This is a genomic window from Psychrobacter sp. P11G5 (assembly GCF_001593305.1).
In the GTDB taxonomy this organism is placed as follows: domain Bacteria; phylum Pseudomonadota; class Gammaproteobacteria; order Pseudomonadales; family Moraxellaceae; genus Psychrobacter.
The window spans coordinates 2,537,545-2,595,215 of sequence record NZ_CP012533.1; the positions used below are offsets into that span (position 1 = coordinate 2,537,545).

Sequence of the window (57,671 nt, forward strand, 5' to 3'; positions counted from 1 at the left end):
GCCTGTGCCCTTTAAATTTGGTTTTGGTTTTGACTGGCAAGCTTTTATTCCTATCGCCTTTATGTATATTATTACCAGTATTGAGACCTCAGGTGACTTAACTGCAACCTCAATGATTTCAGGTGAACCTATTAAAGGCCCACTATACGAAAAACGTATTAAAGGCGGTGTCTTAGGTGATGGGGTTAACTCATTGATTGCGGCGGTGTTCAATACCTTCCCAGTGACGACGTTTAGCCAAAACAATGGCGTGATTCAGATGACGGGCATCGCTAGCCGCTATGTTGGCTTTTATGTGGGTGCTATCTTATTCACTATGGGTATGTTTCCTATTTTGGGCGCTATCTTCACTCAATTACCAAAACCCGTCGTGGGCGGAGTGACATTACTGATGTTTGCAACGGTAGCGACCGCAGGTATTCGCATTCTATCAACCGTAGAATTTACCCATCGTAATATCTTAATCATTGCGACCTCACTAGGTCTATCAATGGGTGTTGCTTTTGTCCCCGATGTATTTGCCCAAACCCCTCAATTTTTCCGTAATATTTTTGGCTCAGCAGTTACGATGTCAGGTATCGTTGCTATCGCTCTCGATATGATCTTGCCAAAGAACTATGGTGTTGAATTTGATGAGCCAGAGCAACATGCTGATGAAAAGTTAAAGCCCGTGCGTGAATTGTCTCAGAGCGAAATTGAGATAGAAAGTCAGGCGTTGTGATTTGCCTATAATTTAATTGAGCGCAGGAAGAGTATCAGGAAGAGAATTTTTCTGCACCTCAATCACCACTTTAGCGATATAGCGTTAACAAAGCTACTATCGTTAAAGTGGTTTTGGCTATATAAAACAAGAGCCTTTACCTGCTGTTAAAGACCGCAGCCACGTAAAATGAACGGTACTAAAAACTCAGCCGCACGCGCCTCATCTTGTTCATCGTAGGCACTCTTTTGCATCAAGCCGACGATTTCTGTCTCAAACTCTGCATATCTCTGGGTCGTTGCCCAAATCAAAATCAATAATTGCAATGGATCGGCAATGCCAATTTTGCCCTGCTCATGCCATGTCTTCATCACCTCTATTTTATCAAGTGCCCACTCTTGCATCGTCGTTGACATAAAGTCATGTAGATGCGGTGCACCGCCAATGACCTCAAGCGCGAACAGCTTATGCCGATTTGGGTTTACAAATGCTTGATGCAACTTGGTACGCACAAACTTTTCGATAACGGCTTTAGGGTCACTATCAACCGTCATGGTGACCAGTCCTTCGTTCCATTCTTGAATAATAGAATGCAGCACCGCCTTGTACAGATTCTTTTTATTTTTAAAGTAATAATGAATATTGGCTTTTGGCAGCCCTGCTCGATCAGCGATACCTTGCATAGTCGCGCCGCGATAGCTTTGTAGGACGAACTCCTCTTCAGCTGCTGCTAGAATCAACGCTTGGTTTTGCGCACGAATATCTTGTTGACTACGATGGGCAGGTGCTTCAGGCGCAGGTGAGGTGTCCGCTTGGTTCTGTTGTGCCATAGTTTGAGCCATTAGGTATTGTTATTAATAAACAACCATATTCCAGTGAACTTATTAGGATAAAGCCCTAGTTTTTATGAAACATAGCAAGATAAATGGAAATATTTTGTATAAAGTAGTTGACCAAATGGTCAGGTTTAAGCAGAATAGATAATATCAGACCAATGACTACTCAAGCAATACTACTTTAGCACGGGTTTCGCATAGTCTTTATTTGATGGAAAAATATTATCCTATTGTCATAGATGCTTATGAACCTTAGGCTTCTATCTTACTAGAATTTTTGTATAAAAAGAAAAGGATGTAACCGTGAGCTTAACGTTACCGCAATTTAATGAACTATCTCAAGCCGATGCGACCTCACGCCTATTGACCTGTTGCACTAGCACCAGCTGGGCACATGACTTGGCAAACGCGCGTCCTTTTGCAGATATAGACACCTTGCTTGCCCGTAGCGATGGAATATGGCAACAGGCTCAAACGACTGAAGCGAATTTGCTTGAGGCGTTTGACGGTCATCCACAGATCGGCAATGTCGACTCGCTCAAAGAAAAATACCGCAACACTCAAGATAGTGCCGCGCATGAGCAGTCAGGCGCAAATGATGCTGAGGATGATGTGATTGCAGCATTGGCGCAAGGCAATCAAGATTATCTCGATAAGTTTGGCTTTATCTTTATCGTGTTTGCAACGGGCAAGAGCGCGCAGCAAATGCTGGATTTATTGTTAGCACGTTTGCCAAACGATCGTGCTACTGAGCTGGTTAATGCCGCTGCTGAGCAAAATAAAATTACGCGTTTACGCCTACAGAAACTGCTAGGCGCCGCTTAACGTAAACGCTGCCTTACTTGTTCAATATATAAAAGGAATTATCATGTCAGGTACTCTCTCATCACATATCTTAGATATCCATCTTGGCAAACCTGCCGCTGACATAGCGGTGACGCTACACAGCGTAAGCGCAAGCGGCAAGGCGTCACTATTAGCCAATGGCGTCACCAACGCTGATGGACGCGTGACACCAGATAGCTGGTCGTTTGACCCAACTATTGATATTGCTGAATATCACTTAGATGTTGGTCGTTATACCTTAACGTTTGATACCCAAGCTTATTTTGATGCACAAAATCTAACGGCTTTTTATCCGCAAGTAGTCATCGATTTTATGATAAGTGATAACGGTCACTACCATGTACCGCTACTACTTAGCGCACATGGCTACAGCACGTATCGCGGCTCGTAAATTTATTACGTCACAGTGTAAAAATACACTGGATGAAAGAACATTGGACAAAAGGACACTTGCCACATGGGCGCATATCTTCTCGATTGGTTAGCTTTATTTTTTCGCTGGTTTCACGTTATCGCTGGGATTGCATGGATTGGTGCGTCTTTCTATTTTGTTTGGTTGGATCTCAGTCTGCGTAAACCACCACAGTGGAAAGCCGATAAAGGTATCTCAGGCGACTTATGGGCAGTACATGGCGGTGGGTTTTATGAGATTGCTAAATACAAGCTTGAGCCTGAAGAGATGCCCAAGACCCTACACTGGTTTAAATGGGAAGCTTATACGACGTGGCTGACTGGTATGGCAATGCTTTCTATTGTCTACTATGCCAACGCAACAGCTTACCTAATCGATCCCAGCAAAGTCGCTTTTGGTAGCAGTATCGGTGCTATATCTACAAGCTTATTGTTCTTATTCGGCAGCTACTTTATTTATGAAGTGATTGTTCGCAGTCACTTAGGTAAAAACGCCTTTGTCTTTAGCTCGCTTATTTTTATATTATTAATTATCGCGACGTGGGGTTCTTATCAGCTGTTCAGTGATCGCGCCTCCTTCATTCATATTGGTGCCATTTTAGGTACGGTAATGGCGGGTAACGTATTCTTCGGCATCATGCCAGCTCAGCGCGCACTCGTAGATTGTGTGCGGCGCGGTGAAAAACCAGGTAAAGAAGTCGCCGACTTGGCACTACAAGCCAAAAACCGCTCGCTGATGAATAACTACTTTACCCTACCGCTCATTTTTACCATGATTAGCAACCACTATCCGATGATGTATTCTCATACACACGGCTGGTTGGTATTGGTATTTGTAGGGATTATTACTGCTCTTGTACGTCATTACTTCAACCAAAAACATTTAGGTAATACGCAAACAAAGTTCCTATGGATTCCTGCATTATTAACGGTGCTATTGATTATTTGGATGCGTCCAGCGCCAATCGAGCCATTACCTGCCGCTAGCGCTCCAGTCGCTGCTGCGCCTGCAGTAACTGACGGCATGCCACCAACTTCTAGTACTAATGCTAACAATGAAATAGCAGGTGATACGGCTGTTAATGCTACTGCTATTAATGAGACTGACAAGGCTGACTCTGATGAAAATGTCACCGCCGCAGCCATTCCAGTGGCGGCCTCAGCTGACGATGCCATTATGGATGTTGTGCACACGCGCTGCAGTACCTGCCATGCCGCACAGCCAATCCAGCAAGGCTTTGCTGCACCGCCAGCGGGTATTATCATCCAGACACCCGAAGACATGAAAATTCACAAAGCCAAAATCATCACTGCGGTACAAAGTGGCTATATGCCCCTAGGAAACCTCACTCAATTAACGGATGAAGAACGTCAGCAAATTGTAGCGTATGCTTCCGGATTATAAATGAGCATTCTAAACACAGATAAGTAAACACCAATCAAACAATTACCTTGACCAATGACCTAGACATCCTTAAAGTGTTAACAATAAACGTTATTAAGTGTTAACAATCTTGGTTTCGATTGATTCCAATCTAAAGGGAGAAAAGGATGTCCACTGCGAATGAGCAAGGAAGTCAGCTCAGTAATAAGTCCAACAGCGCGCTCTATGATTGCAACACTTTCAATCCAGAACGCAAAAACTCAAGATTATATAATGAAGATCTTGCCCCGCTACAGCCTGAACAGCGTAATTGGGGCTGGTTTGCGATATTTAATGTTTGGTCCAATGATATTCAGAGCTTATTCGGTTATACCTTAGCGGCCTCCTTATTTTTGAGTTATGGACTGAATGGCTGGTGGGTCATGGCAGCGATTATCTGCTCAGGATTCATCGTCATGCTGATGGTCAACTTGACGGGTAAGCCGAGCGTCAAATATGGCATTCCTTTTCCAGTACTCATACGAGCTAGTATGGGAATCAATGGCGCTAATCTTCCGGCTATATTACGAGCCATTATTGGTATCTTTTGGTACGGCGTGCAGACCTATTTTGCATCCACTGCGGTCGCTATTTTATTAACATTAATGATGGGTAGCTCGGATGCAACCTTTTTGGGCTTAAACGGCACCGCTTGGCTCGCTTTCGTAATCGTTTGGGTGTTTCAGATTTTGCTTTTTTGGGCAGGGGTTGAACCTATCAAGCACTTTTTAAACTGGGCAGGTCCGCTAGTTTATGTGGTGATGGTTATCTTGATGGGCGTAGTCTGGTATCAGTCAGGCTCAGAATTATTACCGGCTATTAACTCCATTTTTGCTAGTGGCAGCGATTATACGGGTAGCTCTTTTCAGGCCTTTACGGCTATCGTTGGTACTATGGTTGCTTACTTTGCCGCAGTGGTCATCAACTTCGGTGACTTTTCACGGTTTTTGCGTAGCGAGCGTGATATGAGACTGGGTAACTTACTCGGTTTGCCGATTAACATGGTGTTTTTCTCCTTCATCGCTCTAGTCATTACCGCAGGTACTCTAGTCTTGTTTGGTGAGGCCTTAACGAACCCGTCAGATATCGTTGATCGGGTGGACTCTTTGCCATTAACTATCGTCGCTGCCCTAACGTTCTTTGCCGCAACCGTCGGTATCAATATGGTCGCCAACTTCATACCACCAGCTTACGACTTGGCCAATCTGTTTCCTAAACATATTAACTTTCGTAAGGGCGGCTTAATCACTGCTGTTATCGCTTTTTTCGTTGGCGCATTGTGGTTATCTTTTATTAGTAAGATCGGCATTGTGGGTTTTGTAAATGCTGTCGGTGCCGTTATTGCGCCCTTCTTCGGAATCTTGGTCATCGATTATTATATAATAAAGCGCCAACAAATCGATATGGATGACTTGTTTTCGGCAAAACCCACAGGCGCTTATTACTATTATAAAGGTTGGAACGTTCGCGGTTTGATCGCCTTTGCTGTTGGCGCTTTATTCTCGCTTGCCACTGTATTGGTACCTTCGCTCACCTCACTTGAAGGTTACGGTTTCTTATTAGGAGCTGCGTTAGGTGGTATCGTTTATTGGCTACTTATGCGTCCCTACGCCGTAAAACCTAATCAAGCATAAGACTTTAGGTAATAAAAACATCTCAACTGAAATAAAGGAATATCGAACATGACTCAGAAAATCACCAGCGATTTTAATCAAGACACCTACCCACGTGACCTAAAAGGCTATGGTGGCAATCCACCACAAGCCAATTGGCCAGGTGGTGCAAAGATTGCTGTACAGTTCGTACTAAATATTGAAGAAGGGGCAGAAAACAGCGTCATGCACGGCGATGGTCAGTCTGAGCGCTTTTTGTCAGATGTTTTAGGCACGCCAGAATTTAACAATCGTCACCAGTCTATAGAGTCTGCATTTGAGTACGGTAGCCGCGTGGGTGTTTGGCGAGTATTAGATGTGTTTAAAGAATATGGCTTACCCATTACTACCTTTACTTGTGCTGCCGCTGCTGAAAAAACACCGCATATCATCGAGCGCGTCTTAGAGGACGGTCATGAAATCGCCAGTCATGGACTGCGCTGGATCACTTATCAATATATGTATCGTGAGACCGAACGTGAGCATGTGCGTGCGGCGACTAAAATCTTTGAGCGGATGCTTGGCGGGCAGCCGCTGGGCTGGTACACTGGTCGTGACAGCCCTAATACCCGCGAGCTGGTAGCCGAGCAAGGCGGTTATATCTATGACTCCGACTCTTACGCTGATGAGCTACCTTACTGGCTCAATGTGAAGGTAGCAGAAGGCAACAAGATTGAGCGCAAACCGCATTTGGTTATCCCTTATACGCTTGAAACCAACGATATGCGTTTTGCTTCAAGCCCTGGATTTACGCACGCCGAACCCTTTTATCAATATCTAAAAGACAGCTTCGATACCTTATACGAAGAAGGCTCGCATACCCCTAAAATGCTAACGATTGGTCTACATTGTCGCATTATCGGCCGTGCTGGTCGCATCAAAGCCCTCAAACAGTTTTTGCAATACATCACCAGTAAACCCGATGTTTGGATATGCCGCCGCGACGAAATCGCTAAGCACTGGTATGAAAACCATCCCGCCACGGCTGATAACACTGCCAACTGGATGTAAACGTGAGCTCAGACACAAATTTATCGCGGCACAAAACCACTAAGGAACATGAATAATGTCAACAAAAAGTACTTATTATGCACCAACTGGCGGATTGCCTCCGCAAACACAGTTACTATCTGATCGCGCTATCTTTACCGAAGCTTATGCGATTATTCCTAAACGTGTACTAACCGACATTGTTATTAGCTACCTGCCGTTTTGGGAAGGAATGCGGATGTGGGTACTTGCACGTCCTTTAAGCGGTTTTTCAGAAACCTTCTCACAATACATCGTTGAAGTAGCACCAAATGGCGGCTCAGAAAAACCTGAGCTAGATGCAAAAGCCGAAGGTGTTGTATTCATCGTTGAAGGTGAAATGGATATGACTATAGAAGGTGAAGCGCATCATCTTGAAGCGGGTGGTTATGCATTTTTACCGCCGGGATGTAAATGGACGCTGAAAAACAATAGCGATAAACACGTTAAATTTCATTGGATCCGCAAAGCTTATCAATTTGTAGAAGGTATTGATGCGCCCGAAGCCTTTGTAACCAGCGATCACGATGTTGAAGCGATTGAGATGCCGGACACAGGAGGCGTATGGGCAACCACTAGGTTTACAGAGCAATCTGATATGCGTCACGACATGCATGTGAATATAGTCACTTTCCAGCCAGGTGGCGTGATTCCATTTGATGAAACTCATGTTATGGAACATGGTTTGTATGTACTAGAAGGTAAAGCCGTATATCACTTAAACGGCGAATGGGTAGAAGTTGAGGCCGGTGATTTTATGTGGCTGCGCGCATTTTGCCCACAATCTTGTTACGCTGGCGGACCTGGTCCATTTAGATACTTACTATATAAAGATGTGAATAGACATATGCCGTTTATTCGCCCAGAACGATAACCCATCCAGAACGATAAACAGTTTAGAGGCATAATCGTTAATTCGAGTATGTCATTTACTCCCAGATGACGGTTTAAGTCGCGTACGGGTTTATGGTAAAGTTGCTGATACTGCCAATTAAACGACTCTACCAATTAACAGACCCTATTAACCCATAGTAAGGTGAATTCATGAGTACTACAATCATAGCCAAACCTTTGACCAAAGCTGAGTTTGCGCCATATGGTAAGGTTATTGAGCCGTACGACAAAGAGCAAGAAACGCCTGAAAATTGTTATGAGATTAATAATGGCTACGCCAAGCGCCATCATGCTATCGCTGAGTCTAAGCTTGATGGTGGCAATGTCGGCATGAGTATTTTCTGTGCTAAAAAGCGCGAATTTCCTATCGCTTTGTCAGTGATGGAATATCATCCGTTTGGTACACAGGCTTTCTTTTCGATGCATGGTCAAGATTATATTGTCGTCGTTGCACCTGCGGGCGAGCCGCCCCGGTCTGCTGATGATTTGACCGTGTTTTATGCCAAGTCTCATCAAGGCGTGCAATATGATGCCAACGTTTGGCATCACCCACTGCTCGCACTTGGTTGTGACTCTGACTTTTTGGTCATTGATCGTATCAATGGCGAAGGCAATAACTGCCATGAGCTTGATATTAATGATTGGCAAGTTCAGATTGAAATTGATCGTGAATCTGACAGCGCAACTAAAAGTGAAATCAACAGTGAGCATAGTTAAGTTTATACTTCGCTGACTCGTATTAACTAAGCATTAGACAATAGCTTTAACATTAAATGAATCATGACACACAAAAGACAGCCCTCAATCGGGTTGTCTTTTCTTATTTTAGTACCGCCTTTGAGAAGTTATATTGCGCTGTTGCTCAGACAGTTTGGACAACTAAAAGCCTTGTAAAACATGGCGACAATTGGACATTAATAAGAGAACGATATGGCAAACACCAGTAGCGTAATGTCAGCGTGGCAATCATGGATAGGTACTATTCAAATTATCACAGCCGCTGTCTGCTGGGGTACTTTAGGGATATTCTCGACCTACCTCAACCAAATCGGCTTTAGTGGCTGGCAAATTACCATTTTGCGCATCGTTACCGCTGCTTTTCTTATCCTTGTCATGCTGCCAAAATTATGGCCACATCTCGTTAAGCTACGTCCAAAGCAGTGGCTTGGACTAGCGCTACAGTCTTTAATTGGCGTGCTTGGTATGTCGGTATGCTACTTCTTTGCCGTTATTTATGTCGGTGCTGGTCCCGCTGTCGCCCTCCTTTATACTGCGCCCGTTTTTAGCTTACTTTTCTCAGCGTTTTTTCTTAGTGAATCCATTACGCGGCAGTCGGCATTCCTAGCACTAATGGCTGTATTCGGCGTCGGCTTAACGATGTTAGGTGAGCAAGCACAAGCCAATTGGGGTATTGTGCTCGGACTGCTATCAGGCGTGTGTTATTCCCTATACGGAGTACTCGGCAAGCGCGCGATGCATTATGCGCATCCTGCCCCTTTGGTATTTTTTACCTCTATTGTCATTAGTGCTGGTGTGCTGCTATTGCTACCTGAAACCTATAACACCTATGAGCAATTATTAACCTTGCCTTTGCTTACTTGGGGCTACGTCTTAGGACTGTCTTTGCTTGGAACAGTCGTACCTTTTGGTCTCTATATGAAAGCGTTGGAGAAGCTACCTGCTACTCGCGCTTCAGTATTTACTATCTTTGAGCCGTTGACTGCTATCGCCCTTGCGACAATGCTATTACACCAATCATTATCGTGGATTCAATACGTGGGCGTGGTATTGATTTTATTGGCGGCTTTATTTAATGCCGTATTAAACGGTACTACCACGCGTGTACCGCGTTGGCTAAGAAGACGGCAAAAAGTTTAGTTTTTATTACGCGCTACTAAAAATTAACGTTCAAAATATTTAGAATACAGCAGCAGCTATTTTTATTAGATTAAAAAAGCCCCAACCATGACATCATAGTTGGGACTTTTTTTTGCCTAAAAATTTTCTTTAGAGTGCTTGAGACTTTGCTTCAAAAAAAATTTACGCGATAGTCGATCCACTGTAAAATAAATACAGCGCTACTGAGATAAATTTTGCGCAGCCTCTGTCTGCGTAGGCACAGCAAGCAAGGAAAAATTATCTCAGTAGCACATTATAATCTTTGTAATGCTTTTATTTAGGGCTGACTATATATAGATTTGATAAATAACTTGGATTACCCTAACCTTATTACTGCACAATACGCTGTAGAAATGCTTGCGTACGAGGGTGCTCGGAGTCTTCAAATAACTGCTTCGCGCTGCCCTCTTCGACCACATAACCATCTTCAATCAAGACGACATGGTCAGCGACATCACGAGCAAAGTTGATTTCATGGGTTACGACAACCATCGTCCAGCCTTCAGATGCCAGTTTTTTCATCGCCTCGAGTACGTCTTGGACCAGCTCGGGATCAAGCGCGGAAGTTGGTTCATCGAACAACAGTAACGACGGCTCAATGGCCAGCGCACGAGCAATACCAACTCGCTGCTGCTGGCCACCAGATAGCTGAAACGGGTAAAGATCCGCTTTGTCCGATAGACCAACCTTCTCTAATAAAACTAAAGCCTGCTCACGGGCTTGTGCTTTACTTTGCCCTTGTACCACCGTCGGCCCAAGCATTAAATTTTCAATCGCTGTCTTATGCGGAAACAAATTATAAGACTGAAACACCATGCCTGATTTACGTTGCAGTGCCAGCAAGGTTTTTTTCTTAGGCTTAGTGCCAAAGTCGACCGTCAAGCTGCCATCATCAAACGCAATGACACCTTGATCAGGAATCTCCAGCGCATTAAGACAACGTAAAAAAGTAGTTTTTCCCGATCCTGACGGCCCTAATATCACGACTACTTGGCCTTTGTGAATGGTCAAATCAATGCCTTTGAGCACTTGATTACTACCAAAGGCTTTGTGAATATTGGTGACTTGAATCATAAAGGTTCCTGTTGTGCGGATAATACTGGCAATATTATAAGGCGTATTTATAAATTATTTAGCGATATAGCGATCAAGACGAATCTCAAGCTTGCCTTGAATAAAGGTCAAGAACAGACAAATACCCCAATAAATAACCGCCGCTTCAGTATAGACCAGCATAAATTCATAATTACGCGCCGTGATAATCTGAGCTTGTTTGAACAGCTCAGTGACGAGTACCAATGAGGCCAAAGACGTGTCTTTTACCAAGCTGATAAAAGTATTGGATAACGGTGGCACTGAAACCCGTAGCGCTTGTGGCAAAATTACATGGCGAAAGGTTTGTAGGTACGTTAACCCTACGGTTGAGCCTGCTTCCCACTGGCCTTTTGGAATAGATAAAATAGAGGCACGCACCGTCTCAGACGCATACGCACCGATATTCAGTGAAAAGGCAATAATCGCAGAAGGGAATGGATCAAGCTTCAATCCAACACTGGGCAAACCATAGAAGATGATAAATAGCTGCACCAGCATCGGTGTACCGCGAATCGCAGACACGTAAATACGGGCAAGTCTATAGATAATCTCGTGAAACCAGCCAGCACGCGGCACGATACGAATTAGTGCTACCGTCAGCGCAATTGCCATACCAATTGCAAACGAGATCAATGCTAGCGGTATCGAATAATAGATACCGCCTTTCAGCATTGGCCAAAATGAATTGATAACAATTTGCGCCCGATCAGGGTCCATAAATGGCAATAATGCCAGTAGTTCAGCTAGCACTGACGTGATAGAAGCTAGCATTATTTTTGTTGACTTATATCAGCACCAAAGAACTCTTCGCTAAGTTTGGTTAGCGTCCCATCGGCTGCTAATGCTGCCATTGCTTCGTCTAATTTTGCGACGACGGCTTCATCGCCTTTAATCAAGACTAATCCTGAACCAGTTTGCTCACTGGCCGGTGCAACCAATTTAATCTCAAGCGCGCTGTCTGGGAATTTTTTTAGATAGTCTAATATTGCAAGGTTATCGTTCATTGTAAAGTCAGCACGATCTTGTTTAACCAATTGAATCGCTTGTGCCATGCCATCAACAGGAACGACTTCTGCGCCATAGCGTTCTGCTAGCTCACCATAGTTACTGCTGAGCGACTGTGCTGAACGTAGACCTTTTAACGCTTCCCACGAGCTATAGCGATTGTCATCAGTTGGCGCTAAAACCACAGCGCCTGACCAGCTGTAAGCTTGAGATTTGTCATATTTTGCTAAACGCTCAGGGGTAGTTAGACTGACTTGGTTGGCGACCATATCAAAACGTTTTGAGTCCAGACCTGCCAGCATGGCGTCCCACTGAGTTTCTTTAAATTCAACATCAACGCCTAATTTATCAGCGACTGCACGCGTTACTTCGACATCATAACCCGTCAGCTTTCCACTCTCATCATGATAAGTGAATGGTGGGTAGGTGCCTTCGGTACCGACGTTAATAGTGCCGCCATTATTGATACGTTGTAGCAAATCAGAACCGGCAGTCTCAGCACTGTCGGTTGCATTGGTTTCAGCTTCATTAGTAGTAGACTGACCACAAGCGGCAAGCAATACAGTACTGGCGGCAAGGGCTAAAAGATTACGACGTTTCATAAGGCGTCCTTATAAGATGAATGGATAATGCAAAAATGTATAAGGCAAACAAAGTTAAATAAAACTATATAATATGAATATCACAATAAAACATGTGCACTGCAATATTTGCTTTGGTTGCCCGATTTGAGGATATTGTTTGTGTCTTTCAATACTATTTTATATTATTTTTCTTTTATGAACTTTTAACAAAAGAATTCGATGTAGCAGAATCAAAGTTAATCCATACTATTTAAACGGCGTCTAGCTCATATACTATCGCAATTTGGCAAGAATAACCGTACAAAAACAGTGAGCACGCGTAAGATTGTTAAAGTTTGCCAGAGAATTGATAGCGATCGCCTGCATGCCACATCTTGACAAAGGTCAGTACCTTCCCTGCCGAATAAGTTTGACGACGTAGCACTAACGTCGGTGACTGCGGTGCAATCTGTAGGGCATCAGCGATCTCATCAGGTGCTGCTAAGGCTCGAATGGTATAGTTACCGCGCTCAAGTGGGCTTTCGGCAATGAGATAATCGCTAGTATTTACCACACTAAAATCTTGCTCGATAAACTCTGGTACTTTTGTCGCATCCACCCAACGCTCTTCAAACTGTATCGGCTGACCGTCAGCGAAATGAATGATTTTTACTTCATATAAAACAGCCGGCTCAGTGCTATTAGTATTGCTATCAGTGTCCTTTGAATCATCACCCTTAGAATTAGAAGATACAACTGCTTCATCAATACCAAATTTACGGCGCATCTCATCATCTAACATGCTCGCGGTAATAGCGCGTTTGCTCACCACTTGTGCCTGATAGTCGCGATTGGCCGACTTTAAATCTTGAGCGATATTGCGCACTTCTACAAAGGTATGATTGAACTGCTGCTGTGCGACAAATGTCCCCGACCCTTGCCGACGCTCTAATACCCGCTCTTCGCTTAATTCTTTTAAGGCGCGGTTTACTGTCATTCGCGATACGCCAAACTCTTCCGCCAACGCCATTTCGGTAGAGATAGCTTCGCCCGCCTGCCATTTTCCAGAATGGATATTATCCAATATTGCGTTTTTAATCCGCTGATATGCTGGAACTGTTTTTGTCATGTCACTCTTCACCTTTGTCATGCTCATCTTTAACCGTCGACTTCAACTATACAGGTATGCAGCTATAAAAGTGCTGACATAATATCATGACAGTTATCATAATCACCATGAGAACAGCCTATCAAACAAAGCAACTTCATAAATAATTTAACTATTTATAAAAAAATGCTTGCATGAAAAAATAATCTTTGATAATTTGTATATACAACTTATTGACAATACCAAATAATGTTAATAGTAAATCGTATAGATAATCACAAGGACATGATCATGACTACCGATAATGGAATGAGCAACAACGGAACCAGCAACAATAATGAATTTACGCGTCGTGATGAGAGTCGTAATATTGCTGCGCCGACTGGCAGTACGCTCAATTGCAAAAGCTGGCTGACCGAAGCGCCTTATCGCATGCTGCAAAACAACCTACACCCTGATGTGGCCGAAAACCCAAAAAGCTTGGTTGTGTATGGCGGTATCGGACGTGCAGCCCGTAACTGGGAAAGCTATGATCAAATACTCGCGTCACTCAAAGAATTAGAAGACGATGAGACCTTATTAGTGCAATCAGGCAAACCAGTTGGCGTCTTTCAAACTCATGAAAATGCGCCACGTGTGTTGATTGCCAACTCCAACCTTGTCCCGCGCTGGGCAACGTGGGAGCATTTCAATGAGCTTGATCGCAAAGACCTATTTATGTACGGCCAAATGACTGCCGGTAGCTGGATTTATATCGGCACTCAAGGCATCGTCCAAGGCACTTATGAAACTTTTGTCGAAGCCGGTCGCCAGCATTATGATGGCAGCTGGGCAGGACGTTGGATTTTGACCGCTGGTCTTGGTGGTATGGGCGGCGCACAGCCATTAGCCGCGACCTTTGCCGGCGCAACTTCTTTAAACATCGAATGCCAACAGTCTAGTATTGATTTCCGTTTGCGTACTGGTTACGTCGATAAGCAAGCAGACGATCTTGACCATGCTTATGAGCTGATTAAACAACATACGGACGCGGGTGAAGCCGTCTCAATCGCGCTACTTGGTAATGCGGCGGATATCTTGCCTGAGATGGTTAAGCGTGCCAATGCAGGCGAGATAAAACCTGATTTGGTCACTGACCAAACCTCCGCTCATGACTTAATCAATGGCTATCTGCCAAGTGGCTGGACAGTTGAAGAATGGAAAGCGGCACAAGAAAATCCGGACCAACATGCCGCATTAACCAAAGATGCCGCCGAGTCTTGTGCCGTACACGTGCAGGCCATGCTAGATCTACAAGAAATGGGTATCCCAACGACTGATTATGGTAATAACATTCGTCAAGTTGCCTTTGATGAAGGGGTGAAAAATGCCTTTAATTTCCCGGGTTTTGTCCCTGCTTATATTCGCCCGCTGTTTTGCCAAGGCAAAGGCCCATTCCGCTGGGTAGCATTATCAGGTGATCCAGAAGATATCTACAAAACCGATCAGAAGATTAAAGAGCTGTTTCCTGAAAATCAGCATATTCATCGCTGGCTAGACATGGCAAAAGAACGCATTCAGTTTCAAGGCTTGCCAGCGCGTATCTGCTGGTTAGGCCTTGGTGAACGTGATAAAGCAGGCTTAGCCTTTAATGAGATGGTTAAAAATGGTGAATTAAAAGGTCCTATCGTTATCGGTCGTGACCATTTGGATACTGGCTCTGTTGCCAGCCCAAACCGCGAAACAGAAAGTATGAAAGATGGTTCAGATGCGGTATCTGACTGGGCGTTATTAAACGGCATGCTCAATGTCGCAGGCGGCGCCACTTGGGTGTCATTACATCATGGCGGCGGTGTTGGTATGGGTTACTCGCAGCACTCTGGCATGGTCATCGTCGCTGATGGCACAGATGCCGCTGCCAAGCGCTTGGCGCGAGTACTGGTCAATGATTGCGGCTCAGGTGTGATGCGTCATGCGGATGCAGGCTATGAGCTGGCCATCAAAACAGCAAAAGACTATGGCTTAAATCTGCCGATGATTAAATAGCTTGCCCTTGTCCTTATATGCTCAAATGATATAAGGACATCATCAACACTTTATCAAGGACGATAATATGTCTGAACGTGATATTTTGCCCCCAGGTAGCTCTTTGCCTAGAACGCCTCTAGACAGTCCAGCACCTGCTAGCCCGCCGCCTGAAAAGCTGCTGTCCAAACCTGTAGCGCTGATACAGCTAATCGTATTTAGTGCTATTGGTCTGGTGATGTTCTTTGTACCCTTCACTATTGGTGAAAAGAGCACCATTTTATTTGATCACGGGGCAACTTATCTAGTCACTCAGCAGCACACCCTTGCGGTATTTTTACTGTTTTTACTGATGATTTATGGTGTTGGCAAACCCATTTACGATGGTTCATGGCGTAAAAATATCACCAATATGATATTAACCGCCTTTAAGATTATCGGGCTGGTACTCGCCATCATGTATATCACTGATATGGCGCCTGCTATCATCATGGAAAAGGACATGTTGCCGTTTTTGTTTGAAAAACTGGCATTACCAGTCGGCATGATTGTCCCTATTGGCGCATTAATCCTCGCTTTTTTGCTCGGTTTTGGCTTGCTGGAGATGTTTGGAGTACTCATGCAGCCTATTATGAAGCCAATTTGGAAAACACCCGGCTCATCAGCGATTGATGCGGTCGCCTCTTTTGTTGGCAGTTACTCTATTGGGCTGCTCATTACCAATCGGGTCTTTCTGCAAAATCAATATTCGGTTCGTGAAGCCATCATTATTGCTACTGGTTTTTCTACGGTGTCGGCAGCGTTTATGGTCATCGTTGCTAAGACCCTTGGTCTAATGGAATTTTGGAATCTGTTTTTTTGGTCGACACTGATTATTACCTTTATTGTCACCGCCATTAGTGCACGTATTCCACCTATTCGAGGTTTTGATGATAGCGTCGAGCGTCCAAACTTGGACCACCAACAAGGTAATCGCTTAGCAGCAGCGTATCATTTGGGACTGGCTACTTCGCGCCGTGCGACTGACCTCAAACAAATTATGTGGTCGAACTTTCGCGATGGGGTGACGATGGCGGCAGCGATTGTACCCTCGATTATTGCGGTAGGGTTAACGGGTTTATTACTAGCCAAATATACGCCTGTCTTTGATGCCTTGGGCTTGCTCTTGTATCCATTCACTTGGGTAACCGGTATGCCTGAGCCACTAGTTGCTGCCAAAGGCATGTCAGCGGGACTGGCTGAAATGTTTTTGCCTGCCCTCTTGCTAACGGAAGCTGAGATCTTGACCCGCTATGTGGCAGGAGTGGTTTCGATTAGTAGCGTGCTGTTTTTTTCAGCGATGATTCCTTGTGTATTGGCAACTGAGATTCCGCTGTCAGTACCTAAGATGGTCATTATTTGGTTTGAGCGAGTGGTGCTTAGCATTCTAATCGCTGCACCTTTTGGACACTTAGCGATATATTTGGGCTGGATCAGTTAGACCGACTGAAACAAGCAGGATTGGTTAAGAAAATTTAAACAGCATAGCTTTTAACTGTTTATAAACAACAAAGCATAAACTAAAATGTATAGACAACAAAAAATACAATTAATATAGCTCATAAAATTAGGATAACTCGCATGACTGATATCAAAAAACTAACCCTACATCCGCGCCAATTAAGCTTCGAGATGTTGCGCGATATTTATGAGCGACCTGTCATATTGACACTACCTGAAAGCGCTTATGAAGCGATAGATGCCTCACATGAAGATGTACGCACCATCATTGCGCGTGATAAGAGCGCTTATGGTATCAATACCGGTTTTGGCCTATTAGCAAAAACCCGTATCAGTGATGATCAGCTTGAGCTACTCCAGCGTAACCTTATCGTTTCTCACTCGGTGGGTACGGGTGAAGCACTGCCAGACAACGTGGTCAGGCTAATTATGGTGATGAAAGTTGCCAGTTTAGCGCAAGGCGTCTCTGGTGTACGTCGCGCTGTGGTCGATAGCTTACTTGGCTTAATCAACAATCAAATTACCCCAAACATTCCTGCCAAAGGCTCCGTTGGGGCATCTGGTGACTTAGCACCTTTATCGCATATGACGCTGGCGATGATGGGCGAAGGCGATGTCTATGTTGACGGCAAAAAAATACCCGCTGCTGATGCATTAGCGCAACATGGTCTTGAGCCCATTACCCTAGCAGCCAAAGAAGGGCTCGCTCTTATTAATGGTACTCAGGTCTCAACCGCATTGGCATTGCGTGGTTATTTCTTAGCACGGGACTTACTTGAGACAGCAACCATCGTCGGCTCCATGTCTATCGATGCCGCCAAAGGCTCAGATGCTCCATTTGATGCGCGTATTCATGAAGTGCGTGGTCATCATGGGCAAATTGAAATTGCTAAAGCGCATCGCCAGCTGATTAAAGGCAGTGCTATCCGCGCCTCGCATGATGGCGAACAGGACGATAGAGTACAGGACCCTTATTGCTTACGCTGTCAGCCACAAGTCATGGGTGCTTGCCTTGATATCATCAACCAAGCAGGAAAAACCTTATTAATTGAATCTAATGCGGTGACCGATAACCCACTTATCTTCACTAACGATGATGGCCCAGTTGCTATCTCAGGTGGTAACTTCCATGCCGAGCCAGTTGCCTTTGCCGCAGACATTTTAGCCTTGGCAATTGCTGAGATTGGTTCTATGTCTGAGCGCCGTGTGGCTTTATTGATTGATGCAACCTTGTCAGGCGGCTTACCACCATTCTTGGTGGATAATGCGGGAGTGAACTCAGGCTTTATGATTGCCCATGTCACCGCAGCGGCACTCGCCTCAGAGAACAAATCTATCGCCCATCCTGGCAGTGTCGATAGCATTCCAACTTCTGCCAACCAAGAAGACCACGTATCGATGGCAACCTATTGTGCGCGCCGCCTATACGAGATGGCGCAAAATACCGCCACCATTATCGGTATTGAGTTATTGGCTGCTGGTCAAGGTATCGACTTCCATCGTGGACTAGATACCTCGGAAGCGTTGAAAACAGCACATCAAAAACTACGCGAGCAAGTCACTTTTTATGATAAAGATCGCTACCTAGCGCCTGATATTGAAGCAGCAAAACAACTAGTATTAGATGGCACGCTCACCGAATATTGGCAGTCACTGCGCAGCGATTGGTATGAGTCTAAATAGGAAAGTTTTATATATATAATACCCACTCTCAACCATCTAGCTTTATTGGCGTAAGCCATACTAAATTGAAAGTCAGGTTTTATATTATGAAAGGAGGTCAACAATGACAATAGCCGTTAGCCACACTGCAGCTGATATGAGTCGGTGGACAGGACGTGCAGAGCCGTTTGAGTCTGCGCGCGCCCGCTACTGGTATCAAATAGCGCAGCCTTATGCCTTTGATAGCACCAGTCAGCAAAATGGTCAGCGCATTGGACTGGTCGGTTTTGCTTGTGATCAAGGCGTCAGACGTAATCAAGGACGCGTAGGTGCAAGAGCTGCGCCGCCCTTGATTCGCCAAGCATTTGCGGCGCTGCCGGTCATCGCTGAGTTACAACAACGCTATGAGGGTCAACTGCCGACTCTACTAGGTGATGCTGGTGATATCCATTGTCATGATAATGATGATTTTGCCGAGCGTACTCTGGAGCAAGCTCAAGTAAAATATGCCGATAAGATTAGCCATATTATCCAGGAAGGCGGTCTACCTATCGGGCTTGGTGGTGGTCATGCCATCGCTTATGGTAGCTTTTTAGGATTATGGCAGGCGCTGTCATCAAAAGCCGATCAGCCTACTAATGACGTCAGCAATGTCGAGAGCCATGTTGAAAATGATGTCAAAAGCCATGCGAGCGCAATGCCTACCATCGGGGTGATTAACTTTGATGCGCATCTAGATATTCGTCAATCTGATGTCGCCACGTCTGGTACGCCATTTCGTCAAATTGCCGAGCACCTTGATGAACAAGGTCAGCCATTTCACTATTGCTGTATCGGCGTCAGTCGGTTTTCCAACACTGCCGCGCTCTTTGACCGTGCTGAGCAGTTAGGCGTACACATTATCAGTGATGAAGATTGCACCAATAAAAAATGGAAAAAAATTGCTACTCAAATAGAGACCTTTATCAATGAAGTCGATGTGGTCTACTTAACTATTGATATGGATTGCCTGCCGTCGAGCGTCGTTCCTGGTGTCAGTGCGCCCGCCGCCTATGGTATTAACTTGGCATTCGTTGAGCGCGCGGTCAAACATATCATGGCATCAAACAAAGTAAGAATAGCTGATATTGCCGAGATTAACCCGACCTTTGATGTTGATGGACGCAGCTGTAAAGTCGCCGCTCGCCTCTTGGCGACTATTATCGAGCAGCATCTACTATTAACATAGACGAAATACAGTCAGTTCATTATAAACAAGTTACAGTGCTACTAGAGTACATTTTTCGCAGCCTCTGTCTGCGTAGGCACAGCAAGCAAGGAAAATTTACTCTAGTAGCACATTATAATAGTTATAACGCTATTATTTGAACTGACTGTAGCTTCTTACTCAAAATTGCTAGCTCTAAACTAAAATAAGCAGGAGCACATCATGACTAATACTACAAATCCTACAGACCAAATGCCTATAAACGATTCCACTCTGACGTCGTTTGACCACCTCATTATCAATGCCAATCTCGCAACTTTTTCAGCGCAATACGGGTTTGATATTTATAATGACAACCAAGAAAAAAGCACCCCTTATGGTCAATTAGAAAACGCTGCTATCGGTATCAAAGACGGCAAAATTGCATGGGTTGGTACGCATGAGCAAATAAAGCCGCATCTTACTCATTATAAAAATAATCAAATCAAAGACGCTGATGGCAACTGGGTCACGCCTGGACTCATCGATTGTCATACCCATATCGTTTATGGCGGTAACCGCAGCAACGAGTTCGAAGCGCGATTGCAAGGTGCCAGTTATCAAGATATTGCGGCACAAGGTGGCGGCATTGTCTCAACCGTTAGCGCCACCCGCGCAGCGAATGAGGAAGAATTGTTTGCGCAAAGTGAAAAACGTCTGCTCGCGCTCATCAAAGAAGGCGTGACCAGTGTCGAAATCAAATCTGGGTATGGACTGGACCTAGAAACTGAGCGCAAAATGCTAAAAGTCGCCCGCGCACTCGGTGACAAACACAACATTCATGTCAGCACCACTTATTTAGCCGCCCATGCCCTACCACCTGAATACAAGTCTCACGTACAGGACCGCTCGGATGACTATATCGAGCAAGTTTGCCAGTGGTTACCAATCTTGCATAGCGAGGGCTTGGTCGATGCGGTCGATGGCTTCTGTGAAAACATTGCCTTTACTGCTGAGCAAATTAAGCGCGTCTTTGAAGTTGCTCGTTCGTTAGGCTTGCCAGTTAAGTTGCATTCTGAGCAGCTCTCAAACATAGGCGCTAGTGCTTTGGTAGCAGAATACCAAGGACTATCAAGCGACCATCTTGAGCACTTAGTAGAAGACGATATTAAAAAAATGGCCGCAAGCAACACGGTAGCGGTGCTACTGCCGGGTGCTTTTTATACGCTACGTGATACCAAACTGCCACCGATTGAAGAGTTGCGTAAACATCAAGTTCCGATTGCCGTTTCAACAGATTGCAACCCCGGTACTTCCCCATTAACGTCGCTGTTATTAGCGATGAATATGGGCTGTACACTATTTTATTTAACCCCTGAAGAAGTATTGGCAGGAGCGACCGTTCATGCGGCACAAGCGTTAGGTCTAGCCAAAAAAGGCAAAATAGAAGTGGGTTACGATGCTGATTTAGCGTTATGGGATATCGCTCGCCCTGCTGACCTTGCTTATCAAATGGGGCTAAATCCTATCGCAGGTGTTATGGTTCAAGGTAAATGGCATGAGACGGTATAGCGAATTTATATAAACGTTTAGCATAATTAAAGAAGCCCTAACCATTAAATGATTGGGGCTTCTTTATTGGCTATCGAATTAACAAGTTACTATCACATAATCAGTTCGATATATAGCCAGTTCAAATATAGTCAGTTAAATATAAAACGATACAGTGAAACTAGGATGCATGCTCTTAGCTTGTGAGTTTTGCAGCCTTTGTCTATGCAAACACAAATAGCCAAAAAAACTTATACCAGTTCCGTGTCATAACTTCACATATTTATTTAATATCAACTATCTATGAATAACTAAACTCTGTAGTGAGCATTATAACTCTACATCTGCCGCAGCATCAGTATTGACGTTAGTATTGGCATTACTATTGGCATCAGTGTCTTTAGTTTTACGTTCAAATACAGTACCTGTTTCGGCATCGATATTTAGTTCAACAATTTGATCAGCCTTTAGTACTTTAACTTCGTAGTAGGTCTGATGGTCAGCATAATCATTATCATTTTCGAATTCAATTTCTAAGACACGACCACTGGTTTGTTTTTCCGCAGTATTGATAGCATCCATAATCTTGATTTTTGCTTGCTGCTGAACTTCATAACTATCGACATCATCTTTATCTAAATTTTCGGTTTCAGACTTTACGACTTTGCCAGTTATAGCATCAACTTTGATTTCATAACCAGTGGTATTAGTACTGAATTCCAGCTCATAGACACCGCCATCACCCTCAGCATCGCTGTCATTTTCATCAAACTCTGCGCTGATTAAAGTACCGGAAGCTTCTTTGCTCGCCGTAGTAATCGCCTGCTTTAGGCTAATTTTCGCTGTTTGAGCAGCACTCACTTCGTCAGTATGATTAGCAGCACTAACAGCTGTACTCACTACACCTGCGCTCAATGCTAAAGTTAGACAAGCGCCCAATGTAGTCAGTTGCAATTTTTTAATAATATTACTCATATCTCTTTATCCTTATAGCCATTATGGAATTGCTTTTATGATACGGATATATAAGGATAAACATGAGACAAAAAGGTAGCGTAATGTAGCACTAATGTACTGTAAAACATTATCTAATAATTACCTTTTTTCTATGGCTATCATACACTTAGGTAATGCTATTGCAGTAGAAATAAGGTATAATGTTATTCCGTTTTTTATAATGTTACTTCACCTTTTTAGGTCATTTAAGCCTCTATGCTAAATACGTCCCACCTAACAGACTCACTATACGATAATACTTATCACTCTTTAACGGGCGTTAGTTTTGACATTATTGCTGATTTTGATACTTCTGGTTTTGATACTGAGTCGGCATTGGCTTTTGCAAGCTTACCGCTTATCATTCAAGAGCAAATGTTGCAGAGTAAACGGATTGTATTGATAGCAAATAACCCTTCAATAGATACAGCGAGCTTAGAGACGCTGTTGCAGCCGACAGATATGCTAGTTTTGTTTAATGACTTTATTCATGCTGATTTTTTTGCTCATCACCCTAGCGCTAAAGATCTACCAAAACTGTTATTTTTTAGAAAAATCGGCGACAGTTTATTGCATTTTGGCATGCCGCCGCGTAGTAACAACTTAACTGCAATGCTAGATATGGCCAAGCATGCACCACTTGGCATCTTGTTTGGGAATACTGACTACCAGTTTCCATTACCAGCTGACGACCCCAGCCCTAATGATGACCCGATAACAGCTAGCCGAGTACTAGAGATTCCAGAACTGCTAAATGAATTGTTGCATAGCGATGAGCATTGTCGCGTGCTATCGGAGCAGCATAGCGTGGTAGCAGATTATCCTATTTTTGCTGATATCCATTCATCTGCGCCGACCTCAGGATTTTTGTTGTATCGGCTATTATTAGCGGCATGTTTGGAGGTGCAACAGCAGCAAAATACTGAGATGCCAATATCGATGATCATGTTGGGCTTTAATAATGATGATAAAACAGCGCACTTTTGGGATGGGCATAATTGGGCGTTTGAAAGACAAGAGCTTGCGACGCCGCCTAATAGCGTCGAGATTATCCGTCAGTATTAATACATCAGCACTAACGAATCAGTGTTAATAAAACAGAGCCTCTACATCATTTAGATATACAGCATACTAAACATAAGGCGCATCCGGATAATGAGCCGCTCTAATCTCGACTTCACTTGGCTGTCGATTGATAGCAATCGGTACTGTCTGCGTATCTTGCCAGTTAATCAATTGCAACTGCGCAAACTCTGCTAACCATCCTGACATCGGCCAATGTTGCCATTTTTCATAAAAGCGATTGGCATTGATAACGATACTATCTAAATGATTAAGCGGCGGTCTATAGACACTATGCTGTTGATGGTAAATCACATCATCAGTTAAGTAAAAATCGATATTCAACGCACGCGCCATAAAAGCAAAATCCGTATCTTCAGCGCCGTAGCCGACATAATCCGTATCAAAGCCACCAATTCGCTCAAATTGACTGCGCATTATCGCAAAACAAAGACTCCAAAATGCACCATAATCTTGCGTCTGTTTAATAGACTTATCTTGATGCTGCAAATCAAAGTTATCCCGATAAGGGTTAAATACGGACAGCTTGTCTAGATAATCGGCTGCTAATTTACCTTGTTGTAGCTGACTACCCTCATCATCGGTTAAAGGACGCATCAGATAACGCGGTTGACCCATCAATAAGGCTTTGGAATGTGCTTGGAGTTTATAATGTAGCTGCTCAATAAAGGTTGGGGCGACGATACAATCTACATCCAAGAAAACCATGGCGTCATACGTGGCGCGCGCGGCTCCAAGGTTACGGTTACGACCAATATCAAATGATGCGCTACTTGCTAATCCATCCTCAGTCGCTGTAGTCGTTGCTAACTTAATAATATTTAAATCGTACTCTGCTAGACGTTCATGCTCAGCATCGTCATTAACGATAATAATTTCTGCTGGTTTGACACTACCCTGCGCCAAACTACTGAGTAGATTGTAGAGGTGTCGATTGCGTCCATAGCAGGTAGTAATTACACTCATGGGAATGGCGTCTTGCGCTTTGGTTATCGTTGTCATAGAAATATTTGCTCTTATTATCTTTCAGGTTTTATACCTAGCTGCGGCAATAACCATTCCTCAAACCAAGCTTTAACGGAAGTATAGTCAGCGAAACTATCCATAAATTCTTGCGCTAGCATATTAGCTTGGTTACCCGTCAAAGCAGTCTTATCAGTGTTGATTGATTCATTGATAACTGATTCGTTGTTAATTGACTTATTGTTAACTGATAAAAAAGACGGTATATCCTGACTACCCAAACTTGAAGTTTGACCGATAAACTGTGCCCAACTTAAAGCACGGCCTTGCTCAATTAGCGCCTCTGCCATGACTTCTTGCTCACGATGCGGACGCTCATCTGGCAATACAATAAGCGGCGTCGCATAGTCATACGCTTGCGCAATACCGTTCAAACCACAAGCCATCAAAAGCAGATCACTATAGGCAATAAATGGGGTCACATCATCTACGTGAGCAGCAATATCGACATAATCACGTGCCTCATCATTAATAGGCCCAAGCGATATAATCAATGCGTTCGGTAATGCACGGCGTAGCTCTGGCAGCTTGGCATCAATAGCATCATGCCCACCATAGCCCTTGATGACAGTAACAATGTTGCCTTCGTTAGCATTGTCTTCAGCTGATTTATTGACAGCGTCTAAACGCGAGTAAAGTCGCTCATGAATAGTATTATCAGTAGTGAGCGTCATGAGCTTATTTATAAAGGCGGTAAACGTTAACAGCTCATCCGTCTTATTGGGCATGAAATCAAGATATAGCGTTTTTTGGCGTACCCAGTCCGGCGTTGCTGACGCTTCAAGCGCCTTTGGATAAGGGGCTAATAATCCCAGCGCGCCAGCAAAGGCATTCAAATGTGGCTTATCATCGCGCTCGCCTGCCAGCCTTACGTATAAGTAAGGCACGCTAGCTGTACGGCATAGCATGGCAACTTCAGCGCTGACATCAATAATCATCAGGTCAATCCGGCGCTGACGAATCTCATTGAGCAGCTGCCAACTGCGCGTCTGCACATTGCCATTACCTACTGGCGAGTAATGCAAGCTACTCGGCTGCCAATACTCACCAGCTCGTCCTGGCAGTACATCTTCTGGCAGCTGATCCTCAGCGCTTAAACGTACGATTTGCTCATCAGCTATCGCGCTAAAGCGATAACCATCATTAGGAAAACTGGTAAACACTGTTATCTGCGAGCGTAATGTAGGCGGCAGTAGAACAGCCAATTTATCCGCTTGGCGGCAGTGACCTGAACCATGATGATGAGCATAATAGCCAATACGCATAAAAGATGTCCTAGAACTTACTTATTAAGAAATGACACTTAAATAGCTAGTGAAGTTAGTCTGTTTACTTTAGAAAATTTTAGTAGGCTAGAACTTGAATCATAAGTAGCATCTAGAAAGACAAGGCCTGAATCTGAGCACTAACACTATCATTGTCACTACTTTCTAATACCTGCTCATATAGCCGCAGATAACCATCAACCATTGTAGCGACGGAACAAAACTGCTCAGCACGAAGGCGACATGCCACGCGAGAAATATGTTTAATATCATCAAAAGCTTGAATAAAAGCGTCTTTGTCCATCTTAGGTACGATAATACCAGTCGATGACGTGACAATCTCAGCGCTCGCACCGACATCAAATCCAATCACTGGCGTACCGCAAGCCAAACTCTCAGCCAGCGTTAAGCCATAAGGCTCGTCCCATGTACTGGTAAATAGCATAGCAGTCACTTGGCTTAAGCGTTCATTGATTTGATCTTTACTCAGATGACCGACGTAATTGAATAAAGACCCATCGTTTTTATCTTCTTCTAGTAGCGGCGCAACGTACTCATCAAAATATTCCTCATTACTCTTTGGCCCTGCAATAATGAGGCGCTTGCCTGCCGCTTTGCAATACTCCATCGCTAGATGTGTGCCTTTTTCCACACAAATACGTCCGTACCAAAAGTAAACCTCATCTTCAATCGGTTGTACGTTAGCTTTAAACGACTGTACATCAATACCGTTATAGACCACATGAGAAGGCACGAACTCAGCAAATAACTGCTGCTGATGACCACTAATCGCGGTGAACTGGGTTTGCGTGCCTTGACGTAGTGTCAATAATGCTAAGCGCAGCTGCGGGAAAATCGGCGTATGAAAGGTGGTAAAGAAGCGTGCGCCAAACGCCTGACCCATCATCATCGGTATATGATGCAAGCTGTGATTGTGCACCACGTCGATCATGCCCTGTTCATCACGACTGATGATATCGCGCATGGCTTGCTGATACACCAAATACTGATACAGCTCCTCACGGCTCATACCTACCGAATCATGCTCCTTGTCATAGACCAACGCATCAAACTGCATGCGCGTCATAAAGGGCACGAGTGTCGCATTAGTTTGACTATCAGCGTGTGCATAGAGCGACACTTCATGCCCTTGAGCAACCAATTCATCACAGATAAGCTCGGTAATCATTTCAAGACCGCCAGCGTATGGCTGTGCAATTGGGTACAAAGAGTGCGCAATAACAGCAATGCGCAATACAGGAGTATCCATTACGCTAGCATCACGGTAAGCAGTAATACTTGATATATCGACAGTAGGGCTAGATAGCATAACGAGTCCAATATGAATTGATTAAGTATAAATTAACTAAATATGAGTTGAATGACAGTTATTAGGTACAGATAAAAATTGTAGAGATTAAAATTAATGTTGTTAAAAATTAACAGCATTGTCGTCTTTGAATGAAGACACCAAAGGTCTGTCTTTTGATTTAGCAATACTAATCATGTGCGGCTGAGACAAGTTTTTAGTAACGAAGCTTTTAGCACTGATAGCACTGAGGTTTTTAGTAATTAAGGTCTCAGCAGCTACCCTTTTATTTGCAACCTTATATTCTTCATAGCTGTAATTATCCAGCATCACCTTGGCAGCCCATATTTTTAGGATACAAACCATCACAGCGCAGCCAAATAGTAGCGGTGAATATAACAGTGAAAATGGCGATACGATTATGGCTGTGGTTATATTTAGCATTAGCAATACTTTAGGCATCGCCATTAAATTGGCAACATAAACTGATTTGCGTGTACGCACAAACTCTTGCTTCGGCGTACAGATAAATGGCTTTTTTTGTCCCCATAGTACTGGCCACCATGATAAAGCGCCCAGCTCCCAAAAATTCAGATGCACAGCCCAAGCCCGCAAACGATTACTTAAACTTGGCGCAGCTCCATTGCTAGTTTGCTGATTGAGCGGTGCACTATCCTGCATATATGCCCATAAGCGCCTACCCAAGAATATAGCGTAGCTCACATACACGATATATAGCGGAGCGAGCAAAGCATGAATATTCAAACTGCTGCCAAACAACAAAGCACCCGTAATGATAAGTAGCGTCAATAACTGCAATACGATAAAGATACCGGTAAAGTTCACCCAAGCACTAAGCTGAGATAAGTGCGCACCCATATAAGCTAGACGCTCACTGAGTTTCTTTTTTGTGTCTGGTGAACCTGTGGCGAATAAACTTGTTGAAGGCAAGTTTGATGACGCTGAAAAGTAAGTATTAAGCACTTGCATATTGCCGTAGATCCAACGTCGCCGCTGACTCATTAGGTCGTGTAAGGTAGTCGGCAGCAGTCCTGTCGCGATAACCTCAGGAACGAACTGACTACGCAAGCCGCGACCATGCATCAGCACACCCATCTGCGCATCTTCGGTAATTGATGCACCTGACCAACCGCCCAAATCTAGTAGCGCGCGACGGCGAATAACCGCATAAGTCCCTGTCGATAGCGCACGTTTACGGTTGAATGGACGGTATAAATGATGATTGAAATAATGATTTAACTCGCTATGAATATCGACTCGCCCTGCGTCCCGATAAAACTGCGGAAATTGCAATAGCGCATGAGACGGATAGCGTTCGATAGCATTTGCAATTGATATTCGCGCCTGCGGTAACGCCTGATAATCACTGTCGACTACTACTATATGACTGCAATTAGGATCCATGAGTCCCAACGCTAAATTGAGCGCACCTGCTTTAAAGCCTGCAACTGAATCAATATGATAAAAATGTACATTATGACGCGCAGCAAGACTGGCACAGAACTGTGCTAATGGCTCGTATAAGGTCGTTTGGGTATTATTATTATCGACGATTAGAATTTCATCGTCGTCTGCTTTGATAGCTAATAATGATTTAATTGTCTCAATGACTAGCGCTGCTGGCTCAGCACGAGTCATTAGCTGAAAACTTAAACGTATAGGCGTTTCTTTACTAATATGGGCATTCTTTGATACAGCTTTGTACGTCTGGCTGTCTGCTCTATTTAGAATGTTTTTATTGAGAAGAGTTTTGTTCAGAATAGTTCTATTGAGATTTTTTTCTTCGAAGTTATTGCTACGATCGCTTCTGCCGTGACTCTCAGTTTGAGCTTTAGAATTCTTTAGATGATAAGCAGGTGAACTATCAGTCTTTGGTGAACTATGAATCTTTAATGTATTATTCTTGGTTAAACTCAAGCTATTTATGTTTTTTGTTTTATTATCTGTGACAACGTATTGGTTTGCATTTACGTCAGCTTCTTTCATACCATCTCTCCTTATGGCACCTTTTGCTATAGCACTCCTTTCTATAGCATTCTGTCTTATGGTTTCCTCACTTATAAATAATGACGTTTTTGTAGAATAATTTACTTTATTGATACTCATGTCTTGTCCCTGTGTTTACCCGTTAACTAAGAAGGAAATTAAAACGAAAAATAGAAACTTGTCGGTTTCTATAATCGTCATAATTTATCTATCAGCGAGAGGGTCAACCCATGTACTTATAGCTGCTTAATTGACACTCAGTTTGTATTAGTCTTAAATTTTATCTGAGTAATATTATTCAAAGTCTTATCGTTATCTGCCTGTATAAAAATCTATGATAGTTGAAAGAAATAATAGTCTTTACCTGTGAAATGTACATAATCACCCCATAGTGTAACGCCACGTAATTATTGTAAAAACGCTGCTATATTAGTCGCTTAGCGTCCATATAACTCTATCTATCGTCTTTGATACATTAATCATATTGTTTGATAGCTAACGATAAATACTCGAAGATACACGTCATGTTAATAGCTATTTCTTTAATGCTATCAAGGTTGGTTAAAGTGATGCTTGTCTTATGTATAGATTGATTTCTATAGCTTTATTTTGCACAAAAAAATACCGCACCTATAAGATATAGATGCGGTATTTAAGAATGCTCTAACACTGCTTTCAGACTACTTTAGGAGCTAAGAACAAGCTACCTTACAGTCTTATTAGTTTATGTCATAAGCTATCTTACATCACAAGTTAGTTTAAAATACCATAAGCACATAACGCATCAGCCACTCGTTTGAAACCGACAATGTTGGCACCTGCAACATAGTCGATATAACCATTGTCAGTCTGATTGTACTTCTCTGACGCTTCAGCCGCACAATCATGGATATTCTTCATAATAAGTTTTAGACGCTCATCAATTTGATCAAAACTTTTATATTGACGTACTGAGTTTTGCGACATCTCAAGCGCAGATACTGCGACCCCTCCAGCATTTGCTGCCTTACCTGGCGCATAATGCACACGATGCAGACAGATATAATCAACTGCTTTGGCAGTCAGAGGCATATTAGCGCCTTCGACTACGTATTTTATGCCGTTCTCAACCATGAGTTTGGCATCATCTTCATCAACTTCGTTTTGAGTGGCTGAAGGGATAGCGATATCGCCCTTAAACTGCCATGGCTTTTGATCGGCAAACCACTCGCCACCATAGACATCGACATAGTCAGCTAACGGTTTACTTTGTTCTTTTTGCTTTTTAAGCCAGTCGATTTTTTCTTGATCGAGACCTGCTTCATCATACAAAGTACCTTTTGAATCAGACACCGTAATTGGAATACCACCGAGCATAAAGACCTTTTCAGCAGCATGTAGTGAGACGTTACCCGCCCCTGATATCAACACCCTCTTACCTTTGATATCTTCGTTCTGCGCGGCCAGCATATTCTCTAGGAAGTAAACTGCGCCATACCCTGTGGCCTCCGTACGCACCAAGCTACCACCAAAACCCACGCCTTTACCGGTTAATACACCGCCGTGCTCGTGAGTCAAGTTCTTGTACATGGCAAACATATAGCTGACTTCACGGCTGCCAACACCGATATCGCCTGCTGGTACGTCAACGTCTTTACCAACATAGTGATGCAATTCGCGCATAAAAGCATAGCAAAAACGACGAATATCATTATCAGTTTTGCCCTTAGGGTCAAAATCAGAACCCCCTTTACCGCCGCCCATAGGTAGACCGGTCAATGCGTTTTTGAAGATTTGCTCAAAGCCTAAAAACTTCAAAATAGATTGATTCACCGATGGATGAAAACGTACGCCACCTTTATAAGGTCCCAAAGCGTTGCTGAACTGAACACGCCAGCCGCGATTGACTTGAACTTCGCCTTTATCGTTTTCCCAGTTAATACGAAAAGCAATAATACGATCAGGCTCTACTAGACGCTCGAATATTTTGAATTTTTGGTATTCAGGATGAGCATCATATAAAGGGGCAATGGTAAGCGCAACTTCTTTGACTGCTTGAACAAACTCAGGTTGATGTGCATAGCGCGCTTCAACTTTTTCGATGGCCTGACTGATACTCATAGATCTTCCTTAACTATAGAACGTGTGATGGTACTCGATTACATCTCTACAATACCGTACTCAGTAGACTACGGCATTGCAAGTACTGATGCAGGATTGATTTTTTGCGTTCGGTACACAAAAGGCTAGCGGGATTAAAAGCCGATAAGTTAAGCAACCGACAGGCGTCATGACGTTTATATGTCTATTGCATATCACTTTGAGACTACTGAGTATGTACAGATGGGATCGGTATGACAAAGACAGTAATTGTGGCGCGCAGCTTATATGGTCAAAACGGTTGGTTACTTGACATCTCCTATTTAATTTACCCTGCTACTGAAAAAAGTCAATCCCGTATTGCAATATAAATGCTACTAATTATGAACGGCTATGGTTATAGACGAATACATCCTAAGGCATCTCATTGATTCTTATCATATATTGGCCTGAATAAGCGTATGAGCGGTATAAAAAGTAAAGCAAATGGCAAAAAACTTAACTTAAATTCGATAATTTCATATCATTATTAATAGTAAGGCATTATAATAATCCACATTGCTAGTAAGGTATTATAATCGTTTACCTGAATACATCCTTTGTTTAAATACAAAGTTATTTTTGAATATTATCAATGAATGGTTTGTGTCCATTTAACAATGAGAGATTGTGAGATATCTATGCGTACAGATTCGTTCCAACAAATACTAGAAGACCTTAATAGCTCATCAGCAGACGTCGAAGCCTCTGCTCTAATCTCAAACGATGGCTTAATGATAGCTTCAGCTTTGCCGACAGGCGTGGATGAAGACCGCGTTGGTGCTATGTCAGCAGCGTTATTATCGTTGGGTGACCGCGCAGGTCGTGAGTTGGCTCGTGGCAGTATTGACCGTATTATGATTCAAGGTGAAAAAGGCTATGTAATTATGACTTCATCAGGTGATGAAGCAGTCCTTACGATTATGGCCAAAACCAATGCCAAACTTGGGTTGATATTTTTGGACATTAAACGCGCCTCAGAAGCACTTGCCAAGCTGATCTAAGTAATAGATCTAGGTAATAAAAATCATTCTTGTCGTCTAGCATAGTCGATCCACAATAATATCGACGCCAAAAAACCAAAGCAAACCAAGAGCAAGCTATAGATTAATATGGCGAGCGAAGTTGAGACCGTAGCGGTTTTATGACTATAGACGACTGAAAATTTATAATGATAAATATAGGAGGTTATTATGGGCTCTCCCCTTCTCGATGCCGCGAAGCCTGATATGCCAGCTGAGAAAGTTGCACTGACTTATCATGACGGTACTTCACGCAGCGTTTATGACTCTGCGATTGAACGTCCCTATCCTGATGGCAAGCTAATCGTCTCGCGTACGGATTTAGACGGTATCATCACCCATGTGAATGATGCGTTCGTAGAAATCAGTGGCTATACGACAGACGAGCTGATCGGTCAGCAGCACTATATATTGCGTCACCCTGATATGCCCAATGCCGCTTATCAGGACTTATGGCAAACGGTGAAGGCAGGACAAAAATGGCATGGCTATGTCAAAAATTTATGCAAAGATGGCAGCCATTATTGGGTATATGCGACCGTCGTGCCTAACGTACGCCGTGGACAAACCGTCGGCTATACGTCCGTGCGCCGTAAGCCCTCGCGTAGCAAAATTGAAGCGGCGACTATGCAATATGCCGAAATGAAACAGAATGAGGAAGGTTAAATCATGAACGAGAAGATGTATAACCTATTAATCGCCCCTGATTTTTCACCTGATCGTTTTGCAGGTTGGCATATGTTTAACACCTTAATCCAAAAGCGTGCGGACATTCACTTGCATCTCAATACACCTACCTCTCATGCTGAACAAGAAGAGATGGTCGATGCCGGTGACATACATATTATCTATGCCAATCCTTTTGATGCTGCCGCTTTGATTCGTGAAAAAGGCTATCGCGCCATCGCACGCCCAATCGGTAAATCTGATGAAATGGTCATTGCAGCGGCCGCCAATAGTGACATTAATCACTTAGAAGATTTGACCAAAGGCGCAACCGTCGCCATGGCAGACAACCGCGATGTGAAGCTTATCGGTCTGCGCTTACTAGAAGCGGTAGACTTAGAAGAAGCAGATTTAAACTGGGAAGTGACCGAAACCTATCAAGCGGCGGCAAGGCAAGTCATTAAAGGTGACGCACAAGCTGCGTTCTTCTTAGCAGAAATCTTTCATAGCTTCTCACGTTTGACCAAAGCACAACTGTCAGTACTGATCGAAAGTGATTTGGCAGATATTAGTCATGTGCTACTGATTAAAGAGGATTTCGTTGAAGCGGATGCATTAAGTCAGGCGATATTGACCTTTCATGAAGATGATAGTGGTAAAGAGGCGCTTGCCGAACTTGGTATGCCGCAAGGCTTTGAGGCGATGAGCGAAGAAGATGGCGAGTTTATGTTGGATTTGATGGAAACCTTACTTGATTAAGTTTTAGAAGGTTGTTGCTTTATAAAATCATGTATCGTCTGTCGCGCTAAAACCTATAATACCCCTTATATTAAGGACACCGTCATGGCTGATTTATTTCCAACTGACGAGTTACTTTTACATAAAAGCGGCGAGATGACTGCACGTCGCACGTTTCGTTATTACTCTCGGAAGATTTTCGCCGCGCCCAATAACCACTACTATCACGAACAACGTATCAATGCCGCTTTGATGCTTAATGAAAAAGAACCGCTACAAGGCGCGGTCGCTGACTTTTTCTTTGGCTGTTGGTATGACATTCCTTACGATGTCAAAGATATCTTTGCTCGTATTCAAGGTCGCCTGCATCCGCAGATAGAGCACGCCTTTCATAACTGTATCAACAAGCTTGATTATATAAGGCACAGCAGTGAGTTTGCGACGCGCTGGAGCGTACTGGTAACGCCATCGTTGAACGTGCAAACCCATCGCCTACGTATCAGCAGTGATGATGCCAAAGAGATCGCTCGGAACATTACCAATGAGCTAATGAGCGCACGTGATGCGGCGGACTGGAATACGATTGAGCAAATTGAGCGTGAATTTTTTGCTCATTGCTTGGCTTGTAATGATCGCTTAGCCTTCTCTATCGTTTGGTTTCGCTTAGGTAAAAGCGACTGGCAATTTGATGAACACTGGAGTGATTGCCAACAGCAATTAGAACAAACGGGTTCAACTTCTACAAAAGAAATCTTAGGCTCTAAGCCAGTAAAAAACACGCTAAGCTTAGACAACAAGGCAAGCGCGTAGCTATTGCTGGTTTAACATTGCAACTGATTAACCCCTATTTTATTCCATCCTGTCGATAAGGTAACTTTTATGTCCACTTTTGATGATGCTGACAAAACCTATATTACCTTAACCCCTGCTGGCGTGTTTGAAGCATTTTCCCAAAGTGAACCAACCGCACAGCAGTTGGCATTACAGGCACTGTTGTCACATCGCGAGACGATGCTGGTCGCAGCATGGCTGGAGGAGTATTCAGAACGATGGTTAAATAACTTCGTTGAACAAGGTTTCATTGAAAAGCTATCTACCTTTTTGCCCGCTCCCAACTTACCACTTGATCAGTTTTTGCCGTATGTGGTGGCAAGCTTATCCGGCAAGCGCCGCGCTGCCATCGCTTCAGATGAAGGGTTTTGTTTGGCACGCATTGGCTACAGCCAAGAAGAAGCCGACATGCTTAGCGTAGCAGCAGCGGACTTCTCTGGATTTATGCTACGTCAAAAACAGCGCGGCTGGGCAGTTGAAAGCCAAGCAATATCTTTCTTTCAGCAAGTTGATTTATTGATTCCTGAGACCAGCTTTGTATTTTTGTGGATCGATGGTGGCGGCTATGCACTTATTATCGACGGTGAACCCTTGACCAATAATCGCGCCTTTGTTGAGCTAATTTGGGGCATCAAAACCTCTGGTCTGCGATTTGATAACTAAAGCTCCATTATAAAAAAACGTCAATGCAAAATATAACTTCGTCAAAGCATGACTTCGTACTGAAACTCTCCGATATCAAGCAATCGTGCATCTAATATGTCCAAACTAAGTGCACGCTTACAACCCATTCACTTTAAAAGTCAGCCAGTGCTGCTGGAATGAATTTTTTCAGCCTCTGTCACGCTGGCGAACAGCACACAAGAAAAGCTTATGCTAGTAGCACGTCTTATAGAAGACTCCTTTTAATAGCAGACTTTAAAAAGCTAGCAACATCAGTAATACTAGTAATATTAGTACCTTGCGAAATAACAATAACTCACCGAGCTATCAGGCATAATATTATCCAGTTAATCTTAAATTAATTACACCCACCTCTTTATATAGGCTGTTACTCAGTCTTTCCCACCTTTTTATTATCCAACTCCTGATAGTGGCAACCTCTGCCAATCCTTGCACTCTTGCTCATTTTTTAGGACAGTTTATGACTTCGCTTACTACTGTGCGCGTGCGTTATCAAACGATTGAAATTGGCAATACCGATATTCACATTTGCACCTTACGCGACAACCAACAATTCAGTGACCCTGACGATGAGGCACTCAATTTAGGTATTTGCTCGGCATCTTGGCCACTGTTTGGGGTGATATGGCCGTCAAGCTTGGTACTGGCTAACCATATGCTCGATTATAATATCGCGGGTAAGCGTATATTGGAGGTCGGCTGCGGGATGGCACTATCCAGCCTACTACTTAATCATCGGCATGCGGACATCACGGCGACGGACTATCATCCGACGGTCGAGTACTTCCTTGATCGCAATACCACGTTAAATAATAATAAAGAAATTAACTTTGAGCGCTTAGACTGGGCCGAAGACAACAGTCAACTTGGACGCTTTGATATGATCATCGGTAGCGACCTACTCTACGAAGATCAGCATATCGATATATTGGCCGCATTCATTGAGCGCCATGCCAGCTCCAACTGTGAAGTCATCATCGTTGACCCCGGACGCGGACGCAAAAACAAGCTGACGACAAAAATGATTGCGTCAGGCTTTAGTAGTCAACACATAAAACCTGAAGATACTACTTATTTGGATCTACCGTTTAAGGGGCATATCTTGACGTTTTCTCGAAATAGTTAAGATTTTTGAGAGATTTTAAAAAATCTGACTTAAAACTATAATGGCAATTTATTAAATTTCTAACAAAAATGTTTCTGATTTGTAAGAAAAAATCCTACTAACCACTATGGTTTGTATTTTTTGCCTTTAGAGTTTATTAATCAACTATTAACAATAGATTCCTGCCACTGCTGTTGAGTAACCTTATACAAGACGTGCTCAGCAAGTGGATGGCTGGGATTAAGCATTGGATGATAAAAGTTTTCTTGTGTATCAGTCATACCAATACGCTGCATAATCAATTGCGAGTGCTTGTTAATAACGGCAGTAAAGGCGACGACTTCATCAAGCTCTAATGTTTCAAATGCGAACCTTAACGAGGCTCTTGCTGCCTCAGTTGCATAACCTTGTCCCCAATAGTCTTTGTGTAGTCGCCAACCAATTTCCACATTGGGCGCAAAAGGCATATCAGCATGTGATTCATTCAAGCCAACCATACCGATAAAGGCCTCCTTCTTTTCTAAACTGCCTTTTAGACTCACCGCCCAAAACCCCCAGCCTTTATCTTCAATAAGCTGCTGGCACTTTTTGGCTATCACATCGCTCAATGTTAGCGATAATAGCTTGGGAAAGTATTTCATTACCTCAGGATCAGCATTCATCTCTGCAAACACAGCAAAGTCGCTTGGTTGCCATTGCCTGAGGTAAAGTCGTTCTGTTATTAGCACTCTTTGCGTCATGATATTTTGCCTGCTTCGTCCAATGCTCAACTCTCCTAACATTTACTATATTCTGCCGCTACACATTCACTTTATACTTCAAATCACGTGCCTCATCACCCGTCATCCCACGAAACCCCCAACAATGCGCTGGTTGCTCTTTTATCGTAATCTCGATATCTATCGGTGCGATTCCTACTTCCGATTCAATACGTTGAAACAATGCTTTGATCAGCGCCTTTTGCGTAGCGATAGTACGTCCTTCCATCATACTAATCTCAATGACAGTATAAGCTGCCGACCTATCATTAGGATAGTAAAAATCCTCAGAGTCTAGCGGTATGAAGCGCTGTGCCCTTTTATCCTCTGGTAATCCAAGTACCGACTGCTTGCAGCTATGAATGATAGTGGACAGCGCTGCTTAAATAGGATTGAGATTCTCTTTAACACCATAGATAACGATCATAAGTAAGCCTATATACTTTAGAGAAAATAATTTTATTTAATTTAATTAAAAACTCATTTAATCACAAACCCTATTTCTTGGGAATAATAAAAAAATATTTTATTATGATTAAATTTATATAACTTAAAATATAATCCTTAACTTATTATTTATTTACATATTTAGAAATATTATTATATTTTGATTAAATTTATACATATATGAAAAAATTTTTACCTAAAATTTTACATCTTGATCTTTTAACCTTAAAAGACTAATAAATAAAATTTAATGTATTTTATTATTCTTTAAATCATATTTATTTTTCGTCTTATCGAGAATCCATATATCAATAATGCTCATATAGTCTAATCGATACTTCGTACACTATACCTTACAAGGCATTGATAACACCTGCTTAATAATCTTAAAACAATCTCAAAACAATGACTTTTAAAGCTATTTTTTTAGTTATATAAAACTTATAACTCATCTATAAAAAATAAAAAACTTTTATTTATATTCGTTTAAATAAATATAAAAATATTTATATAAAATACTTATATTCTTTAAATCGAATATTAATTATCAGTTAAAATAAAAACTTAATTATGGTTTATAAAAATTAATTAACTTCACTTTGTATTACTTTTGTATTACCATTAATTATTAATTATTAATTATTCTTTAATTAAAAGTATTAGTTATTTCTTCTCTACTAATGTCAATTTATTGTCAGCAGATCTTACTGTTATCAAGCAGGGTTTTGACCACTACAGGATGTTACCTTATGAATCGCAATTATAAAGTTATTTGGAATCAGTCATTAAACTGTTTTATGGCAGTAGCAGAATATGCGAAAAGTCGCGGCAAATCATCAAGTGCCGTCGTAAGATCTAACGCTGCAAGTGCTTCCAATGATACGGTAACAGGAGGCGCGCAACTCTTGCGCCTCAGTGCATTGTGCGTGGGGCTAGCTAGTGCTGGATTTAGTATGCAAGCAGTAGCTGTTGTAGGAGCTAGTTCAATAGATACTAACGAGTGTCTTATTTCTGCTCTTGGCACAGATACCATGGCAGATAAGTCTACTGGTGATATCGCTATAGGCTGTGAGAGCGATGCTAGTGGTAGAAACAATATTGCAATAGGTGGTAGAGCAACGACTAAGGTAGATGCAGGAGACATACAAGGCGCTCAAAGTATAGCCATAGGCTATGATACTCAAGTAAAAGGTGATCAATCTATAGGATTTGGTGCCAATGTACGCTCCAATAGTAGCTCATCTATTGCAATCGGTGGTGATGATTTAGATTCAGCATCTAAGAGCAATATAGACGGTTCAACGAACAGTAATTTAAACAGTGGCGATGTCAACGAAGCTTTTAAAAAGTTCGCAGGTCGTGATTTAGTCTATACAGCTGCAGAAGGTGCAAGTAATCCAAATATTCCAGATGCAAATAGAAGACAATATATCGGCACAGAAACTGCTGGAGCTGCTTCAGTAGCTATTGGCGTACAAGCACAGTCAATCGGTGCGTTATCCACTGCATTTGGTACACAGGCTACCTCTATTGGTGTAGGTTCTACAGCTCTTGGTGTATCAGCCACTGCCACCAAGTCAGGTTCAGTCGCTCTTGGTGCTGGCGCAGAGACAGATAGCGATGCTACTTCCGAAAAGACAATTGTAATAGGTGGCAACACCTATAACTTCGCTGGTAGTGTGTTAGATGATGTAGGTGCGGTCAAGTTAGGTGCGCAAGTCTCCGTCGGTGCAGCAGGGCTTGAACGACAAATAAAGAACGTCGCTGGTGGTAAAATTAGCACAGACAGTACTGATGCTATTAATGGTAGTCAATTAGCGGCTACCAACTCAGCACTTGAAGCTACTAATAACAATATTGTAGGCTTAACCAATGGCTCCGTAGGCCTTGTTCGTCAAGACAACGGAACAAACCCTATAACAGTTGGTAATGCTACTGGCGGCACAAGCGTTAACTTTACTGGTACTGATGGCGTGCGTACTCTAAGCGGCCTTGCTAATGGCAACGTTGTCACAGGTTCAACCGAAGCTGTTACAGGTGATCAGTTAAACACTACTAATAGCAATGTCACTACTGCTCAAACAACAGCAAACACGGCAAACACTACGGCAAACAGTGCCCTAACCAAAGCCAATCTAGGCTTTGATATCACTGCTGATAATGGTACCCAAGACAACGTGCAGTTGGGCGAAGCGGTTAACTTCACCAATACTGACAACAACTTAGTTGCGACCATTTCAGACAACGCCATCAACTATGATCTAGCATACGATATTAGTGTCAATCAAGTCACTGTTGGTGATGCCACCAACAATACGGTATTGACCAGTACGGCTACTGGCTTAGATGTCGGTGGTGATAAGATTACTAATGTTGCAGATGGCACTATTGCAGCTGGTTCAACAGATGCAGTGACTGGTAATCAACTGAATGCTACCAATGCTGACGTTACTGCTAATACAGGTAATATCACTACTAACTCGAATAATATCACCGCCAACACGGCTGGTATCACTGACAATAGCAACCGCTCTGTTGGCAGTCTATCTGCATTGGGCGGCGGCGCTGCTTATGATGTGGCAAACAATACTTATACTGCCCCAACTTATACTTTAAATGGTGGAACTGATAGCTTTGATAACGTCGGTGATGCGCTAGGCAACCTTGATACTCGTACCACTGCCAATACCGGTGACATTGCAACGAATACTGGTAACATCACTACTAGTACTGGCAACATCGCTGACCTCGCCTCTGGTAAAACAGGTCTTGTGCGTCAAGACAACGGCACTGATCCTATTACCATTGGTGGCCAAACTGGTGGCACCAGTGTCAACTTTTCTGGTACTGATGGCGTGCGTACCTTAAGTGGTCTTAAAAATGGTAACGTTGCTGCGGGTTCAACCGAGGCGGTGACTGGTGATCAGTTAAATACTACTAATAGCAATGTCACTACTGCTCAAACAACAGCAAACACGGCAAACACTACGGCAAACAGTGCCCTAACCAAAGCCAATCTAGGCTTTGATATCACTGCTGATAATGGTACCCAAGACAACGTGCAGTTGGGTGAAGCGGTTAACTTCACCAATACTGACAACAACTTAGTTGCGACCGTTTCAGACAACGCCATCAACTATGATCTAGCAGACGATATTAGTGTCAATCAAGTCACTGTTGGTGATGCCACCAACAATACGGTATTGACCAGTACGGCTACTGGCTTAGACGTCGGTGGTGATAAGATTACTAATGTTGCAGATGGTAGCTTGAATACTACAAGCACTGATGCGGTTAATGGCAGTCAACTTAACGCGACAAATACTAATGTCACAACCAATACAGGTAATATTACAACCAATACTGGCAACATCGCTGACCTAGCTTCTGGTAAAACAGGTCTTGTCCGTCAAGACGCCGATACAGGCGCGATTACGGTTGGCGCTCAGACTGGCGGTACAAGCGTTAACTTTATTGGTACTGATGGCGTGCGTACCTTAAGTGGTCTTGAAAATGGTAACGTTGCCGCAGGTTCAACCGAGGCGGTGACTGGTGATCAGTTAAATACTACTAATACCAACATCACCGACAACAGCAATCGCTCTACTGGCAACTTAGCTGCCTTGGGCGGTGGTGCAGCTTATAATGCAGCAACTGACACTTATACCGCCCCAAGCTATATCTTAGACGACGGGACTGACACGGGCACTAACGCCCCAGCATTTAACAATGTCGGCGATGCCCTTGGTAACCTTGACACTCGTGCTGCTAGTAACACCACTGAGATCAACAAAGGTATCAACTTCGGTAATGGCACGACAGGCAACAACTTTGCGCTAGGCGATACGATTAATGTCACTGGTGATAGTAATATCACTTCTACCACCACCACAGGCGGTGTACAAGTTACTCTGAACGATAATATCAATGTCAACAGAGCCACTGCTGGTAACAGTACATTGAATAATGCTGGCGTTACCATTGTTGACGGTCCTAACAATACCGTTACTCTTAGCGGATCTGGACTCAATAACGGTAATAATAGAATTACAAACCTAGCTAATGGCGTTGCACCAGATGACGCAGCAACCTTCGGTCAGCTAACAGACACCAATAATATTGCAACAGGGAACTTAGCTGCACTTGGTGGCGGTGCAACTTATAACGCTGTAACTAACACTTATACCTCACCTACCTATACCCTAGACGATGGTAGCAATGCTGGTACCACAGCAAACTTTGATAACGTTGGTAGTGCCCTTGGCAACCTTGATACTCGTACTACTACTAACACTACGGGCATCGCTGATCTGGCTTCTGGTAAAACAGGGCTTGTCCGTCAAGACAACGGCACTGATCCTATTACCATTGGCGGTCAAACTGGTGGCACCAGTGTCAGCTTTGCCAATGTAGATGGCGATGCTCGTCAACTAACCGGAGTGGCAAGTGCAGGTGACATAAGCTTACCTGCCAATGCTAATACTGCAGTGAATGCTGGTGATGTAAACACTGCGGTAACTGGTCTCACCAATACAGGTTTACAGTTCTCAGGTGACAGCACTACCCCATTCACTCGTAAGCTTGGTGAAGAGCTAAAAGTACGTGGCGGAGCGACTGAAGCGGACCTCACAGAGAACAACATTGGGGTGGTTGCCAGTAACGGCGACACTTTAACCGTCAAACTCAATAAAGACATCGACCTAGGCGCGACTGGTAGTGTCACCACCGGCAACACCACAACCAACACTACTGGTGTGAGAGTTGATGACGGTACTGTTGATGGTAATGCCACCACTATTACTGCCATAGGCACTAACGTCACAGATGGTACTAATACAAGCAACTACGGTGCAAATGGCTTCACAGCGACCGACGGTATTACCAGTACGGTCTTTAACCAAAGTGGGATCAGATTTTTAGACAATAACAATGATGCTATCGGTCCTAGCATTACTGCTAGTGGTATCGATGCTGGTGGTACCGTCATTACTGGTGTGGCAGATGGTACTATTGCAACTAATAGCACAGATGCTATTAACGGCGGTCAATTGGCAGCAACAAATGCAACCTTAGAAGCTCAAAAAACCAAATACTTCAGCGTCAACTCAACTGGTGGTACTAACGAAAACAATGAGGGGGCGACAGGTGAAGATGCAATTGCTATCGGTAAAGACACTTCAGCTACTGGCTTCAAGGCGACTGCTGTAGGTTCTGAAAATCAGGCTTCAGCTGGTGGTAGCTCGGCCTTTGGTACCTTAAACAATGTATCAGGTGAGGTTAGCTCAGCCTTTGGTGTATTTAATAACGTAACAGGTCCAGCCAGTTCTGCTATAGGTGCATTTAATAACATATCAGGTGAAGCTAGCTCAGCTGTAGGTATTGAAAACACCATTGATGCTGACAACGCCTTTATCATAGGTAACAACGTCACTATCGCTGCCGGCTTAAATGGCGCAGTAGGTATCGGTAGCGATACCACGGTGACAGCCTCTACCCTCGCAAGTTTTGCCCCTACTGGTACAACCGTTGTAGGAACAGCAATAGGTAGTAATGTAGTCAGTATTGGTAGTGCAGGTAGTGAACGTCGATTGACTAACGTCGCCGCCGGCGGTGCAGATACCGACGCTGTCAACGTCAGTCAGCTAAAAGGCTTAAGTACTACAGTTGATGATAACTCAGCTTTATCTCAAGGCAACCTTACCGCTTTAGGTGGCAATGCAGCATACGATGCGGCAACTGGTATTTACACTGCACCTGTTTTCTCTGTCGTGAGCAATCCATCAAACGCAGCTACTAATGTCCGTACCGTTGGTGATGCAATCACTGCACTAAATTCAGCTGTACAAACACCGCTTAGCTTCACTGGCGACAATACAACAGTTACAGTGACTCGTAAACTCGGTCAGGCACTCGTCGTAAAAGGTGGAGCACCGTCTACAGCTGCTCTGACGGACAATAATATTGGTGTGGTCGCTAATGGTGCTGATAACTCATTAACTGTGAAATTGGCTGAGAATATTAATCTCGGTACGACTGGTAGTATCACCACCGGCAACACCACAACCAACAATGCTGGTGTGAGAATTGATGACGGTACCAATACCAGTAACTATGGTGCGACAGGCTTTACGGCTACTGACGCTGCAGGCCACAATGGCACAATCGTTAATCAGACAGGCATAAGCTTTACTGACAACGTAGGTGCTACTACTGGACCGAATATCACGGCAGCAGGTATTGATGCCAATAATACGGTTATCAGTAATGTTGCAACTGGGGTCGCTGACGGCGATGCTGTCAACAAAGGCCAGTTAGACGCGATAGCAGGCTCTGGTAACATAAAGACCGATGCTCTAGGCAACAGCACGGCAAGTAACTTAGGCGGCAATGCCGCTTATGACTCGGATACGGGCATGGTCAGCGCCCCTACCTATACCTTAAACAACGGCAATAATGATGCGACCACCACTGACTTTAACAATGTCGGTGATGCGCTAGGTAACCTTGATGGTCGAACCAGCACCAACACCAGCGATATCGACGACATCAACGCTGGTCGCACCGGTATTGTCCGTCAAGACGCCGGTACAAGCGCGATTACGGTTGGCGCTACAATTGGTGGTACAAGCGTCAGCTTTACTGGTACTGATGGCGTACGTACTTTAAGTGGTCTTGCCAATGGCAACATTGCCGCAGGTTCAACCGAAGCGGTGACTGGTGATCAGCTAAATAGTAGTTCGGCTGCTCTTGCAACTATCATTGGTGGCAATGCAACGAACGCTGACGGTATTGTTACCGCAACCAACATTGGCGGCACTGGTGTTAATACGATTGACGGTGCCATCTCTTCTGTTAAAGATGCAGCTACCAAAGCGAAAAGCACCGTCACTGAAGGTAAAAACATCACCGTTTCCGAAACGGTCAACACTGATGGTTCTACTGATTATGAAGTCAAAACCAAGGATGACTTAGCACTTACTAGCGTGACGACCGGCAATACCGTAACCAACACTGCTGGTGTAAGCATTGATGATGGTGCAGACAACATCACGACCATGACTAGTGCAGGTACTAATGTCTCTGACGGTACCAGCACCAGCAACTATGGCGCAGAAGGCTTTAGTGCCACAGACAATGCTGGTAACAATGGCATCATTGTCAACCAAGGCGGCATAAGCTTCATTAATGGCACAGGCGACACAACAGGGCCAATCATCACGGCACAAGGCATCGATGCAAATGATACTAAAATTACTAACCTAACCGATGGTTCAGTAGCTAGCGATGCAGCAACCTTTGGTCAATTAAGCGCTATTGCTGGCAACATAACTGCAAGTGGTGTTCAATATGATCGTAATGATGACGATACAGTAAACTACGATAGAGTTATCTTTAACGGTACACAGGCTGTTATTGGTAAAGACGATAACGATAATAATATCGTAGTAAGCGGTGGCACCACTCTTACTAACATTGCCAATGGTATCAATGCTGCTGATGCAGTTAATAAAGGTCAGCTTGATAGAGCTACCAAAGTCAAAATCTTCGATAAAAATGGTAAGGAATTTACCATTAATATCGCTGAGCAAGTCGCTAATACCTCTGTAGATAACAGTAATTTGGATTCGTTGTTCTTAACCTACGATGTCGAAGGTCAAGGAGTTACCGATCGTTTAAGGATCGGTCAAACCGTGCAAAAAATGAATACCGAAGGGGTGAAATTTGCCCATACCAATGCTGTTAGTCCTGAAGGTGATTTAGGTATTACCAATGACTCAAGTGCTGGTGGTGCTAATTCAACAGCCATTGGTGTCAATGCTATTGTAGAATCTGATGCTGAGAGCACTCTCGCATTAGGTCACAACACCAAAGCATCAGCTGATGCCAAAAATGCTGTCGTTATCGGACAAGGCTCTCAAGTCAATGGCGCCTCTTCTGTTGCTATTGGCGACGGTGCTCAAGCCAACGGCACTCAGTCTATTAGTGTAGGTACAGGCAACATCGTCAACGGTAATAACTCAGGGGCCTTTGGTGACCCAAGCATTATCGATGGTAATAACAGTTACTCAGTAGGTAATGACAATACTATTGATAGTGATGACACCTTTGTATTCGGCAACAATGTCACCCAAACTGTCGAGGGTTCAGTAGTATTAGGCACTGGCTCTGCAGCGATGACAGGTGCTGGAATTATTGGTTTTGGCGCAGTCGGTAATGCGGCGATTATGGCTACTACAAGCACTACAGGCGCAGTTGCTGTAGGCGATGCGGCTAATGGCACATATCGCCAAATCACAGGTGTCGCTGCTGGTACAGCCGACTCTGACGCCGTCAACGTCTCGCAATTAAAAGCAGTCAGTGACGCATTTGGTGATAGCAATGCATCCCTCAATAATGCAGCAGTCCAATATGATAAAAACCCAGATGATACTGTCAATAAAGGTAGCATCACGTTAGGTGGCGGCACTGGAGGCACTACTATAACCAACGTAAAAGATGGTGATATAAGTGCAAATAGTACCGATGCTATCAACGGTGGTCAGCTACATAACCTTGGCAACGGTGTCGCTGGCATCATTGGCGGCGATGCCACCTATGATGCTGATGGCAACCTTACTGCTAATAACATTGGTGGTACTGGCAAAGGTAATATCAGTGATGCTATTGCCTCTGTTAACCAAGGCAATGCTCAGGCCAATGAAGATATCCAAGCCAATAACGAGAAGATCACAGACAACACTGGTCGTCTTGACGCAGGTATCAGCTTTGGCGCGGATAATGGCGATGACATCAGTCAGAGCGTTGGCGGTAATAGTGGCAGCATTCAGTTTGAAGGCGGTAACAACATTACGACCAGCACTGCTAATGGCGGTATTCAAATTGGCCTAGATGGCAACATCGAAGTCGATAGTGTCACCACAGGCAATACGGTGGTTGATAACACAGGCGTCACCATCAAAGATGGTCCTAGCATGACCGCTGAAGGCTTTAATGCAGCCAACACTGTCATTACTGGAGTTGAAGCTGGTACCAATGAAAAAGATGCTGTCAATTTCGGTCAACTCACTGCTCTTGATAAAAAACTGGGTGATAGCGTCAATGCCCTAGGCTACAGAATTGGTGAAGTCGAAGACAATGCAAACGCTGGTATCTCAGCAGCGATGGCAATGTCTTCATTACCGCAAGCGTATATCCCAGGTAAGTCAATGGTCGGCGGCGGTATTGCGTCATACAATGGCGAAAGTGCAGTGGCTGTTGGTGTATCTAAAGTGTCTGATAACGGTCGTTGGGTAATTAAAGTGAATGGTACGGCAGATACGCAAGGGAATGCTGGCGGTGCAATTGGTGCAGGCTTCCATTTCTAGTATAACAACGTTACTTCATGACAGCGTTTATATGCCAATAGGTCTGATTATAAATAGATAAGCGCTGTCAAATTACTCATAAAATATATTAAGGAATGGATAATGAAAAAATCTGCATATCATTACGGCTTACTGGCAACGACTGCTTTACTATTCACAGTGACTGGCTGTACCCAAAAAAACATAACACCGACTTGGCATTTGACGCCTGGTGCCCAGCACGGATCTGTTGATGCCAATGACTTAGTGTTCCCTGATCCAAACAAAGCATGGCAAAAAGGAGGTAGGATCGTCAATCATGAAGATGTTGCTAATATTCAAGTAGGTACTACCAAAGATCAAATCTACCAGTTGATTGGCACACCTCACTTTAGTGAAGGATTTAACGCTCGCGAATGGGACTATATTCTCAAATTCTACGATGCTGATAAAAGAGTCGAGACTTGCCAATACAAAATAATCTTTGATGATAGTTATGAAGGCAGAATACGTGACGACGAATTCTTTGCTACTGAGTTTTATTGGCAACCAGCATCCTGTGCTAAGTATGCGCGCTAATCTATTGAACTCATAAGCCATATAATTAAACTGAAAAGCCATACAATTGAACTAAGAAGCAAAACATTGAAAGCAAGGCATCTAATGCCTTGCTTTTAATGCCGAAAATGCCTTACTCAAAATAAATGACTGCCTAATATACTAGCCAAAATCAATCCCATCATTCGGTTTTACTATTGGCATGTCAGCTTCATTCCATGCCTCAAAACCACCTGCAATAGATACTACTTGCTTATAGCCAAGCGCTTCTAATGACTGCGCTGCCAACGCTGCACGTCCGCCGGACTTACAATAAAGCACAATATTGGTATCAGCACCAGTAGTGGCTGTTAGGTCGTCAATTTTAAACTCTAATAACCCGCGAGGTATCAGTACTGCCTTTTCAATATGACCAGTAGCGTATTCCTCAGGTTCTCTTACATCGATAACGATATCGGCTTTATCACAAGCAGCAGCTGCTTGCGCCAGTGCAACTTCAGTGATTTGTGCTTTAGCAGCGCTTACTAAATCCTGTGGGGTTTTCATAGTTATACCTCAAAATATGGTAGACAAATCAGAACAGCTTGATAGGTATTGTTATGATAAAAACACCTAAGGCAGCCAACTTAGACTTTAAAAAGTATAGAGCGTGTTGAGCATTTAAAAATTACTATCAAAGACCATTCACTATTAAAAATAGTATATTATTTTGTATATTATATCTACAGATTTCAACTTATTTCAATATATTCAATTTATATAATAATACATTACTCTGTCGCTGCTTCCACTCTGATATCTAACGTCAGATTTCTTGTCATTCCCAGTAAGGCGTATTTATTAATCTTCCATTTAGTCCGATCAATCGTAGTGGTAAAACCTCCCCCACAAACTGAATTTTTACGTGAGGGGCTAACATAGCAATCGAAATTGGTAGCCGTTAGCGTGACCGGATGAGTCTCCCCATGTAGCGTTAGTTTGCCATCGACTCGGATAACCTCTGAGCGTGTTTTATCAGTCATAAAATACCACTTAGTAGACTCAAAGTAAGCCAAGGGAAATTGTGCCACATCAAAGAAATCACGACTCGTCAGCTTTTGATTGAATGATCGACTACCTGTACTTAAGGATTTTATTGGAATGATAAGCGAGATGTTGCCCGTGTGTGCATTTGGATCATATTGTAGCTGCCCCGTCACATTGTAAAAGCCACCCGTATGGGTGGAGTTTTTATTAAAATAGTCGATGGCGAAACGTACATTGGTGCGGGCTGGGTCAATATTATAGGTCGCAGCATGACTACTGACACAAGACATTATTAATAACAACGCCATTAGTGGCTTGCGATAGTGGGATAGCTTTCGATCGGGTAAAAGACAACTCATAGTGGCATTCCTTTGCGAAGTTGTTTCAACGATACAATTTCAAAGATAAAATAGTCATTAAACCATTCCTTATAACTGTAAAACTAAGCTAAAAATTTAGACGATAAAGAAGCTGCCATTGCCTAGATTCACTTACTCAACACTTATTTTTAAACTTTGGCACAGCAAAATCGTGCCTGTTTTTCAGTTAATCAATACCTTGATAATACTCCAATTATTCATGGTTAAATTTGCAAATACATGAGACACACGATAAAAAATTACGTTACAAAACGTATTGATTGCATTCCGCATTGTAGTATTTCACGATATATTCGGCTAGAATAATATATTACCTTTTCCGAATATACTAAAATATACAAGTAGAATGTTATGATAAATACTGGTGATAAACTACTGTGTACGGCTGGCAATACTTTTTATGCAGCAGGAAATACCTACGTTGTAGGTGACTTTGTGAATGAAAAGTACTTTCAAGTGCTCACAGGCTATAACGATGAGCATTGGTATGCGACATTGAATAATGAAAAAATATACGTGCACTTTGATTCTGCTGCTACCGTATATGACGATGCATGGTTCGATTGTATGAACAACAAAAGAAGCGCCTAATAAGCTCGTACACCCTTTATTATATTTGCAGATGTTGCCACGCAAATATCAAAATAGCAGCAGCGATCAACCAGCCTGCCACACCTAGTAATAATGCTTTGTACAAGCCAATATGGCTAAAGCTAAAAAATACAATCAGTGTATAAATGAGATGCGGTATCACACCTAGCATACTAAATATCAATGCAATTTTAAAATCTGCCGCACTACGCTGAGTGCCAACTAAAAAATGGCTAATTAAAGTAAAGGTCGGAAAAAGTGGCGCAAGTGCTGCCAAATAAAAGAACCTGCTTTGAGCGAACATTTGAATCAACAATACCACCAACGCGCCAACAAGCATTTTTAGCCAAATCATGATGAGGTTATCTCCTGTTAGGTACTGGTTGACTGTACATTGATTGGCTTACTATATAGCAGTTAAGAGTCTTAATGCTAAATCCAGTATTATTTATCATAGAAAAACCTCATAAACATATCTCATTTATGAGGTTTTTCTTATTAATGACTGATAATTTTTCATGCTTAAGTCTATTTGCAACCAACTATATTTTAGTGGCTTTTATAATTTAAAATTATAGTTTAATTATTATATAGTCCATACTAAATAAAGTAGATATGTTGTATTCTTACACAGAACTGGTACGAATTTTTCTTGCTTGCTGTGCCTACGCAGACAGAGGCTGCAAAAAATTCATTCCAGTTCCACCGTATTCTTTTTATATTGAACTAACTATAGCTTAGTAAAACTTATATTTTGGTAAAACTTATAGCTTGCTAAAAACAGCCTCTTCACTCAAGCGCGATTTCGGTAATTCTACATTATAGCCATCACCACTACGATAACCAAGACTGACAACGCCTACAGCGGTTAAGCCTTTACTATTCAAGTCAAGCTCGTCATCGAGCACCTCAAAATCAACGCCTTCCATCGGTGTCGCGTCAATCCCAAGCGTTGCTGCGCCAAGTAATAAAGCACCCATCGTAATATAAACCTGCTTAGCCAACCAAAACGGCTCATCTTTTTCTGAAAAACGGTGATTATTAACTGATTTCTTACGTTTTTCATCCATTTGTGTTTTGCGCTTCGGTTCAGTAAAACGACCATCAGCGTCTTCTTTTTCGAGTAACTCACTCAAATACTCATCATCTGCATAAGCACGACTACAAAAAACGATAACGTGTGAGGCATTCTTTATTTTTGATGAATTGGCTTCGTGATGCCCATCAGTCCCTTTAGCAACTCTAGCTTTACCGGCATCATCATCGGCAATTACATAGTGCCAAGGTTGAATATTGGTCGCTGAAGGACTCATGTGCAACACATCTTTTAGACGCTGAAAGTCATCAGCTGACAGCTTTTTGATAGGGTCATAGTCTCTAACGCTATAGCGCCAATTCATCGCATCAGTGATATCTTTCATACATTATTCCTGTTCGTACATTTTGAAAGTTTAAAGTAAATTCTCTCTCTATCTCATTGTAAATGACAGATAAATATACAGGTAAAATTTACGAGATAAGTGTCATTTCAGTTATGATAAATTCATCGACCATGCCATCTGTTACCTTTACATAGTTCTGAAAATGCTGGCTTTTTACATGCTGCTGCAAAAGCTCATTGTTTTCCCAAATCTCATAAACGATAAATCCATTAAGATTTGCATTGTCTTGATGTAAGTCATATTGAATACAACCTTGATCAGCTTGTGATGCTGCTGTTAGTTTAAGTAGTTCAGATTTGACTCGCTCAACGTGCTCAGGTTTGGCTTTGATAGTAGCAACGATGGTGAGTGGCTTGTTTGCTTGCGTGTTCATAAATTCTTCCTATGTTTTAATATTATAATTATTTTAAATAAATTCATTTAAGCAGGTTCAATATATTCGCTCAAAACGTTAAATTAGACTTGTAAAGCTAAGCGATAATTTAACGCCTTATACAGGCCAGCCTTCTAATACGATTTTGCCATGTGCTTGACGATTCTCTAACATCTGGTGCGCACTGCGTAAATGCTCGGCTGTGATAGTGCCAAGATTGTGAGCAACCGTGGTTTTAATCTCGCCAGCATCAATTAATGTTGCCACAGCATTTAATAAATGGTGCTGTTCAATCATGTCTGGCGTATTAAACATTGAGCGCGCAAACATAAACTCCCAATGTAGGCTTAAGCTTTTAGTCTTAAGCGGTAGGACGTCTAGTGCTGCTGGGTCATCAATCAGTCCAAGCTTACCTTGAGGTTTTAAGCATTTAATAATTTCTTCATAATGGTCTTCAGTGTTATTGAGACTCACGACATAGTCTACTTCAGCAATGCCTGTTTTTTGCAGCTCATCAGACAATGCATTACGGTGATTGATAACATAGTCAGCGCCCAAATCTTTGAGCCACTGTACACTCTCATCCCTTGAAGCAGTACCAATAATGGTAGCTGACGTTCGTGCTTTTAATAGTTGGGTTAATATTGATCCTACCCCGCCCGCTGCGCCAATCACTAATACTGAAACGTCATTAGTATTCTCATCATTACCGTTTTCATCCGTCGAACTATCAGAAACAGGCACTTGCAAGCGGTCAAATAACATCTCCCATGCCGTAATTGTAGTGAGCGGAAGCGCCGCAGCCTCAGCGAAAGATAAGGATGTCGGCATGTGGCCAACGATACGCTCATCGACCAGCTGATACTCAGCATTGCTGCCTGAACGGGTCAAATCTCCAGCGTAATAAACGTTATCTCCTACTGAGAACAGACTGACTTCTTCACCGATAGCCGTTACGATACCAGCAGCATCCCAACCAATAACAGCATACTCACCCTCTGGTGCAGGACGCGATGCACGGATTTTATAATCTACCGGATTGACGGATATGGCTTTAACTTCTACCAAAATATCATGGCCTGAAGCAGTCGGTTTATCAAGAGTAATGTCTTGTAGCGCTTGTTCATCATCGATAGGTAGGTTGTTTTGATAACCAATGGCTTTGACAGTTTGCATAAGGGTATGTCCCAGTTTTTGATGATAAGTTTAATGAGATACTTTGTAACGGTTTAATTTCTAACCATTAATTGATGCGGCTAGATATAAATCTTATGTAGAAAGCGACTGCAATACTGTCTGAGTCTGGCGTTCAAGCTCTGCAATGGCTTCTTTATTTAGAGCGTCTGCATGCGGTTGTCCGAACTCTCCTCTTGCGTCACCATGTACGCCATCTTTAATATCATTATCAAAATATTTACCGCTATCGTCAACGAACTCATCTGAGATGGCAAGTTCAGTTAGGATGTTCGCTCCTTTATCCGCTGATGACCAATGTTGACCATAAGCTTCATCGACCATTTTTGTATTCAATAGCGAGCCTGGATTCACAGCGATTACATTGATGTCATCTGCTGCGACTGTGTCAGCTAAATCCATAGTCCACATCGTTAATGCTAGCTTACTTTGAGCATAGGCATCTTTATCAGCGAGACGGTCCTGTCCTGCAAATGCCTTATAGGATATCGGAGCTTGAGCCGCTGAGCTTAGATTTACGATACGAGCTTTACTAGACTTTTTGAGTAGTGGTAATAAGGCGTTGGTTAACTCGTAAGGCGCTAAGTAATTGACCACGAAGCGTATGTCCAACTCATCTTTAGTCGTTGCCGATGCGGTTGTATAAATCCCTGCATTGTTTATGAGTACATCAAGCTTTGGCAGCTTTTCGCTCACTTCTGCTGCCATCTTGAGTACAGCGGTTAAATCGGAGAAATCAGCCACAAACCCGTCAATATTATCTACTGCTGCGCCTGTCGCTACTGCTTTGGCTTCTGCAATGACACTGGCAAGTTTGTCGGCATTTCTGCCATGCACATACACTTGATGTCCCGCTTCTGCCAGTTTTAAAGCTGCCAATTTGCCAATGCCATCAGTACTACCAGTGATTAAAATAGTCTTAGTCATGAGACGTCCTTATTGTTTGAGTTGTTATTTAAATTATTATTCAAGTTTTGGATTTGTGTACTATTTTATCCATCGTAATAGCACCCATTGTAATGAAAGTGTTGTGCTTCAAAAAGTAGCTATAGCCGGAAACACTTTCAATATCTTCCTAAAATGAGCTAACTTGCTAAGTGTAAAACCACCTTTTTAAGCTACTTCATTAAATTATTTTGTCAAATTAGCGTTGCTATCAATGAGATAACAATTAAGTAGCTATGTTTATAAGCTAATTGATTCGTCACTTAATTGATTTGTAACTTGATTGAGCAATCACTCAATCAAGGTTGAACGTTCGCTCAAAATCATTTATAGTGGCTTTAGCTGATTTACTTAGGCAAGCATCACCTATCAATTTGAGCAATCACTCAAATATAATATTACGTCTATTGTTGATTGAGCTACCTTACTTTAGTAATCATTAAATAATTAACAACCACAATAAGGGTTTTTACATGACTGAATTTACTTTACACGACAAACAGAGCGCACCAGTAGATAGCAAAGAGCTGCTTGATATTTCTATCAATGCTTTTGGCATGGTTCCAAATTTACACGCGGTAATGGCCGAAGCGCCGGGCTTACTCGAAGGTTATCAACGTCTACATCAATTGTTTTTAGACAGTAGTTTTGATGATGAAGAAGTTACTGTTGTATGGCAAACTATCAACGTTGAGCACGCTTGTCATTACTGCGTTCCTGCGCATACTGGTATTGCCAAAAGTATGAAAGTAGATGACGCGATTACCGAAGCATTACGTAATGAAACCCCACTACCGACTGATAAATTAGAAGTGCTACGTAACTTTACGCTTTCTGTTGTCCGTGATCGTGGTAACGTTAATGATGATGCCGTACAAGCATTTTTAGATGCAGGCTTCACCAAGCGCCAGATTTTAGAAGTCGTCCTTGCTGCCGCGCAAAAAGTGATGAGCAACTACACCAACCATCTGGCCAACACGCCAATCGATAAGCCTTTTCAAAAGTTTGAATGGCACAAAGCCGACTAATAAAGCAGATTAACCATTACGTTAACGATGCAACCAATTTAGGGTTGTAATAACCCTTTTGGTGTTTCTATACTGTTGTTTAAAAGTCTGCTGTTTGCGAGAGTATTGTTTAAGAAGCTGTTGTTCGGAAAATGTTCGAGCAGCTGTTTTCTCAGTTAACGTCATACGTATCAGTTAGAATTACAGATATCAGTTAGAATCATAAATAGTAGCTAACGAGAGGTCATATGGAAAATTCAAAGCAGTTATCATCAGAGCAACCACTGCGCATAGATATTGTATCGGACGTGGTCTGCCCTTGGTGTGTCATCGGCTACCGCCAGCTGGCAGAAGCGCTTGAGCAAACCAATACCGAGCATAAAATTCACTGGCATCCGTTTGAGTTAAATCCTGATATGCCAATCGAAGGTCAGAACTTGCGCGAGCATATCACTGAGAAGTACGGCTCAAGCAGAGAAGAATCTGATGCTAGCCGAGTTAGAATGACTGAGGCTGGTAGCGAGGTTGGCTTTGAGTTTAATTTCACTGAGGAGACTCGCACCTATAATACCTTTGATTTGCATCAGCTGCTGCACTGGGCAGATCAGCAAGGCCGTATGCACGACCTAAAGCAAGCCTTGTTCGCCGCTCACTTTACCAATGGTCGTAATATCTCTGATAAAGGAGTGCTGGCAGATATTGCAGCAGAGATTGGGCTAGATCGTAGCGAAGCGGTAGCAGTATTAAAGGATCAACGCTTTGCAGAAGAAGTACGTCAAGCTCAACAACAGTGGCGTCAGCAAGGTATTCAAAGCGTACCCTCTGTTATCTTTAATCAAAAACACTTGGTTAGCGGTGCACAAGGGGTTGAGAACTTCAAAAGTATCTTACAGCAATTGGCAGATCTGCCAGAATAAACGACACTTTTGATGAATATTAAAAATTGGCCATTGAAAATTGGCCATTAAAATTTAGATATAAAAAAGGCTACTTGAAACTTCAAGTAGCCTTTTTTATGGTTTCATCAATTTATAAGGGTGATTTACACTGTTAATTAGTTCTCAGTTTGACCTCTGATTAACTTAGCAAGCACACTTAACTAGACCTATTATTCAGAGCCAGTTAGCGAACTAGCCAGCAAACGTGTTATTACGCAATGCTTCTATCGATTGCGCCATATCTTCGGCAAGCTCATGTACGGCAGCACTATCTACATCACGCTGTGCAAAAGCGCGCAGCCCCATTATTTCAGCTTGTAAACGCCGAGCCAGCCTAACAGGGTCAAGCTCACTATCAAGCTCCCCTATGCGCTGAGCTTCCGTAAAGCAGTCAATAAATCGCGCTTCCATACCAGCCAGCATGGCCTCAACCTTTTGTAAGGCTGATTGCTCACGGGCGCCAAGCTCCAACAAGCTTTTGACCAGCATACAAGCACGACTTGGCAGCCCCTTATCGAGAATTCCGCCAAGCTGTCGCAAGTAGGCAGCTAGCCCCATCAATGGCGAACTATGGGTCTTCAAAGTATATTCTAGCTCAGCCAATGTCAGACGAGCATAGTATTCTAGTACTTCTTGGAACAATCCATCCTTGCTACCAAAAGCTGCATAAATACTCCCCGGCCGCATATCGAGTGCTTTTTCTAAATCTTTTAAGGATGTCGCATGAAAACCCTTTTGCCAGAACAGTTGTAAAGCTCGTTCTAAAGATTCTTGTCGGTTATAAAGTGCAGTGCGTGACATAATATATTCCGTTTTCTCACAGCCTTAGCGTCATATAATGAAATGAGCATGACTGTACAACTTGAGTGACTGCTCAATTTTATCTTGACTAGCTATTACAGTCCAGTTAAAGTTTATTAACAGGGCTCAGACTATTGATTGTCAAGAATCACTAGCCACAATAATACTGAATGAATAAGCAAAAGAGAAAGAAGGATTGCCATTGCCGTATCAGCACATCATCAGCACTTTCGATTTGCATCTTGTGTGATTCAATTTTGACCGACTAGGTTGTCCACATAAGTTGTACGTATAATAGAGGTATTAACTGCTTTTAAAATCCGAGTTGAAAGTGTCTTGAATAGCTTTTCTGCATAGCTTTTCTGCATAGCTATAATACAGTAGGTAAAGGACGAAAGAACGTAGGCTTCACAGTAGTCCAAACACTTTGGGGTAGCTTGAATGCGTATAAATATATCTACTTTCTGTGACAATCAGCTTCAGAGATTTCCAAATAAGGAAATTTCGTCTCGATTATGCTCCGCATTCTTCCTATTAGCCATTACTCTTATATCCAGCTTGTTGACGGGTTGTACGAAACGAATCTGGAACAAGCCAATAACGGATAAGACCACCACAAGTCGCTACGATTTTCGCAATAACTTACCTAAAAACTCAGATGACATCTTTGTTGTGCTCGCATTTTCTGGTGGCGGTACACGAGCGGCAGCGCTTAGCTACGGCGTGCTAGAAAAGCTCCGCGACACACCAGTGACTATAAACGGCGTGGAGCGTCGACTGTTAGATGAGGTGGATGTTATTTCTTCGGTATCGGGCGGTAGCTACACAGCAGCCTACTACGGCTTATTTGGCGATGATATATTTAAGCAGTTTGCGCCAGATTTTTTGTATGAGGACTGGCAGTCTCGACTGATAAAGCTCGCGATACGTCCGCAAAGCCTTATAGCGATGAGCAGCTCTGAATACAATCGTGGCGATCTGGTAGCGAATAACTTAAATCATAGTCTGTTTCAGCAAAAAACTTTTGCCGATATGGGGCGTGGAAAGTTACCTTACGTTATCCTGAATGCCAGTGACTTAAATAATTCAACGACATTTTCCTTTACCCAGCAGCATTTTGATTTTTTGTGTTCGGATTTGTCGAGTTATCCGGTGGCAAATGCTGTGATGGCATCTTCCTCAGTACCTGGCATCTTTGCACCTATAGCGCTGCGCAATTTTTCCGACTGCCCTCAGCGTTACCAGTCGTGGGTCGAGGATGCCTTAAATCAAGACAGTCATCTGCCGCGCAATTATGCGGTAGCCCGGGCGTTAAAACGTTATTCTTATCCAGATCGCATGCCCGTCCTACGCTTAGTAGATGGCGGGGTAACTGATAACTTGGGTGTGCGTGGATCTATGATGAGTCCAGTGACTCAATATGGCGATGTGCCCAATATGGCTGGCGCGTTTAGCCCTGAAAAATTCCGTCAAGTTAAACAAGTGCTGGTCGTAGTCGCCAATGCTCAAACCTACTCTGAGCATAAATGGTCATTGGAAGGTAAAGACCCAGGGTTCTTCGAGACAGTTTCAGCTTCTAGCGAAGTGGCATTAGGTATTTTAAATAACGAGACCGTCTCATTAGCTAAAAAAGAATTTTTGCAATGGGGTGAGCAC

48 protein-coding genes (2 of these 48 only partly in view) are annotated in these 57,671 nt (G+C 43.0%); 27 read left to right on the top strand and 21 right to left on the bottom strand.

The window, feature by feature from the left end; genetic code table 11:
• A protein-coding gene (locus AK825_RS10210; RefSeq protein ID WP_068036957.1) for a nucleobase:cation symporter-2 family protein crosses the window boundary here: on the top strand, positions 1–721 show its 3' portion. It extends 719 nt beyond the left edge of the window; 721 of the gene's 1,440 nt are visible here — the last part of the coding sequence; the start codon falls outside the window, past its left edge; it ends in the stop codon at positions 719–721.
• Positions 722–867: 146 nt separating this feature from the next.
• On the opposite strand, the gene AK825_RS10215 is transcribed toward AK825_RS10210, so the two are convergent.
• Entirely contained in the window at positions 868–1,530 is a 663-nt protein-coding gene (locus AK825_RS10215; protein WP_068036961.1) for a TetR/AcrR family transcriptional regulator, read from the bottom strand.
• A 309-nt stretch (positions 1,531–1,839) separates the two neighbouring features.
• Between AK825_RS10215 and uraD the strand changes: the two genes are divergently transcribed.
• From uraD to AK825_RS10255, 8 genes are all read left to right on the top strand, one after another.
• A complete protein-coding gene (gene uraD, locus AK825_RS10220; protein WP_068036966.1) occupies positions 1,840–2,361 on the top strand; it encodes a 2-oxo-4-hydroxy-4-carboxy-5-ureidoimidazoline decarboxylase in 522 nt (173 codons plus the stop codon).
• A 43-nt stretch (positions 2,362–2,404) separates the two neighbouring features.
• Positions 2,405–2,773: a hydroxyisourate hydrolase gene (gene uraH, locus AK825_RS10225; protein ID WP_068036968.1), complete on the top strand. Its 369-nt coding sequence runs from the start codon at positions 2,405–2,407 to the stop codon at positions 2,771–2,773.
• Positions 2,774–2,839: 66 nt separating this feature from the next.
• Positions 2,840–4,198, top strand: a complete 1,359-nt coding sequence (locus tag AK825_RS10230; RefSeq protein WP_068036971.1) for a urate hydroxylase PuuD — start codon at positions 2,840–2,842, stop codon at positions 4,196–4,198.
• A gap of 146 nt (positions 4,199–4,344) precedes the next feature.
• A complete protein-coding gene (locus tag AK825_RS10235) occupies positions 4,345–5,850 on the top strand; it encodes an NCS1 family nucleobase:cation symporter-1 (protein WP_068036973.1) in 1,506 nt (501 codons plus the stop codon).
• A gap of 48 nt (positions 5,851–5,898) precedes the next feature.
• Positions 5,899–6,879 (top strand): allantoinase PuuE, encoded by a 981-nt coding sequence (gene puuE / locus AK825_RS10240; protein WP_068036975.1) that lies wholly within the window; start codon positions 5,899–5,901, stop codon positions 6,877–6,879.
• Positions 6,880–6,934: 55 nt separating this feature from the next.
• On the top strand, positions 6,935–7,771 hold the full coding sequence (locus AK825_RS10245; protein WP_068036978.1) for a bifunctional allantoicase/(S)-ureidoglycine aminohydrolase: 837 nt from the start codon (positions 6,935–6,937) through the stop codon (positions 7,769–7,771).
• Between the two features lie 170 nt (positions 7,772–7,941).
• The gene (locus AK825_RS10250; RefSeq protein ID WP_068036981.1) at positions 7,942–8,508 is read left to right on the top strand and encodes an ureidoglycolate lyase; all 567 of its coding nucleotides are present in this window, start codon (positions 7,942–7,944) and stop codon (positions 8,506–8,508) included.
• Between the two features lie 213 nt (positions 8,509–8,721).
• A complete protein-coding gene (locus AK825_RS10255) occupies positions 8,722–9,669 on the top strand; it encodes an EamA family transporter (protein ID WP_068036984.1) in 948 nt (315 codons plus the stop codon).
• Between the two features lie 351 nt (positions 9,670–10,020).
• Here AK825_RS10255 and AK825_RS10260 read toward each other — a convergent pair whose 3' ends face one another.
• From AK825_RS10260 to AK825_RS10275, 4 genes are all read right to left on the bottom strand, one after another.
• Positions 10,021–10,764: an amino acid ABC transporter ATP-binding protein gene (locus AK825_RS10260; RefSeq protein ID WP_068036988.1), complete on the bottom strand. Its 744-nt coding sequence runs from the start codon at positions 10,762–10,764 to the stop codon at positions 10,021–10,023.
• 54 nt (positions 10,765–10,818) lie between these two features.
• The gene (locus AK825_RS10265) at positions 10,819–11,556 is read right to left on the bottom strand and encodes an amino acid ABC transporter permease (protein WP_068036991.1); all 738 of its coding nucleotides are present in this window, start codon (positions 11,554–11,556) and stop codon (positions 10,819–10,821) included.
• Positions 11,556–12,392, bottom strand: coding sequence for an amino acid ABC transporter substrate-binding protein (locus AK825_RS10270; protein ID WP_068036993.1), 837 nt, complete (start codon positions 12,390–12,392; stop codon positions 11,556–11,558). The genes AK825_RS10265 and AK825_RS10270 overlap by 1 nt, the downstream gene beginning before the upstream one ends.
• Before the next feature lie 310 nt (positions 12,393–12,702).
• A complete protein-coding gene (locus AK825_RS10275; RefSeq protein ID WP_227514056.1) occupies positions 12,703–13,482 on the bottom strand; it encodes a UTRA domain-containing protein in 780 nt (259 codons plus the stop codon).
• A 288-nt stretch (positions 13,483–13,770) separates the two neighbouring features.
• Here AK825_RS10275 and hutU point away from each other — a divergent pair, with 288 nt between their 5' ends.
• The 5 genes from hutU (at position 13,771) to hutI (ending at position 21,385) form a co-directional block, all read left to right on the top strand.
• Positions 13,771–15,486: a urocanate hydratase gene (gene hutU, locus AK825_RS10280; protein ID WP_203226541.1), complete on the top strand. Its 1,716-nt coding sequence runs from the start codon at positions 13,771–13,773 to the stop codon at positions 15,484–15,486.
• A gap of 67 nt (positions 15,487–15,553) precedes the next feature.
• Positions 15,554–16,945, top strand: a complete 1,392-nt coding sequence (locus AK825_RS10285) for a YjiH family protein (RefSeq protein ID WP_068037001.1) — start codon at positions 15,554–15,556, stop codon at positions 16,943–16,945.
• A 140-nt stretch (positions 16,946–17,085) separates the two neighbouring features.
• Entirely contained in the window at positions 17,086–18,648 is a 1,563-nt protein-coding gene (gene hutH, locus AK825_RS10290; RefSeq protein WP_068037003.1) for a histidine ammonia-lyase, read from the top strand.
• 103 nt (positions 18,649–18,751) lie between these two features.
• Positions 18,752–19,855: a formimidoylglutamase gene (hutG, locus tag AK825_RS10295; protein WP_068037006.1), complete on the top strand. Its 1,104-nt coding sequence runs from the start codon at positions 18,752–18,754 to the stop codon at positions 19,853–19,855.
• Positions 19,856–20,056: 201 nt separating this feature from the next.
• The gene (hutI, locus tag AK825_RS10300; RefSeq protein WP_082787229.1) at positions 20,057–21,385 is read left to right on the top strand and encodes an imidazolonepropionase; all 1,329 of its coding nucleotides are present in this window, start codon (positions 20,057–20,059) and stop codon (positions 21,383–21,385) included.
• Positions 21,386–21,694: 309 nt separating this feature from the next.
• On the opposite strand, the gene AK825_RS10305 is transcribed toward hutI, so the two are convergent.
• Entirely contained in the window at positions 21,695–22,339 is a 645-nt protein-coding gene (locus AK825_RS10305; RefSeq protein ID WP_068037009.1) for a PepSY domain-containing protein, read from the bottom strand.
• A 237-nt stretch (positions 22,340–22,576) separates the two neighbouring features.
• Here AK825_RS10305 and AK825_RS10310 point away from each other — a divergent pair, with 237 nt between their 5' ends.
• The gene (locus tag AK825_RS10310) at positions 22,577–23,425 is read left to right on the top strand and encodes a hypothetical protein (RefSeq protein WP_068037011.1); all 849 of its coding nucleotides are present in this window, start codon (positions 22,577–22,579) and stop codon (positions 23,423–23,425) included.
• A 66-nt stretch (positions 23,426–23,491) separates the two neighbouring features.
• Here the strand turns inward: AK825_RS10310 and AK825_RS10315 are convergent, their stop codons facing one another.
• The 5 genes from AK825_RS10315 to gdhA form a co-directional block, all read right to left on the bottom strand.
• Positions 23,492–24,445, bottom strand: coding sequence for a glycosyltransferase family 2 protein (locus tag AK825_RS10315; RefSeq protein ID WP_068037014.1), 954 nt, complete (start codon positions 24,443–24,445; stop codon positions 23,492–23,494).
• Between the two features lie 17 nt (positions 24,446–24,462).
• Positions 24,463–25,731, bottom strand: coding sequence for a hypothetical protein (locus tag AK825_RS10320; RefSeq protein WP_068037016.1), 1,269 nt, complete (start codon positions 25,729–25,731; stop codon positions 24,463–24,465).
• 112 nt (positions 25,732–25,843) lie between these two features.
• Positions 25,844–27,061, bottom strand: coding sequence for a glycosyltransferase (locus AK825_RS10325; RefSeq protein ID WP_068037020.1), 1,218 nt, complete (start codon positions 27,059–27,061; stop codon positions 25,844–25,846).
• Between the two features lie 102 nt (positions 27,062–27,163).
• Positions 27,164–29,047 carry a glycosyltransferase family 2 protein gene (locus AK825_RS10330; protein WP_068037023.1) on the bottom strand — a complete coding sequence of 628 codons (1,884 nt, stop codon included), beginning with the start codon at positions 29,045–29,047 and terminating at the stop codon, positions 27,164–27,166.
• 753 nt (positions 29,048–29,800) lie between these two features.
• The gene (gene gdhA, locus AK825_RS10335; RefSeq protein ID WP_068037026.1) at positions 29,801–31,147 is read right to left on the bottom strand and encodes an NADP-specific glutamate dehydrogenase; all 1,347 of its coding nucleotides are present in this window, start codon (positions 31,145–31,147) and stop codon (positions 29,801–29,803) included.
• A 659-nt stretch (positions 31,148–31,806) separates the two neighbouring features.
• Between gdhA and AK825_RS10340 the strand changes: the two genes are divergently transcribed.
• From AK825_RS10340 to AK825_RS10365, 6 genes are all read left to right on the top strand, one after another.
• Positions 31,807–32,169, top strand: coding sequence for a roadblock/LC7 domain-containing protein (locus AK825_RS10340; RefSeq protein ID WP_068037029.1), 363 nt, complete (start codon positions 31,807–31,809; stop codon positions 32,167–32,169).
• 189 nt (positions 32,170–32,358) lie between these two features.
• Positions 32,359–32,853 (top strand): PAS domain-containing protein, encoded by a 495-nt coding sequence (locus AK825_RS10345; RefSeq protein WP_068037032.1) that lies wholly within the window; start codon positions 32,359–32,361, stop codon positions 32,851–32,853.
• A 3-nt stretch (positions 32,854–32,856) separates the two neighbouring features.
• Positions 32,857–33,612: a phosphate/phosphite/phosphonate ABC transporter substrate-binding protein gene (locus AK825_RS10350; RefSeq protein WP_227514057.1), complete on the top strand. Its 756-nt coding sequence runs from the start codon at positions 32,857–32,859 to the stop codon at positions 33,610–33,612.
• An 84-nt stretch (positions 33,613–33,696) separates the two neighbouring features.
• A complete protein-coding gene (locus tag AK825_RS10355; RefSeq protein WP_068037035.1) occupies positions 33,697–34,401 on the top strand; it encodes a hypothetical protein in 705 nt (234 codons plus the stop codon).
• Positions 34,402–34,470: 69 nt separating this feature from the next.
• Complete coding sequence (locus AK825_RS10360; RefSeq protein ID WP_068037037.1) at positions 34,471–35,085, top strand: hypothetical protein; 615 nt, start codon at positions 34,471–34,473, stop codon at positions 35,083–35,085.
• Positions 35,086–35,566: 481 nt separating this feature from the next.
• A complete protein-coding gene (locus AK825_RS10365; RefSeq protein ID WP_068037041.1) occupies positions 35,567–36,232 on the top strand; it encodes a histidine kinase in 666 nt (221 codons plus the stop codon).
• Between the two features lie 140 nt (positions 36,233–36,372).
• Here AK825_RS10365 and AK825_RS10370 read toward each other — a convergent pair whose 3' ends face one another.
• Both AK825_RS10370 and AK825_RS10375 read right to left on the bottom strand, forming a co-directional pair.
• Positions 36,373–36,951, bottom strand: a complete 579-nt coding sequence (locus tag AK825_RS10370) for a GNAT family N-acetyltransferase (protein ID WP_068037044.1) — start codon at positions 36,949–36,951, stop codon at positions 36,373–36,375.
• Between the two features lie 58 nt (positions 36,952–37,009).
• Complete coding sequence (locus AK825_RS10375) at positions 37,010–37,345, bottom strand: tautomerase family protein (RefSeq protein WP_227514160.1); 336 nt, start codon at positions 37,343–37,345, stop codon at positions 37,010–37,012.
• Positions 37,346–38,165: 820 nt separating this feature from the next.
• Here AK825_RS10375 and AK825_RS10380 point away from each other — a divergent pair.
• Positions 38,166–46,781 (top strand): YadA-like family protein, encoded by an 8,616-nt coding sequence (locus tag AK825_RS10380; protein WP_068037047.1) that lies wholly within the window; start codon positions 38,166–38,168, stop codon positions 46,779–46,781.
• A gap of 102 nt (positions 46,782–46,883) precedes the next feature.
• Positions 46,884–47,339, top strand: coding sequence for an outer membrane protein assembly factor BamE (locus AK825_RS10385; RefSeq protein WP_068037050.1), 456 nt, complete (start codon positions 46,884–46,886; stop codon positions 47,337–47,339).
• Between the two features lie 141 nt (positions 47,340–47,480).
• Here the strand turns inward: AK825_RS10385 and AK825_RS10390 are convergent, their stop codons facing one another.
• Both AK825_RS10390 and AK825_RS10395 read right to left on the bottom strand, forming a co-directional pair.
• A complete protein-coding gene (locus AK825_RS10390) occupies positions 47,481–47,864 on the bottom strand; it encodes a rhodanese-like domain-containing protein (protein WP_068037053.1) in 384 nt (127 codons plus the stop codon).
• A gap of 224 nt (positions 47,865–48,088) precedes the next feature.
• Entirely contained in the window at positions 48,089–48,703 is a 615-nt protein-coding gene (locus AK825_RS10395) for a YceI family protein (RefSeq protein ID WP_082787232.1), read from the bottom strand.
• A gap of 372 nt (positions 48,704–49,075) precedes the next feature.
• On the opposite strand from AK825_RS10395, the gene AK825_RS10400 reads away from it, so the two are divergent.
• Positions 49,076–49,315, top strand: coding sequence for a hypothetical protein (locus tag AK825_RS10400; RefSeq protein ID WP_068037056.1), 240 nt, complete (start codon positions 49,076–49,078; stop codon positions 49,313–49,315).
• Between the two features lie 19 nt (positions 49,316–49,334).
• Here AK825_RS10400 and AK825_RS10405 read toward each other — a convergent pair whose 3' ends face one another.
• The 5 genes from AK825_RS10405 to AK825_RS10425 form a co-directional block, all read right to left on the bottom strand.
• A complete protein-coding gene (locus tag AK825_RS10405) occupies positions 49,335–49,670 on the bottom strand; it encodes a GlpM family protein (protein WP_068037058.1) in 336 nt (111 codons plus the stop codon).
• Between the two features lie 409 nt (positions 49,671–50,079).
• Complete coding sequence (nfsB, locus tag AK825_RS10410; RefSeq protein ID WP_068037061.1) at positions 50,080–50,736, bottom strand: oxygen-insensitive NAD(P)H nitroreductase; 657 nt, start codon at positions 50,734–50,736, stop codon at positions 50,080–50,082.
• 88 nt (positions 50,737–50,824) lie between these two features.
• Positions 50,825–51,130 (bottom strand): putative quinol monooxygenase, encoded by a 306-nt coding sequence (locus AK825_RS10415; RefSeq protein ID WP_068037065.1) that lies wholly within the window; start codon positions 51,128–51,130, stop codon positions 50,825–50,827.
• Positions 51,131–51,247: 117 nt separating this feature from the next.
• Positions 51,248–52,306, bottom strand: coding sequence for a zinc-binding alcohol dehydrogenase family protein (locus AK825_RS10420; RefSeq protein ID WP_068037067.1), 1,059 nt, complete (start codon positions 52,304–52,306; stop codon positions 51,248–51,250).
• A gap of 93 nt (positions 52,307–52,399) precedes the next feature.
• A complete protein-coding gene (locus AK825_RS10425) occupies positions 52,400–53,251 on the bottom strand; it encodes an SDR family NAD(P)-dependent oxidoreductase (protein ID WP_068037069.1) in 852 nt (283 codons plus the stop codon).
• A gap of 491 nt (positions 53,252–53,742) precedes the next feature.
• Here AK825_RS10425 and AK825_RS10430 point away from each other — a divergent pair, with 491 nt between their 5' ends.
• Entirely contained in the window at positions 53,743–54,297 is a 555-nt protein-coding gene (locus tag AK825_RS10430; protein WP_068037072.1) for a carboxymuconolactone decarboxylase family protein, read from the top strand.
• A gap of 227 nt (positions 54,298–54,524) precedes the next feature.
• Positions 54,525–55,193 carry a DsbA family oxidoreductase gene (locus AK825_RS10435; RefSeq protein WP_068037075.1) on the top strand — a complete coding sequence of 223 codons (669 nt, stop codon included), beginning with the start codon at positions 54,525–54,527 and terminating at the stop codon, positions 55,191–55,193.
• 213 nt (positions 55,194–55,406) lie between these two features.
• On the opposite strand, the gene AK825_RS10440 is transcribed toward AK825_RS10435, so the two are convergent.
• A complete protein-coding gene (locus AK825_RS10440; protein ID WP_068037078.1) occupies positions 55,407–56,015 on the bottom strand; it encodes a TetR/AcrR family transcriptional regulator in 609 nt (202 codons plus the stop codon).
• A 672-nt stretch (positions 56,016–56,687) separates the two neighbouring features.
• Here AK825_RS10440 and AK825_RS10445 point away from each other — a divergent pair.
• A protein-coding gene (locus AK825_RS10445) for a patatin-like phospholipase family protein (RefSeq protein ID WP_203226475.1) crosses the window boundary here: on the top strand, positions 56,688–57,671 show its 5' portion. 219 nt of this gene lie beyond the right edge of the window; only the first 984 of its 1,203 coding nucleotides appear in the window; its start codon is at positions 56,688–56,690; its stop codon lies beyond the right edge, outside the window.

Coding starts and splice junctions, on each gene's coding strand:
- AK825_RS10365 (WP_068037041.1), top strand. CDS start 35,567: ATGACTTCGCTTACTACTGTGCGCGTGCGTTATCAAACGATTGAAATT.
- AK825_RS10270 (WP_068036993.1), bottom strand. CDS start 12,392: ATGAAACGTCGTAATCTTTTAGCCCTTGCCGCCAGTACTGTATTGCTT.
- AK825_RS10440 (WP_068037078.1), bottom strand. CDS start 56,015: ATGTCACGCACTGCACTTTATAACCGACAAGAATCTTTAGAACGAGCT.
- hutG (WP_068037006.1), top strand. CDS start 18,752: ATGACAATAGCCGTTAGCCACACTGCAGCTGATATGAGTCGGTGGACA.
- AK825_RS10350 (WP_227514057.1), top strand. CDS start 32,857: ATGAACGAGAAGATGTATAACCTATTAATCGCCCCTGATTTTTCACCT.
- AK825_RS10380 (WP_068037047.1), top strand. CDS start 38,166: ATGAATCGCAATTATAAAGTTATTTGGAATCAGTCATTAAACTGTTTT.
- AK825_RS10260 (WP_068036988.1), bottom strand. CDS start 10,764: ATGATTCAAGTCACCAATATTCACAAAGCCTTTGGTAGTAATCAAGTG.
- AK825_RS10370 (WP_068037044.1), bottom strand. CDS start 36,951: ATGACGCAAAGAGTGCTAATAACAGAACGACTTTACCTCAGGCAATGG.
- AK825_RS10400 (WP_068037056.1), top strand. CDS start 49,076: ATGATAAATACTGGTGATAAACTACTGTGTACGGCTGGCAATACTTTT.
- AK825_RS10415 (WP_068037065.1), bottom strand. CDS start 51,130: ATGAACACGCAAGCAAACAAGCCACTCACCATCGTTGCTACTATCAAA.
- AK825_RS10390 (WP_068037053.1), bottom strand. CDS start 47,864: ATGAAAACCCCACAGGATTTAGTAAGCGCTGCTAAAGCACAAATCACT.
- AK825_RS10255 (WP_068036984.1), top strand. CDS start 8,722: ATGGCAAACACCAGTAGCGTAATGTCAGCGTGGCAATCATGGATAGGT.
- uraH (WP_068036968.1), top strand. CDS start 2,405: ATGTCAGGTACTCTCTCATCACATATCTTAGATATCCATCTTGGCAAA.
- AK825_RS10425 (WP_068037069.1), bottom strand. CDS start 53,251: ATGACTAAGACTATTTTAATCACTGGTAGTACTGATGGCATTGGCAAA.
- AK825_RS10405 (WP_068037058.1), bottom strand. CDS start 49,670: ATGATTTGGCTAAAAATGCTTGTTGGCGCGTTGGTGGTATTGTTGATT.
- AK825_RS10275 (WP_227514056.1), bottom strand. CDS start 13,482: ATGACAAAAACAGTTCCAGCATATCAGCGGATTAAAAACGCAATATTG.
- AK825_RS10345 (WP_068037032.1), top strand. CDS start 32,359: ATGGGCTCTCCCCTTCTCGATGCCGCGAAGCCTGATATGCCAGCTGAG.
- AK825_RS10435 (WP_068037075.1), top strand. CDS start 54,525: ATGGAAAATTCAAAGCAGTTATCATCAGAGCAACCACTGCGCATAGAT.
- AK825_RS10310 (WP_068037011.1), top strand. CDS start 22,577: ATGCTAAATACGTCCCACCTAACAGACTCACTATACGATAATACTTAT.
- AK825_RS10420 (WP_068037067.1), bottom strand. CDS start 52,306: ATGCAAACTGTCAAAGCCATTGGTTATCAAAACAACCTACCTATCGAT.
- puuE (WP_068036975.1), top strand. CDS start 5,899: ATGACTCAGAAAATCACCAGCGATTTTAATCAAGACACCTACCCACGT.
- AK825_RS10285 (WP_068037001.1), top strand. CDS start 15,554: ATGTCTGAACGTGATATTTTGCCCCCAGGTAGCTCTTTGCCTAGAACG.
- AK825_RS10245 (WP_068036978.1), top strand. CDS start 6,935: ATGTCAACAAAAAGTACTTATTATGCACCAACTGGCGGATTGCCTCCG.
- nfsB (WP_068037061.1), bottom strand. CDS start 50,736: ATGAAAGATATCACTGATGCGATGAATTGGCGCTATAGCGTTAGAGAC.
- AK825_RS10385 (WP_068037050.1), top strand. CDS start 46,884: ATGAAAAAATCTGCATATCATTACGGCTTACTGGCAACGACTGCTTTA.
- AK825_RS10320 (WP_068037016.1), bottom strand. CDS start 25,731: ATGCGTATTGGCTATTATGCTCATCATCATGGTTCAGGTCACTGCCGC.
- AK825_RS10305 (WP_068037009.1), bottom strand. CDS start 22,339: ATGAGTAATATTATTAAAAAATTGCAACTGACTACATTGGGCGCTTGT.
- AK825_RS10340 (WP_068037029.1), top strand. CDS start 31,807: ATGCGTACAGATTCGTTCCAACAAATACTAGAAGACCTTAATAGCTCA.
- AK825_RS10355 (WP_068037035.1), top strand. CDS start 33,697: ATGGCTGATTTATTTCCAACTGACGAGTTACTTTTACATAAAAGCGGC.
- AK825_RS10325 (WP_068037020.1), bottom strand. CDS start 27,061: ATGCTATCTAGCCCTACTGTCGATATATCAAGTATTACTGCTTACCGT.
- AK825_RS10315 (WP_068037014.1), bottom strand. CDS start 24,445: ATGACAACGATAACCAAAGCGCAAGACGCCATTCCCATGAGTGTAATT.
- AK825_RS10330 (WP_068037023.1), bottom strand. CDS start 29,047: ATGAAAGAAGCTGACGTAAATGCAAACCAATACGTTGTCACAGATAAT.
- gdhA (WP_068037026.1), bottom strand. CDS start 31,147: ATGAGTATCAGTCAGGCCATCGAAAAAGTTGAAGCGCGCTATGCACAT.
- AK825_RS10265 (WP_068036991.1), bottom strand. CDS start 11,556: ATGCTAGCTTCTATCACGTCAGTGCTAGCTGAACTACTGGCATTATTG.
- hutI (WP_082787229.1), top strand. CDS start 20,057: ATGACTAATACTACAAATCCTACAGACCAAATGCCTATAAACGATTCC.
- AK825_RS10235 (WP_068036973.1), top strand. CDS start 4,345: ATGTCCACTGCGAATGAGCAAGGAAGTCAGCTCAGTAATAAGTCCAAC.
- hutH (WP_068037003.1), top strand. CDS start 17,086: ATGACTGATATCAAAAAACTAACCCTACATCCGCGCCAATTAAGCTTC.
- AK825_RS10230 (WP_068036971.1), top strand. CDS start 2,840: ATGGGCGCATATCTTCTCGATTGGTTAGCTTTATTTTTTCGCTGGTTT.
- AK825_RS10395 (WP_082787232.1), bottom strand. CDS start 48,703: ATGAGTTGTCTTTTACCCGATCGAAAGCTATCCCACTATCGCAAGCCA.
- hutU (WP_203226541.1), top strand. CDS start 13,771: ATGAGCAACAACGGAACCAGCAACAATAATGAATTTACGCGTCGTGAT.
- AK825_RS10215 (WP_068036961.1), bottom strand. CDS start 1,530: ATGGCACAACAGAACCAAGCGGACACCTCACCTGCGCCTGAAGCACCT.
- AK825_RS10360 (WP_068037037.1), top strand. CDS start 34,471: ATGTCCACTTTTGATGATGCTGACAAAACCTATATTACCTTAACCCCT.
- AK825_RS10430 (WP_068037072.1), top strand. CDS start 53,743: ATGACTGAATTTACTTTACACGACAAACAGAGCGCACCAGTAGATAGC.
- AK825_RS10250 (WP_068036981.1), top strand. CDS start 7,942: ATGAGTACTACAATCATAGCCAAACCTTTGACCAAAGCTGAGTTTGCG.